Here is a 57671-nt window from a genome sequence, read left to right on the forward strand (position 1 = left end):
AGTGGAGAAATTGTTTCGTGTAAGCTGGCAGCGAAGCTCACGATAGTTTCGCAAACATCTAAAAAGCTTAAAGAAAAAGGAGAAAAAGAAAATGAAAAACAAAAAATGGATGGCGATTCTTGGTCTGTTACTGGTATTTACAATGGGATTGACCGGATGTCAATCCGCTCCCGCAGAACCACAAACCGTTAAAGTTGCAACCCTGGCCGGCCCAACCGGAATGGGTATGGCGGAAATGATTGTCGGCGGCGTGGATCTTGGCAAAAACATTACCACTGAATTCACCGTGGCTGGAGCTCCGGATCAAATCACCGCCGGGGTAATCAGCGGGGAATATCAAATCGCAGCAGTTCCCACCAATTTGGCTGCTGTGCTTTTTAACAAAACCGAAGGCAAAGTTATTTTAGGCGCTGTTAATACTCTGGGTGTTGTGAATATTGTTGCCGATGATGCCGAAGGCATTAAAAGCATCGCCGATTTAAAAGGAAAAACCATGATTGCCAGCGGCCAGGGTTCAACACCGGAATTCGTGCTGAACTATCTGCTGCAAAAAAATGGACTAACACCCGGTGTGGATGTTACCATTAATTATGTGGCGGAACATAGCGAAGCCGCAACCCTATTAGTATCTGGCGGGGCAACCATTGCCATGATTCCGGAACCCTTTGTAACCACCGTTACTTCTAAAAAACCAAACCTTAAGGTCGCTGTTGATTTGACCGCAGCATGGGAAGAAGCAAACAATGGCTCCAAACTCCAGATGGGCTGTTTGGTAATCAACAAAGAATGGGCCGATGCCAACCCAAAATTGGTTGAAAGCTTTATGACCGCCTATGAAAAATCCGTTAAAAATGTGAATGACAATCCTGTGGAAGGTGCTAAAAACATTGTGACTGCCGGGATTATGGCAGATGCGGCACTGGCTGAAAAAGCCATTCCAAATTCCAACATAGTATTTATTCCCGCCCAGGATGCCCAGGCAGACCTGGAAGAATACTATACAATTTTAGCAGGCTTTGAACCAAAAGCCATTGGAGGAAAAGTTCCCGGTGAAGATTTCTACAGCTTTGGAAAATAACCAAAATAAATGGCCTAAAAAAATAATCACAAAAGTAGGGATCACCCTTTTCTGGGTGCTCCTTTGGGCCTTGGCAGCCCGGTGGGTAAACAGCCCACTGGTGCTGCCATCCCCACTTAAAACCCTGGAAGGCGTTTTTACCCTTGCAGGGGATTTTGAGTTTTTTGTGAGTATTGCCGCCACCCTGCTGCGTGTCTTCGGCGGTGTTTTTATTTCTGTTCTGTTAGGACTGGTCCTTGGTTTGGCAGGAGGGCTTAACGAGCTTTTCTACGAGATTATGAACCCCTTTGTGACTACCATTAAGTCACTGCCGGTGGTTTCGGTTATCATTCTTATTAATTTGTGGATTGCCTCGGGATTGGTTCCCCTGGTAGTCACCTTTCTCATTTGTTTTCCGGTGACCTGGACCAATGTGGTTCAGGGAGTACGTTCCACCGACAACAGGCTTTTGGAAATGGCGAAAGTATACAATGTGACAATGACCCAAAAAATCCGTGATATTTATATTCCCTCGGTCAAACCTTTTGCGGTATCAGCTATTATGAACGCCATTGGTCTGGGCTGGAAGGTCACGGTTACCGCTGAAGTTCTAGCCAATGCATTGCCATCCATGGGAATGAATCTGTACTATTCAAAAATTTATCTGGAAACCGATTTGCTTTTTTCATGGACCCTGATCATTGTGGTATGCAGTTTCATCATCGAAAAGGCAACCCTGCATTTTATTAAGCGAACGAAAAGAGGGGGGACCGACCAATGTCAATTACCATAAAAAATCTAAGTAAGTCCTATGGGGACCAGGTGATTTATGAAAATTTCAATCTTGTTCTTGAAAAAAATAAAATTACCGGCATATTAGGCCCCTCCGGTTCGGGAAAATCAACTCTCCTGAACCTGTGCTGCGGCTTGACAAACCCTGATAAAGGAACCATTGAAGGCGTGAACTTTCAATCCATTTCCTATATTTTTCAGGAGCCACGGCTGTTGCCCTGGCGAACGGTACGAGAAAACCTCCGCTTTGTGATGAAACAAAAAGCCATTAAAAAACCGGGACTCGATGAAGACCGCATCAATGGCATGCTGCAGCTGGTGGGCCTGGAAACCGTCGGAGAATTTTACCCCCAGGAGCTTAGCGGCGGCATGCGGCAACGGGTGTCCATTGCCCGGGCCTTCCTGTACCCCTCGGAACTGCTACTGATGGATGAGCCCTTCAGCAGCCTGGATTGCGCCCTGAAAAACAAGCTGATGGATGATTTTTTGGAAATCTGGAAAAACGATCAACGCACCGTGGTGTTTGTGAGCCATAACCGGGATGAAATCGAGCGGCTTTCCCAGGTCATCCTGACCTTTTCCGACAAACCCGTAAAAATCCTCGACCGCGAAGAAAACCTGATTGATCGTCCCAGGATGGTCTGCCCGATCGACCCGGATTAAACGAAAAGCAGCAAGACTCTACGTTTGCGGCTTGGCCTCTGACGACAATCATTTATCATTGTGTGCGCCAAGATCGGACAGGCTGTCGCCTGTTCGCCATGAGGCACACAATTTGATAAACGATTGTCCACAGAGACCAAGCCTACCTTAAGTTAAATCCTGTAAAGGCTTACCTAGTGCAAAAATAATTTTCATGTGTTAAACTGGTACTATAAAGTAAGAACGGAGGAAACATGGAAATTAAATTAATCGCATTGGACATGGATGGCACCACCCTTGGGGCGGACCATAAATCCATCTCCAAAAGAACTGAAAAAGCGTTGAAAGATGCTATCGCCAAAGGAATTCACATCGTTCCCTCAACCGGCAGGATTTTCGCCCAGCTGCCCGAATCCGTGATTGGCATCCCCGGGGTTAACTACGCAGTAACCTCCAACGGAGCAGCCGTCATGAATTTAAAAACAGGGGAAGTCATCAGCAATAATTACATCGGATCCGGGAGCATTAATAAAATTATGCACAAAATCACCCGTCGGCAGATATTTTGTGAGATTTATTATAAAGGTCACTCTTATGCCGAACACCGGTATTTTAAAAGTCTTATCCCAACAAAAACCTTCCCCCAGGGATTAATCGATATGATTAAAAGTGTCTCCATTCCAGTGGATAATATTTTGGAATTCACCCTGGCCCATGCGGCGGAAATTGAAAAAATCAATATTCCCTTATTGAGCGATCAAAACCATCGGAATCTCTGGCAGACCTTTTCCCAGATTAAAGGTGTCACCTTAACCAGTGCCATTGCCAATAACATCGAAGTGAACCACCGCTCCGCCAACAAAGGCGAAGGATTAAAGCAGATTTGCCGAATCCTGAACCTCGAAGCCAAAAACGTCATGGCCATCGGCGACAGCGACAACGATCTGCGAATGCTGCAATTTGCCGGTTTTGGGGTAGCCATGGGCAATGCCTCGGATGATGTCAAAGCAATCACCAACAAAGTCACCCTTTCCTATAAAGAAGACGGCGTGGCCCACGCCATCGAGAAATACGTATTAGCATAAAAACAGTATAAAAGAATAACTCAGCATAAGAGCGAAACGGATAGAACCATTAACCCCACAACGGGTTGGTGGTTCTATTCTCGTTGATAACGGTTGCCTGAATTCCAATGACGATTATTTATCATTGTGTGCGCCAGGATCGGACAGGCGCTGCCTGTTCGCCATGAGGCACACAATTTGATAAAATAATCGTCCTCGGAATTTCACAGATGTATGAATTTTTAATCCCTTGTAAAACAGAATTTCCCATGCTAGTATAAGAATAAGGAATTCCAAACTACAAAAACGACACTGACAGCAAGGACACCAACCCCTGCAATAAATAAAAAAGGAGAAACAAATGAATAAAAAAGCAATTATCTCAGACCGGGCTCCGGCAGCAGTGGGACCCTATTCCCATGCCTATCTGGCCGGTGAAACCCTGTATACTTCCGGACAATTGGGATTGGATCCCGAAACTGGTGAGCTGGCAGCGGGCATTGCGGCGCAGACGAAAAAAGGTCTTGAAAATATGTCCGCAGTGTTAGAAAGTGCCGGCATGACCAGGGCGAACATTGTTAAAACAACCATTTTTTTGGCGGATATAGGTGATTTTGCAATAGTTAACGGGATTTATGCGGATTACTTTAAAGAACTCAGCGAATATCCCGCCCGTTCCTGTGTCCAGGTGGCAGCCCTGCCCAAAGCAGCACTATTTGAAATCGAAGCCATTGCAGTTAAATAATGGGCCGTTTCCGATAAATAGAAATGAGGAAAGCGATGAATAAGAAGTTAGAGGCATACATAACCCTGGTAGACTTTTTAGCCGATTTTATGGGTGAAAATACCGAGGTTGTTCTTCATGATTTGACAGATTGGCATCATTCGGTGATTGCCATCCGTAACGGACACATCAGCGGCCGGAAAGTTGGGGCACCCATCACCGAAGTCTCCTTAAAAATACTTCGCAGTGAGATCCATAAAAAAGCCCCATATATGGAAAACAAAAAGAAAACATCAAAAAAAGGGGTCGCTATGCACTCCGCTACCTGGTTTATCAAAGATGACCATGAATTCCTGCTGGGAATGCTCTGTATCAATTCCGATTGTCACGAACTTATTGTTGCCAGAGATATTTTGAATAAAATGATTAGAATCCCCGAAATTCAGGATCAGAGCAAAGCAGTGCTGCCGGAAACGGTAAATCTGGATGCAAAAGCGCTGGTGGATGATCATGTCAGCCATATTTTAAGCGAATCCGGACAGAATATTTTCAATCTGAATAAGGATGAAAAGGTCGAATTAGTGGGTAAACTCCAAGCTTTAGGCACCTTTTCAGTAAAGGGTACCATTTGGTATCTTGCCGATACCATGGGCGTATCCCTGCCAACCGTGTACCGTTACATTACCCTTGCAAAAAAAGAAAAATAACAGAGGCGTAAAAGAGCAGGCCGATTTTAGAATTACCATTGTAGAAGGATAGCTTGAGCCTAAGACGATTAACGTTACACTTAATAAAATTAAATTAACATATTCGCATTTAATCGTTTACTTTTTGTGAAAATGGTGTTATATTAACATTAACAATTCTCATTTTCACAATAATTTCCAAAAAGACTCCGGGCAATGCCTGGGGTCTTTCCCTTTTTTGGAAAAAAAGAGTCTTAAGTGATGCTTGGGTAACCATTTTGCGGTGTGATGGAATTTACAAATCTGTGAAAATAGCATATAATACATAAAGAATGAAATTTATGGGATCTGTTAAATTTTCAATTGAGAATTATGGACATTATATAGAGAAGATGAGGTACAATATGACCTGCCAGTTATCAAAAGAGAACTTGCCCGAGCATATTGCCATTATTATGGATGGCAATGGGCGTTGGGCAAAAGAAAAAAATCGGCCCAGGTTGTTTGGGCACAACGCCGGAATGAAAACCCTGAGAAAGATTGTAAAAGCGTCTTCGGATGCGGGAATTAAAATACTCACCGTGTATGCTTTTTCCACCGAAAACTGGAAGCGAAGCCAGGAAGAAGTCGATGGGTTGATGAACATTGCCGTGGAATACTTTAAAAAAGAAGTTGGAGAATTGCATAAAAACAATGTTAAAATCCAGGTTATTGGGGATATCGCCGGTTTGTACCCCAAGGTTCAGGATGCGGCCAGAAAAGCCATGGAAACAACCAAAGACAATACCGGCCTGATTTTTAACGTTGCCTTGAACTATGGTGGACGGAATGACATTGTATATGCCGTAAAGGCCTTAATGGAAAAAGGTGTTTTACCCGAGGAAGTTACTGAAGAACGATTAAACGCTGAGCTATATACAAAGGGGTTACCCGATCCGGATTTGCTTATTCGAACGAGCGGAGAAAGTCGGCTGAGCAATTTTATGCTATGGCAAACCGCTTATACCGAATTCTTTGTTATCGATACTTATTGGCCGGATTTTGATCAGGAAGCTTATTACCACCTCATCGAAGCGTATCAGCAAAGGCATCGGCGATTTGGCACAGCTTAAGAAAGGCAAAGGAGAATACCATGAGCAAACGCGTATGGACAGCAATTTTCGGGGTTCCATTGCTTGTTTTTATATTATACCAGGGCGGATTCTTTCTGGTGATCGGAGTGAGTTTTCTGATATTTGGAGGAACAGTTGAATACACCACCGCCATCAACCGATCCCTCAATCCCAAGATAAACCTGCTTTTTATGCTGTTTTTAGCAGCGATCATAACCGTCAGCATAAAACTGGACTATTATTTTCTAATGCCGGTGTTGTTGGTTGTTTTTATTGCAATATTTTGTATTGAAATATTATCCGGAAATGTGGGTATACAAAGAGGGAGTGCCATGCTTTTCGGACTGATCTATGTCCCGGTGATGTTTGGCTATCTCTTTCTTTTTGAGAATCTTCAGAATGGCGTTTATTATCTGTGGATGATTTTTGTAATTGCCTTTTCCACTGATACCGCCGCTTATTATGTGGGGAGATCCATGGGACAAACCCATTTTGCCCCTAAGATCAGCCCTAAAAAAACCATTGCCGGCGCGGTTGGCGGCATCATCGCATCATCCCTGTGCATCATTATTTACGGAGCAATCCTGGGCAGGTTTTTCGGTTTTGTGCTACCCTGGTACATGTATCTGATTTTAGGTATTGTTGCCAGTATCGCCGGTCAATGCGGGGATCTAACTGCATCGATGATCAAAAGACGGGTTAGAATAAAGGATTTTGGACGTGTTTTACCCGGCCACGGAGGGATTCTGGATCGCTTTGACAGCATCCTGTTTATCATCCCTCTCATTTATATCTTTGCCAGCTTTACTGCCGGCATCGCATAGGAGAAGTTTTGAACATATATACAATACTCATTACACTGTTAATTTTAAGCGTTCTGGTTGTGGTTCATGAATGGGGACATTTTATGGCCGCCCGAAAAACCGGCGTCTTTGTGGAAGAATTTGCCATCGGCATGGGCCCGAAGCTTTTTAAACATCAGGGGAAAGAAACCCTTTTTACCATCAGAGCCATTCCCATCGGCGGTTTTTGTAAAATGCGGGGAGAAGAACCCAAGCAGGACGAAGACGGCAACCTGATTCCGTCGGATCCTCTGGCAGTTCCTGAAGAGGGCAGCTTTGAATCCAAAACAAAAGGGCAGAAGCTGCTGATTTTGGTGGCCGGATCGGCTATGAATATTATTTTTGCCTGGGTTTGCCTATTGATTATTTCATTGTCCCTGGGCCAGATGAATTTTTTTGAAGCCATTGGCAATGCCTTTCTGAATACCTGGCGGTTTGCCGGACTGATTTTTCAATCCTTTGTGATGCTGTTTACCGGTCAGATCGGATTTGATAACCTGGCCGGTCCGATTGGGATGGTATCCATGGTCGGCTCCTTTATCAATGAAGGGTTTATCGTGTTATTGGCCTTTACCGCCATGCTCAGCGTCAACCTCGGGATTATTAATATGTTCCCTCTGCCGGCTCTGGATGGCGGACGGGTATTTATCATCCTGATCGAAATCATCACCCGCCGAAAATTCAGTCCTGAAGTGGAAATGAAAATAAACTATTTCGGGTTTATCGCATTAATCGCCCTGGCGCTCATCATTGCCATTAACGATATCATGCGCTTAGCAGCCTAGGAGGTTCTATGTTACCAAAGCGAAAAAATTCAAAGGTTGTTCATATTGGAAATATCGCCATTGGCGGCGATAATCCCATTGCCATACAGTCCATGACCAACACCGATACCAGAGATGTGGCAGCCACTGTGGCCCAGATTAAAGCCCTTGAAAGCGCCGGTTGCGAGATCATTCGGGTGGCGGTGCCCGACGAAACCGCAGCCCAGGCCATTGCCGGGATTAAAAAAAATATCGCCATCCCCTTGGTGGCGGATATTCATTTCGATTACCGGCTGGCCCTCACCGCCATGGAAAATGGGGTCGATAAGCTGCGGATTAATCCCGGCAATATCGGTTCCGCCATCGGCGTCCGGGAAATTGTGGCGATGGCCCGGGAACGGGGTATTCCCATTCGCATTGGCGTTAATGCCGGCTCAATGGAAAAAGAAATATTAGCCCGGGATAACGGCCAGGCCACCCCCCAGGGAATGGTTGACTCCGCTAAAAAACACATCCACCTCTTGGAGGATGCCGGTTTTGACAATATCGTGGTCTCCATGAAGGCCTCGGATGTGCGCCTGACCATTGAATCCTATGAACTGTTTGCCCGGGAATATGATTATCCCCTGCATCTGGGCATCACCGAAGCCGGTATTTTAAGGACCTCAGCGGTGAAATCAGCCATGGGCATCGGTTACCTGTTGCTCAGTGGCTTAGGCGATACCCTCAGGGTGTCGATTACCGGAGATCCGCTGGAAGAAATTGACGTCGCCCTGGATATTCTAAAAACCATCGGCCTGTACCGGGGTAAAAAAAAGATGGTGGAAATCATTTCCTGTCCCACCTGCGGCCGCACCGAAATTGATCTCATCGGTATTGCCGAAGAGATCAACCGAAAGCTGCGCCACGTTGAAAAAAATATTACCGTTGCGGTAATGGGCTGCATTGTCAATGGCCCCGGCGAAGGCAGAGCCGCAGACATTGGCATTGCCGGTGGAAAAAATAAGGCCGTATTATTTAAAAAAGGTGAAATTATCCGCAGTTTGCAAGAGGATGAAATCATTACCGTATTATTGGCAGAAATAGAAAAAATGTGAGGCGAGACTTTTGAGTATTATATCCCGACGTCAAGAGCGTTATCAAAAAATTATCGATGAATATCGTTTAGTAACGGACAGCATAAAAATCAATTCCGCCCAGGGGGAATTGATTTTTAAGTTTTCATGCCCTAAAAAAGAAACCAATGCAGAAATCATAGAAGCCGAACTGGGCCAGATTTTCGACTACATGGAAGCATTGAAAATCGAGGTGGCACCGCAAATTTATGAAAGCGGCGAAGCCCTGCTTGAGGTTGACGGTCCCGGCGTCACCGAGCTTTTAAGTGCCATTAACCCGCGGGTAACCAGCATTCTGCTGATCAACACCCTAATGGCCGAAGGCGATACCTTTTATGTCCGCGGCCGTTCCACCGGAACTCTGGACGGCGAGGCCATTGAGATTTTTAAAAATCGTTTTACCCGGTTGATCTTTGAACACTATGGGTTGAAATCCAATCTGGTGGTTCGTTTTTCCGATGACGAAGCTGTCACTGAAAAAGGCGAACAGGATCTGCAAAAACGGCTGGCCGCCATCAAGCCGGTGGAAGCCAAGAGCGATCCCAAAAAGAGCCTGCCCAAAGCCGAAAAGCCCGGGGATGTGGTGATGGGCAAGAAAATCACCAAACCCCTGATCCCGCTGAGTGAAGTTGATTTCAGCGACAACGGCCAATCCGAAGGCGGCACCTTTGCCTTTAAGGGAACCGCCTTTGGGGTGAACACCCGGGCCCTGAAAAACAATAAAACCCTGCTGACCTTTAATATCACCGACAACAGCGGCAGTATTGCCTGTAAAATATTCACGGACAAAGAAGAAGTGGTAGCCGCCATCAAAGACGGTGGCTGGTACCTTATCGAAGGCAAAATCAACTACGATGAATATTCCCGGGAAATCCAATTAAGCCCCCGAAACATTAACCTGTCACGGGAAACCATCCGCACCGATGACGCCCCGGAAAAACGGGTGGAACTCCATATCCACAGTCAGTTCAGCGCCATGGATGCGGTCAGCAAGGTTGAAAAGATCATGAAACAGGCCTCGGATTTTGGCCACGATACCATCGGCATCACCGACCATGGGGTACTCCAGGCCTATCCGGAAATGATGGAACAGGGAAAACGCCGCAACATTAAAATTCTCTACGGCGTCGAAGGCTACCTGGTCGAAGATCAGCTCAATATGGTGTTCGGAACACAGGATGAAGGCTTTTGCGGGGACTATATCTTTTTCGATTTAGAAACCACCGGCCTGATCCCCGGTAATCACAAGATCATTGAAATTGCCGCGGTTAAAATCAAAAACAAACAGGTCATTGACAGTTTCACCAAACTGGTGAATCCCCATTGCGATATTCCACCCTTTATTACCAATCTTACCGGCATCACCAACCAGATGGTCGAAGAAGGCGTCGAAGAGGCGGATGCTCTGCAGGAATTTCTGGCGTTTGCCGGAGATGCGATTTTAGTGGCCCACAATGCGCCCTTTGATATGAGCTTTCTTAAAAAAGCCCTGGCCGACCATGATATCCAGCAGGATCACACCGCCGTGGATACCCTGGCCATGGCCAGATGTTTACTGACCCAGATCAACAAGCATAATCTGAAAAAACTCTGCAGCTTTTTTAAAATCGACATGGGCAACCACCATCGCGCCCTTGACGATGCCATGGCTTCGGCCAAGGTTTTTGTGAAGCTGCTGGATCTGGCCGAGAAAAAAGGCTGTACTTCGATTCAGACCTTAAACACGCTGTCCACCAGAGAGCGCAGCATCCGCATCAATAACACCAATCACATCATTATCTATGCCAAAAATCAGGCGGGCATCAAAGATCTGTACCGCCTGGTGTCCGAGTCCCATTTAAATTATTTCTATAAAAAACCCCGTATTCCTAAGTCTTTACTGGCCGAAAGCCGCAAAAACCTCCTGATTGGCTCCGCCTGTGAAGCGGGGGAATTGTTCACCGCTATGGTTAACAACAAGTCCCATGCGGAACTGCTGCAGATCGCACGATTCTACGATTATCTGGAAATCCAGCCGCTGGGAAACAACCAATACCTGATTGACAAGAACAGCCTGCCTGACCAGGAGGCTCTCATCGATATCAACAAGCGCATCATTGAACTGGGCAAAAGCCTGAACAAGCTGGTGGTGGCCACCGGGGATGTCCACTTTGTCAATAAAGAGGATGCCCTTTATCGCGAAATTCTATTTTCCGGCCAGGGTTACAAGGATGCGAAAAAGCAGCCCCCGCTGTATTACCGCACCACCCAGGAAATGCTCGATGAATTTTATTATCTGGATGACGCCACCGCCAGGGCAGTGGTGATTGAAAACCCCAGAAAAATTGCCGATATGATGGATCCCGTGCTGCCCATTCCCGACGGCACCTTCCCGCCGATTATTGAAGGCTCCGATGACGAAATCAGGGAAATGGTCCAGGAAAAGGCCAACGAACTGTTTGGTGAAAACCTCCCGGAGATCGTCACTAAACGGATCAAAAAAGAATTGGATTCGATCATCGGCAACGGCTATTCGGTGCTGTACCTGATCGCCCAGAAACTCGTGCACCATTCCATGGAAGACGGCTATCTGGTCGGCTCCCGGGGGTCCGTCGGCTCCTCCTTTGTGGCCACCCTCTGCGGCATCACCGAGGTCAATCCGCTGGCACCCCATTACCGCTGCCCCCAGTGTAAGTACTCGGAATTTTTCGACAGTAACGAAGTCGGGGTCGGGCCGGATTTAAAGGATGCCCTATGCCCCCATTGCGGCACGCCCCTGGCCAAAGACGGTTTTGACATTCCCTTCGAAACCTTTCTGGGCTTTGAAGGCGATAAAGAACCGGATATTGACCTGAACTTTTCCGGCGATAATCAGGCTGAGGCCCATCGCTACACCGAGGTTCTGTTCGGCAAGGGCAAGGTGTTCCGGGCCGGCACCATTTCCACCATCGCCGACAAAACCGCCTACGGTTTTGTCAAGAATTATTACGATGAAAATGATATCAAGGTCCCCAAAGCTGAACTGGACCGGGTCATCAGCTGCTGCACCGGCGTCAAGAAAACCACCGGCCAGCATCCCGGCGGCATCATGGTGGTGCCGACCTATAAGGATATTTATGATTTCTGTCCGGTTCAGCATCCCGCGGATGATACCGAAAGCGACACCATCACCACCCATTTCGCTTACGAATCCATCAGTGGACGAATGCTGAAACTGGATATTCTGGGCCATGATGATCCCACCATGCTCAAGATGCTCAAAGACTTCACCGGTATTGACTCCGTCGGCATCCCCCTGGATGATGAAAAAACGATGAGCCTGTTTACCTCCACTAAGGCCCTGGATCTGCAGTGCAACGATTTTGAATCGCCGCTGGGGGTGTGCGGGATTCCCGAATTCGGCACCAGCTTTGTCCGGGAAATGCTTCTGGATACCAAACCCACCGCCTTTTCCGACCTGATTCGAATTTCTGGTCTGTCCCATGGCACCGATGTGTGGCTCAATAATGCCCAGGATCTGATCCGGGATAAAAAAGCCACCATCAAGGAGGCCATCTGTACCCGTGATGATATTATGCTCTACCTCATTTATGCCGGCCTGGAAGCCAAAACTGCCTTTACCATCATGGAAGCCGTCCGTAAGGGCAAGGGACTTAAGCCCGAATGGGAAGAAGCCATGAAAGCGAACAAGGTCCCGGGCTGGTACATCGATTCCTGTAAAAAAATCAAGTACATGTTCCCCAAGGCCCACGCCGCCGCCTACGTAACGATGGCCTTTCGAATTGCCTGGTATAAGGTTTATTACCCATTGGCCTACTACGCCACCTACTTCACCGTCCGGGCCAGCGAGTTTGACGCCCAGCTGATCAGCCAGGGCAAAGATCACGTCGTGGCGATGATGAACCATATCCGGGACATCGGCAACAATAAAGCCTCCAACAAGGAAAAATCCCTGTTGACCGTGCTCGAGATTGCCCACGAAATGATGTGCCGGGGCTACACCTTCAAAAATGTGGATGTCTATGAATCCCACCACACCAATTTTCGGATTGTCGGGGATTCCCTGCTGCCGCCGATGAACGCCCTCGAAGGCATCGGCGACAAAGCCGCCCAGCGGATTTTCGAAGAAGCCCAGCTGCGCCCCTACATGTCCCGGGAAGATTTGCAGGTCCGCACCAAAATCAGCAAATCCGTCATCGAAACCCTGGAAAAACAAGGCTGCCTCAACCAGCTCCCCGCCTCCAACCAAATCACCTTTTTCTAATTCACCGGAATGGTCGATCGAAAATAGCCTCAATAAAAAACGTTTGAGTGATATGCATAAAGCACATATCACCCAAACGTTTTTTTATCCCGGAGGGGCGGGTATTACCCGCCCGCAATGTCAAGGCAATATCCAGCGCATGTTTCAAACAAATATAAATTAATTTTTAAAATATTTTTTTTAGATTGAGTTAATTTATATGCATAGAGGGGTACAAAATGTAATTATAAGGGGGTGAGCATTAAATGGAAAATAATACGGCACGCAAGCAAGTAACTTTAAAAGAGGATCAGTATACATTAATTGAAAATGACCATAATCTCATGATCGAGGAAAAATACCGATATTTTTTTGAAAATGCGGTTGAAGCAATGACAATTATACAATGCGGACATGTGAGATTATGCAATAAAATGACAGAATACTTGACCGGGTACTCTCAAAAAGAAATCATGGGCGCAGTGTTTACCACATTTGTTCATCCGGAACATAAAGAAATGGTTGTCAGAAACTATATTAAACGGCTCATTGGCGAACCCATAGAATCAACTTACAGCTTCAAGTTATTGAGAAAAGACAACACCGAGCGTTGGGTTGAGATAAAATCAATACGAATTATATGGGAAGGGGAACCCGCAGCCTTTGTTTTCATCAACGATATAACCGAGCAAAAGAAAGCGGCAGAGAAAATTTTATACCTGAGTTACGTTGACGCCCTGACAGGATTGCCAAATCGAAAATATTTTGAAGAGGAATTAAACAGGATCAACGCAACGGGAAATTTACCAATCACCGTTATTATGGCAGATATCAATGGCTTAAAGATGATCAATGACGGGTTTGGTTACAAAATAGGGGATGAGATCCTAATAACAGTTGCTGAAATTATTAAAAACACCGCGCGATCAGGTGATATTGTCGCCCGGATAAGCGGGAACCGATTTACTGTTATAATGAAAAAAACCAATGCCATTGTTGCAGAAGTGCTGGTGAAGCACATGAAGAAAGCCATCAAAGACACTCAAATGAAAGACATTAATTTATCGGTTTCCTTTGGATGGGCTACAAAAAAAAATCCCAATGAAAAACTAAAGACAATCCTTGATTATGCCGATAATATGATCACGGGAAATGAAAACAACAAACATTAAAATAAAACGTTTGAATTATTCGTCGTCAGTGCTAATAGTTCAAACTTTTTTTAAACCCCATTATGAACCGGTACAAGCGTATTGTTTTAAAATAAACATAAGTTTAATTCCGGGGTTGCGGGCGATTGATAATCGCCCGCAACGTTAAGGTTATAAGCCGCATTTTCAAAAATACCAAACAAACCGGAAACCGCAAAGAAAAAAATTTAAGAAAACTGTTTTTAATGACAACACCGTGATATAATCGAAAATAATGATTAATGAGTACGATGATTGCATATATTACTATATTATTTCTTTTAAATAGAATTATTTATCCATGTAAAAAAGCTTAATGCTTAAGGAGGTATAATATGAAAGACGAACCATTACGTCAGAAATCCAAACTCAAAAGAGGCCAGTACACATTAATTGAACAGGAACAAGAAATATTGAATGACGAAAAATATCGGATCCTTTTTGAAAATACCTTCGAAGCTTATATGGTGATTCAAAACCAGGAAATTAAAGTAGCAAACCCAATGGCTCAGGAATTAACCGGTTATAGCGTCAAAGAACTCCTATCGATGTCCATCCCTGATTTGATAAGTCCGGAAGACAACATCAGTATGATCGTCTTTTATAAAAAACGATTAATGGATGAAAAAGAACATGGAAAACAGGAATTTCGAATTGTCAGAAAAGATGGCGTGATGCGATGGGTAGAATTCAATGCCATTAAAATATTATGGAATGACCAGCCAGCGACCTTAAACTATATCATTGACATAACGGATCGGAAAAAAGCCGAGAAAGAATCATTAGTTTTGAGTTATTTGGATGAGCTCACCGGAGTATATAATAAAAATTTCTACGAACAGGAATTAACGCGGTTAAACACAGAAAATAAAATCGCTGTAACGCTGATCCTTGCTCGGGTAAAGGGCCTGAAAGTGACAAATGATACCTTCGGGTACGAAATGGGTGATCAGCTGTTAATAACCACTGCAAAAATCATGAAAAATGAATCCAGAGCAGTAGATAGGGTGGCAAGAATCGGTGCAGATGAATTTGTGCTGTTACTGCAGGAAACAAATTCGGTGGTTGCAGAGTTAGTTGTTAATCGCATGAGAGAAGCCATTGATAAAACTAAACTTGATAGGATAATCTTATCAGTATCATTTGGATGGGCGACAAAAAATCATCCGGATGAGCAGCTGGAAAAATTATTCACGGAAGCGCAAAAGATGCTGTATGCTGGAAATATATAAGATAAAATTTTTATAAAAACAGTTTTATGATAGAATAACACTAGATAAAAAAGAAGTGAGGAATGATTTTTGGCAAACTATAAAACAGGCATTGAGACAAAAGAGAAGATATATAAAACAGCAAAAAAATTATTTTATGAAAATGGTTATGTCAAAACAACCCTTTCAGAAATTGCAAAAGAGTCTGAGACCAATAAGGCCATGGTAGCTTATTATTTTAAAAATAAAAACAACCTGGCGATAGAGGTATATAATGAATATATGGTATTCAATAAAGTAAAATTACAAAATGCCATTAATGAACACTTCCCGGGATGTAATCATGTATTGAAAACGGCGATCGAATATCGGGTTCAAAACCGGAATTTCAGATTGAATCGGCAGTTGAACCGGTTTTACTATGAACTTTGCGAGTCGAATGTTTTTATGAAAACAGAAAGCGCATCCATTGGATTTGTGGAAAATATTAATCGGGCCTATAAGCTGGGCCTTGATCGCATAACCGTAAAAGCGTTAGCTTTAGCCAATCTTGCCACGGTTCATGGACTTCATGTGGCTCGAAGCGAAGGATATCTTGATTGCTCCAGTGAATATTTAGCTGAAATGGAAGTACGCTTGTTGTTTCAGAGTTTGCGTTTTGATAATAATTTTATTGATCAGTGTATCGAGGAATCACGTCACATGATTGAAAAAATAGACCTCCAGGTTGGCAAAGACTTCACTGTGAAATAAAAAAACGGCTCAGTGCTCTGAGCCGTTTTTTTTATGTAATTAGCACATCATCATGAGCATACCGAAGAGCATATCTTCGTACTGCTGCATTTTTGCACCAATAACCCCATCAAGATCCGGTCTTGGTGCAGGGTTTGTTTTTTTGAATTCATCATAGGGAGTATAATATTTGCTTTTGAATTCAGGAATATCCTTAAGCACATGATCAATGGAATTTTCCCTGGGATTCGTCCATACTTTTTCACCGGCATTATCATATTTTCCATTATCGCGAACATATTCAAGAACAGCCAGATAATTATCAGGATTGATGGTATTGAGCGAACAGGGACTTTTATCAAAATTAAACCAATAATTGCCTCCCGGAGCAAGAATATCGATAAGTTCCTTGGCTTTGTCAACGCATTGTTCTTTGGTAGCCGTTTTGAGATAGGAAATAGGATAGAAACCGGAAATAATATGTTTTTTACCCAACTTTTCCTTAACCAGTTTAGGGTCCCCATATTCAAAATAGAAACGGGTGCCCTGGGGTAATTCGTATAAATAATCCAAGTAACGCATCCAATTATCCTCACAGAAAATAAGACAGGTTTGGCCTTTTTCAGCTAAAGCATGTACCAGCTTGTAGAAAGTTGGCCAGTAGTATTTTTCAAAATCCTTGGTTCGTAAGTAGGTTCCCATATGAAGAGCAATAAAGTTTGCCCCTAAAGGCGATGGATTCATAGGCGTTCCTTTTTTTATGGATAATGGTAAAATGGCTTCGCAAGCTGCAATGATTTTTTCAGGACATCGCTTGATGTCCATGGAGATGCCTTTAAATCCCCGGGGAAAATCCGATAAAAAGTCGAACGGTGTGGTTACACCGGTGCTTGAACCTGGTGGCGCCACAAAGAAACCATGTTTGTCAATGAGTTCACGATCCATGGCACCATAGAATTCAACGTAGTCGTAATACGCTTTCATGGCCTTTGCAAGAACCATGGATCGGTGAATAGGGTCCGTATTAAGGGCCGGATACAACCGGGGAAAGATTTTTTCCATTAGACAGTCATAGGGATTTTTAATAAAATCATCGTAATCTTCAGGAAGCATTCCGGAAATCTCGGGATGTTGGATAGTCCCACTCGATCCCATCACGAAAGATTTGGATTCAAGCAAGTGGAAATGGGCCGGATGTCGTGAAAAGCTGGCAGGGTAAGTATCAGAGCAGGTGATCGCAAATGATTTTTCGTAGATTCCTTTCATTCCTTCACGATCCCATTGGGTCTTACCTAAATCTTTTCCTGAGTAGGCAATCATTAACTCAACAGGAAGGGCAGCACTGATGGGAATGCGTTTAGGAATGGTACCGGTATATAAATCAGTAAACAGTTGGGTACGTTCTTCTTTTAGAATTTCAATATTATCTTTCATTATGCTCCTTCATTAAAATCATTTTATGCTAACGTATTAATTTTATTTGAGAATATTAAACACGGTTAATTTATCTTCAGTATAAAACTAAATTAATGAAATGTCAACGTTTATCATAATAAATATTAAAATTTACGAAAAACATAATAATTTTATTTTATAAAGCCTATAAAAAGGCATTTTATAATGACAATAAGATTGACGATTATATATTTTATTGTAAAAATGAAAATAAATAGTGACAGTTCAGCAAATGGGTGTTATGATTGGATAAAGTTAAACGCGGTTATTATTAAACGTGGTTATATTATCAGGAGAAAATTGAGAAGCTTTTCCGGAGAATAACCCAAAAATCATTACTTTAAAGGAGTCAAAGTTATGAGTGAACAAAAGAATGGTAATCTATGGGTTAAAGTAGCATCCTTGTCAGTTGCGCTACTCATGTATACAACCAGTATGACAACCCCGGCATTGGCAGAAATTGCCAAAGCATTTCCAGCAGCGGCACCGGAAACAATTAAACTGTTATCCACCATTCCTTCTTTGATGATGGTATTTTTTTCCTTAATTGCCGGTAAAATGACTCAATATATGAGTATTAAAAAGGTAATTACCATTGCTATGATTCTTATCTTTGTTGGCGGTATTCCATCCGCATTTATTGGCGATTTGAATTTTATGATCTTTACCCGGGTAATTTTTGGCGCCGGTTACGGCATGATCTTTCCGATGGCCTCTGCCATCATTGCAGCTTTATTTACTGGCCCGGAAGGTAATAAAATGATGGGAATTAAAAGTGCCGTTGGCGCTGCCGCGGGAATGGTATTCCAAATGATGGGCGGCTTATTGGCCGGTTATAACTGGAGATTTTCTTTCCTGGGATTTTTACTGGTTATTCCTATTGCTGCTATTATTTGGTTTAAACTTCCAGATGCCGGTGTTGTAAAGCATGAAAAAGTTGAAACTCAAGGAATAAAAGAAAAGAAGTTAACAACACTGACCTTTGTTTTGGCTATTGCCTGTGCCTTGGTCAATATTGTTCAGTTTAGCTTCATGACCAATTTAGCCATGATTATGAATGCCGACAAAATTGGAAACGCAGCCCAATCGGCGACGGTACTCACCGTTTTCACCGCCGGCGCCTTTGCGTTTGGTCTTTTATATGGAAACACCTCAAAGTATCTCAAACAATATAGTGCTTCATTCGGTGCATTATTTGTGGGGCTATCCTTCATTATACTAATAGCTGCAAATAGTATGACAATGCTCATGGTTGGGGCAGCAATTTTTGGTATTGGTTTTGGAACCTTCAATCCTGCCGTTACAATAGCAGTTGCAGGCAGTGCGGTTAAGCCAAAATACGCGGCTCTCGCCATTTCAGTCTATATTGCCGGAACAGGGCTGGGTCAATTCTTTTCACCCTATATTCTGAAATTCCTGCGCGGTGCACTAAACTTAACCTCAACTCGAGCAGATTGGCAAATTGCCGCAGTGGTCCTAATCACTGGGAGTATTATTTCAATGATATTCGTTGCGCTTAACAGCAGAAAGAATGTTTTAGTCAAAGAAATACAATAAATCCTTTTGTAAATAATTTGAGTAAAATAAAAAAAACAGGAGCAACGACAAATTTGTAATTGCTCTTGTTTTTTATGTGTTTATAAATGTAGAGGCGGGTAGTACCCGCCCGCAACGTTATGGAAAAATAAATAGTTTATTAATAAAATAATACAGGTTGACATTATTAAATTAGTTTGAGATAATGAATTTACAATTTAATAGTACAAATGCAACGGAGTATTTGTATAAAAGCAACGGAGCTTCCATGTGATTATCCAGTAAAAAGGGTAATGACATGGAAGTTTTTTGTTTTTTATTGTAAAGGTTACAAAATATGGATTCAAAAGGAGACTGAAATGAGTAGTTTATTGAAAAACAAGGATATAAAAATATCTTTTGATGTACCTGATGGTTATTTTATGGCGATTGATTTCGAACAAGACATTTTTGATTGCGAAAAATGTGATTATAAATATTCCGAAGAAATCTATGAAGAATTAAAAATAGCCTAAATGATCTTGTATTTTCCATAGCAACGCAGCTTCGGTTTTTTATTGAAGTGTTAATAGCACAGGTTAATGTGATGTGGAAAAATAAATATCGTTTATTAATAAAATAATACAGGTTGACATTATTAAACTAATTTGAGATAATGAGCCCACAATTTAATAATACAAATGCAACGGAGTATTTGTATAAAAGCGACGAAGCTTCCATGTGATTATCCAGTAAAAGGGGTAATGACATGGAAGTTTTTTGTTTTTTTATTGTAAAGGGTTGCAAGATAGAGGGCAAATGAAACATAAAACACACGATTAAAAGTTACGATAAGATTTTGAATAAAATACCAGGAATAATTCTTGTGGATAAGGATGGCATTGTAATGAATTGTGTAAAGGTCAAAAAATGTGAAAAATATGGACATTGAAATAATTAAATCGCCCTCTGAAGGGGTTATAAAAATGCTGAAAAGTCGCTTGTTTTCAAAAGATTTCCTGGAGAATGATGAATTTGATACCGTTGGATTGGTACAGGGAAAACTCGTGGAAATGTTTGTGGCAACTGATATTGCTGAAAAAACAGCAGCGGTAGAAGTTTTTGAGGTCAAAGGTATATGTCCTCAGCATTTTACTATGATTGCTGTACTGGGTGATGTTGCATCAGTAAATGAAGCCTTGAATAATATAGTTAAAGAGTTCAAAGAGAGAGTGAGTATTAAATGAAGATTGGACGGGTTGTAGACAGTATCTGGTGCACAAGAAAAGAAGATGCGCTAAGAGGATTAAAATTCCTGAGAGTAAAACTATTGAATCGTGAAAAAGAATCTGAAAATGGTGAGATTGTCGTTGCTACGGATTTAATCGGAGCTGGAATCGGCGAACTGGTATTAATTACGAATGGAAGTGCGGCAAGAAGGTCAGAAGGATTAGAAAAAGCACCGGTTGACTGCATTATCATCGGTATTATCGATGAAAAAAGCGAAAGCGAAGGTGATATGTATGAATAGTGAATATGTTAATCGGATCACGGAAGCAGGTGTAGTCGGCGCCGGAGGTGCGGGTTTTCCAACACATGTGAAACTGGCCGCGAAAGCCGAATATATAATTGTAAATGCAGCAGAGTGCGAACCCTTAATCCGGGTCGACCAGGAATTATTGCTTCACTACAGCAACGATATTTTGGAAGGATTAACCGGCATCATCCAGGAAACCGGGGCTAAAAAGGGTTATATTGCCATTAAAGCGAAACATACAGAAGCAATCGATTGTTTAAAAGAACAATTGAAGCACTATGAGAGTATTGAGCTTTTCCTGCTTGAAGATTTTTATCCGGCCGGTGATGAACAAATAACGGTATATGAGGTTTTGAAAAGAGTGGTACCAAAAGGTGGAATCCCGCTAAATGTTGGCTGCATCGTATGTAATGTGGAAACGGTTTTAAATGTTAATAATGCTGCCAGAGGAAAAATGGTTACAACCACCTATGTAACGATTACTGGGGATGTAAAAACCCCCGCAACATTTTGCCTGCCAATCGGAATGAGTTATAAAGAAGCCCTGGAGTTATGCGGCGTAGAAACGTGGGATGGAAAAGTTGGAATTGACGGCGGTCCGATGATGGGAAAGGTCATTGCAGATTTTGAAATGCCAATTACGAAAACGACCAAGGCAATTATCCTTTTAGATCAGGATTCGGCACTAATTCAAAAGAAAACCAAAGGGATCGAACAGGTATTAAAACAATCAAGAATCGCCTGCATACAATGTCAAAAGTGTACCGATCTATGTCCCCGGGATTTGCTTGGTCATAATGTCAAACCCCATTTAGTTATGCGCATTGCAAACTATGGCTTATCCGATTTTGGGGGCATGAAAACAGCATTGAGTTGTTCCGAGTGTGGAGCCTGTGAATTATATGCCTGTCCAAACGGATTGTCGCCAAGAAAAGTCAATGCCATGATTAAACAGCAGCTTAGCGAGGCAGGGATAAAGATTGATAAAGAAGAGGAACAAAAATCCCCATCGGATATGATAGCTTATCGGAAAATACCGGTTAAACGGCTGATCGAAAGACTGGGGTTAAAAAAATACGATGTGAGTGCACCATTGAAAAGTTTTGAGTGCAATGTGAAAAAAGTCGTGATCCCGCTTAAACAGCATATCGGAGCATTGGCCAGGCCAGTGGTGGAAAAAGGGATGATGGTCAGTGAAGGGACACTCATCGGCGAAATAGCAAATGGGAAACTGGGTGCGTGTATTCATGCCAGTATTTCAGGAATAATTACAGCGGTTGCCAATGAATCCATCACAATTGAAACACGAGAGGATAGGATATGATAAATGCAATTGGTTTTATAGAACTTAACAGTATCGCAAAAGGCATTGAAGTAGCAGATCATATGCTGAAAGTCGCCAATGTACAGCTGATGTTTTCAACAGCAACTTGTCCAGGGAAATATATTACCTTAATATATGGCGACGTCGGCTCTGTGGAAAATTCAATAAAAGCGGCAAAGCTTTTGGGCGGGGAATTCATTATTGATGATTTGATGATTCCAAATGTCGATGAGCAAATTTTTCCGGCTATTACCGGCTCCAGTAATGTGGAGAAAATAGGCGCGATTGGTGTTATCGAAAGTCTGGCCATGGCATCACTGATTGTGGCCGCAGATACCTGTGTGAAAGCATCCGGCGTGCAGCTGGTTGAATTGAGGCTGGGTTCCGGCATCGGCGGTAAATCCTATTTGGTCATGACCGGAGATGTTTCAGAGGTCGATGCATCCATGGAAGCCGGGGTTGCCGTTATCAAAGAAAGTGGGAATATTGTCTATTACACAGTTATTCCATCGCCGCATAAGGACTTTAAAAGTACTTTATTATAAAGCGAATACTAAAAAGAAAGTTAATCTAATATTTTCACAGTAGAAAGGACATAAAAATGAATAATATTGAACAGATAGTGAAGAATCAAGTTTTGGATTTAAATATTTCTGAAGAGCTAATAGCCCAGATTGTAAATGAAGTAATGGCGGCACTGATAACGGATGACAAACAATTAAAAAAAGTCGCTGAGCCTGACCGGATCAGACTCATCCGGGGAAACAGTGTGATTTTTGAGAATTTCGATACAGGAAATCCGGATGATAAGGTTACTTTTAAAGAAATACTTTCCATTGAGGAATGTCCAAATATGGCAACCGGTTTTTTGAAAATTGAAAAGTCCTCATTTGACTGGTATTTAGGTTACGACGAGTTGGATTACATCGTAGACGGAACATTGGAGATAACCTATGACGGGAAAAAATTTACCGGTCATGCCGGCGATGTTATCTTTATTCCAAAGGAAACCGCCGTTACATTCAGTTCACCGAATCACTGTAAATTTTTCTTTGCGGCATATCCGGCCAATTGGCAGGATTTATGCGAAGATAAGAAATCAAATTAAGAGGATTAACAAAGGTTTTTGATGATAATTATTGTAGCTGGTCATGTACATCATGACGAATAGATGCAGCCGGAATACATGTGGTGCATCCGGGAACGATAATTCTCTTTAAAATAAGAGTCAGTCAATACGCTGAAAAAATAAGAAAATATGCAGGAGGAAAAAATGAGTACAACAGACGCATTGGGAATGATTGAAACAAAAGGTTTAGTGGGAGCGATTGAAGCTGCCGACGCGATGGTTAAAGCGGCAAATGTAAGATTAATCGGAAAAGAGCAAATCGGCAGTGGCCTGGTAACAGTGATGGTCAGAGGTGATGTGGGCGCCGTGAAAGCCGCAACGGATGCAGGGGCAGCCGCTGCCTCAAGAGTCGGCATGCTGATATCGGTACATGTTATTGCAAGACCGCATGAAGATGTTGCGATGATGTTACTATCAGAAGCCAACTAAAGAGAAACTAAAAATTAAGAAATGAATAGAAATTACGGTTAAAGTGTTGACAATATAATAATTATTTAATATGATTATTATATTGTCGGCGTTCTAACTAACTTAGGAGAGTTCGAGAATGAATGAAGATGTCCAAAGAGTGATCCAGGAATACGTTCCGGGAAAACAGGTTACGTTAGCGCATATTATTGTAAATCCTGATAATAGCATCTATAAAAAATTAGGATTGGAAGAGAATCGCAATTCGATTGGAATCCTGACAATTACACCCAGTGAAGCAGCCATCATCGCAGCGGATGTTGCGGTAAAATCAGGGGATGTTTCCATCGGCTATGTGGATCGCTTTAACGGTTCCCTTGTGATTGAAGGGGACGTCGGTTCAGTGGAAGCATCCGTAGAAAGCGTTCTGCAGACCTTGTCTCAGTTACAGGGTATGTCAATCCCAAAGGTAACCCGATCTTGAGGTTGACCCAATGAAAAAAGTCATGTTTATCGGGCCATCAGGAAGCGGTAAGACAACCCTATATCAACGCTTGGGGTCTTATGATATCGCTTACGACAAAACCCAGGTTATCGAATTTCATAATAATATCATCGATACACCCGGAGAATATCTGGAAAATCGCGGGTACTATTCAGCGCTGCAGGTGACTTCGGTGGAAGCGGATGTGGTGGCACTGGTAATGGACTGTAAAAGCAGGTCTAATGTGTTTCCCCCGGGTTTTGCAAGAATGTTTATTAAACCAATCATTGGCATCGTCACTAAAATTGATCTAATACTGGATGAAAAGGATTACAGTTATGCAGAAGATTCGTTAAGGTTATCAGGGGTCAATGAAATATTTAAAATTTCATCATTGAAAAATAAAAAGATTGCAGAGTTAAGAAAATTTCTTGAGTGGAGTTGAGGCTAGTTATGAGAATTATCGTTGTAGAAGATGAACCGGTAACCCGTATGGATATCCGGTTTATACTCGAAGATGCCGGATTTGAAGTTCTGGGTGAAGGGAAAGATGGTTTTGATGCCATCAATTTATGCAGAAGCCATCATCCGGATATGGTGCTGATGGATATTAATATGCCTAATTTAGATGGAATCAGTGCTGCCAAAATAATCCGTCGGGACAAACTGTGCAAGTGCGTTGTTTTTCTGACGGCATATTCCGATGACATATTTATTGAGGGGGCTAAAAAAAGCGGCGCATTTGGTTATGTTGTCAAACCAATTGATGAGAAGAATTTGGTGCCGGCATTAAAAATATCCTATGCAAAAGCCCTTGAGGCAGAAAAAACTGAGCAAAAACTTGATGACGTCACCAAAAGATTGGAAGAGCGCAAAATAATTGAGAAGGCAAAAGGATTTTTAATGCAATCCGAGGGTCTTGATGAGGACAGCGCCTATAAAAAAATCAGAACACTGAGTATGGAAAAAGGCTGTTCACTCCGGGTTATCAGCGAAATGATGCTTTTACAGGCACAAAAAGGCGAAAAGAAATGACTTACAAATGCGACCGAGAATTTATAATAAAGCAATGCAAAGAGTTTACGCTACTAAACAACGATGAAATCGAAGCAATAATCGACGTGGCTAAAATTCTGCCGTATTTTAACGAAGGATTTGACCGAGAAACGTTTATTGATATAAAGGTACATGATAAAGATCTGGCAGTGGTAGTTGCAGAATCATATAAAAAAAGGCGATCAATATATGTCGACTCATTTTTAGGCGAAATTATTTACCGTGACAATGAACCCGCCGTATTTCGATCCTTTGATCTGGGTGTAACCACAAAAGACATTATCGGCGTGAGTTTTGACCGAAATAAGAAGAAGATATGGACAAAACAAACGGTTGTACCGATCATGCATAATGACAACGTCGTGGCCACACTAATCCTTGAGCGAATACTGGATTTGAAATTGACCGTGGTACCAAGTGCGCCATTGCAGCAATCCTCCGAAAATGAAAAAATTGACGAGGTGTGGCGTTCGATTTTCAGTACAAGCAATGAAAATGAAGCTTTGCAATTGCGCGAAGGTATTTTAATATTTGACGAAACCGGCCATTTAAAATATTTTAATCAGCGTGCGGTTAAAATATATCAAAAACTAGGCTATAAATCCATTGAAAATCAGCATTTTGATAATCTGAACTACTCAACAAAGAATTTTGACGATATTCTTTTGAATATCCAGGGGACCTTTAGCAATGACGATCATAACCATATCATTATTGAAAAAAGTTATGATGGAAAAGTGGCAATTGGCGATAAATTTTATCGCATTCACATCATTATCCGTAAAAAAAAGACGGTTGATGTGATTGTGTTTATTGATGATATCACAGATTTAAGAAAATACGAAAAAGAGGTGAACAGCTACTTGGTGAGTTCACACGAAATTCATCATCGTATTAAAAACAACCTGCAAACGGTGGCTTCACTGCTGCGGCTTCAAAGTCGGAGTGCTGAGGATCCCGCGGTTAAGACCATCCTAAGTGACAGCATTAACCGGATCATGAGTATTGCGGTGACCCATGAACTATTGGAAAAAAAGTCGAATAATCAGGTTTCGGTACAAGAAGTGCTTGACAAAATAAAACAAAACATGATATCATTCGTCGCAACAGCTAATAAAGAAATTGAAATATCTGTTAAGGGCACTGACTTTTATGTTGACAGCGAAAAATCGACGATTATTGCATTGATTGTCAACGAATTGATTCAAAACTCACTGAAGTATGCATTTCCCAATGGGGATGCCGGTCACATCGAAGTGACAACCGCAAGTGATGGAAAAATCAAGATGATCGAAGTAAAGGACAACGGCGTCGGGTACAAATCCGGAGAGAAAAGAAAAAATGGTCTGGGACTCAACATCGTCAAGGCTTACGTTTATGAAAAACTGTTTGGTAAGTTAATTATTGAAACAGGTGATGAAGGTACCACTACTTCATTTGCATTTAAATTATAAATTATAAATTATAAATTAATATTATAAATTGCGATGATGCAATTTTATTAGGCGACGTAGCTTAAAGTTTAAATATCTAGCATTAGATGTTTAAAGTTTAAGCTATTTTTTTATTAAACTCATTAAAAAAAAAGCAATACAGAAATTTGCACTTAAAAATTTAAACCATTACATTGCAATGAAGCAAGGTAAATAAGCGACGCAGCTTAAAGTATAAACATCGATTAATCGATGGTTATAAGTTAAACTGCGTCGCATTTTTTTTAAGGTAATAGCCTAAGGTGATTTAAAAAATTGTACGGGAACTTAGAGGTGGAAAAATTATGGAAAGTTTTAAAAGACAGGAGATTCTCAGTGTCGGAATCGATATTGGGACATCGACGACGCAGTTGGTATTTACCAAGATACTGCTTGAAAATATGGCGTCAAGTTTTAATATCGCGCGGATTGAAATTATTGGCAAAAGAATCGTCCATCGAAGTGAAATATATTTTACCCCATTAACTTCAGATGATCGTATTGACATGAGTGAAGTCATGAAAATAATTGATGGAGAATTTGCCAATGCAGCGATTGAAAAAAATGATATTGACATCGGCGCCGTTATTATTACCGGAGAAACAGCCAGGCGCGCCAATGCCAGTGAAGTTTTACATAAACTCAGTGGTTATGCCGGGGATTTTGTTGTGGCAACGGCCGGGCCGGTGTTAGAAAGTATCATTTCCGGTAAGGGGGCCGGATCGGACAAGATTTCTAAAGAATGTAATGCGGTTGTAGCAAACATTGATGTCGGAGGAGGAACCTCCAATGTAGTCCTTTTTGATCACGGAGATACAGTTGCCACAGGATGTCTGGATATTGGCGGTCGTTTAGTAAAAATGGATAAACAGGGAAAAATTATCTACATCAATGAAAAAATAAAACAAATTATTAAAGCTGAAACGCTCAATATTGAGCTGGGTCAGATGGCAAATGAAGAAAGTTTATCAAAATTGGCAAAAATAATGGTGCATCAACTCGAAACGGTGGTGGGGATCAAAGCTAAAGATCAATATTACGATATGATGCTTACGATTGAGGATATGCAAATAAAAAAACCGGTCCAGTATCTTACCTTTTCTGGAGGCGTCGCAGATATTGTTTACCATTACGACGAAAAAGAAAATGTTTTCAAATACCAGGATATGGGAATTATTTTAGGCCGTGAAATCCGGCGATCGGAATTGTTCACAAAATTAGAGGTGAAAGATGCTGAAGAAACCATTCGCGCGACAGTCGTTGGTGCCGGTTCACACACCACCGATATTAGCGGCAGTACAGTGACCTACGACAAATCAGCCTTGCCATTAAAAAACATTCCGGTTGCGAAAATAGAATTTACCGATAAAAGCATTATCTCTGAAATCGCAGATGAAGTAGGAAAGCGCATTGACTGGTTTAAGCTGGAAGATGAATTTCAAAAAGTTGCGATTGCCTTTGAAGGCATCGGTTCACCGTCGTTTAAGCAAATAGAAATGTGTGCAGAACAATTGATCAAAGGTCTGGAGGCGCTGATAAAACATAATTATCCCATTATTATTGTTGCGGAAAAGGATATTGCTAAAGTATTGGGACAAACAATTAAGCGACTGTTGAATAATGACCATCCGGTTATCTGTATCGATAGCGTTGTCGTCAGTGATGGCGATTATATCGATATTGGCAATCCGATTGCCGGGGGGATGGTATTGCCGGTTGTTGTAAAAACATTGATTTTTAAATAGTGTACATAGGAATTTTCAAAGACACCAATGTATCATTTACTGATATAAACAACTTGGAGTATGCGAAAAATTCAATGATATAAATTTGTTGTGGATTTTTAGTAAAGGCGGAACTGATCAAAGTATCGGTTATTGGAAGCAGTAACCGGCACTTTGATTAGTTAACTAAAAGCTAAACTAAACAAAGTATTGGTTGTCATTTATATGATAATCTAAAAAATAAGGAGTGAAAGTATGAAACTAAAAACCGTATTGTTTGGAAGAACCTATCAATTTAAAAATGTTAATGAAGTCCAAGCAAAAGCAAGTCAAGAGAAATCCGGTGATCAGCTGGCAGGTTTAGCTGCATCTTCAACTGAAGAAAGAGCGGCTGCAAAAATCGTATTGGCGGATATGTTATTATCAGATATTCGAAACAATCCAGCAGTTCCCTATGAACTTGATGATGTTACTCGAGTCATTCAGGATCAGGTTAATGAAGCCGTTTATCGGGAAATTAAAAACTGGACGGTGGGAGATCTGCGCGACTTTATGATGTTGTATACATCAACAGGTCCGATAATTCAAAGAATCGCGACTGGATTAACAGCAGAAATGATTGCCGCTGTTACAAAAATTATGTCAAATATGGACCTGGTTTATGCCGCTAAAAAAATTGATAATGTTGCCACCTGTGTTACAACCATCGGACAACGTGGTATTGCCGCGAATCGTTTATTACCGAATCATCAAACCGATAATATCGATGGTATTTTTGCAGAACTCTACGAATCCCTTGCTTATGGGGTTGGGGATGCCATGCTTGGTTTGAATCCAGTTCAAGATACGGTGGAATCAACAACGTTCTTACTGCAAAAATTATATGATTTTAGAATGAAATGGGAAATACCAACACAAAGTTGTGTGCTTTCACATATTACGACACAAATGGCGGCGCTTCGTAAAGGTGCACCTTTAGATATGATTTTTCAATCCATTGCCGGTACGCAAAAGGCCAATGAATCATTTGGCGTAACCACAACAATGCTTGATGATGCTTATGATCTGGGAAAACGCGAATGTATTTCCGGCGGGAAAAACATCATGTACTTTGAAACAGGAGAAGGTTCAGAACTTTCCTGTGATGCCCATATGGGAGTTGATATGCTAACCCTGGAGGCCCGTACCTATGGTTATGCCAAACGATATGATCCCTTCTATGTCATGTCTGTAGTTGGATTTATCGGACCGGAATATATTTACGATTCAGTTCAACAATTGCGAGGCGGCCTTGAAGAACACTTCATGGGGACATTATCATTATTCCCAATGGGTGTGGATGTCTGCTATACCAACCATATGCCGGCCAGTCAAAATGATTCTGAAAACCTGGCATTATTACTGGCACTCGCCGGTATGCCTGCCTTTGTAACCGCACCAATGGGTGATGATATTATGCTTAACTATCAATTGCTGGGTAATCATGACTGGCAATCACTTCTGGAACTGTCCGGAATGAAACGAATACCTGAATTTGAAAAATGGTTACAAAAAATGGAGATACTCGACGAATACGGTATGTTTACCGAAAAAGCCGGCGATGCTTCAATATTCTTAAAGTAAAAAGAAGGGGTGATATAAAATGATAAATGAAGCTACTTTAAAAGATACAATTCGTGACATTATTAAAAATGTTATACAAGAAGAATTAACTGAAGCAGGAACGGGTTCTGTGCAGAATCAATCAATTGTGACGGCAACGGCAGATAACAGCGATGATGGCTTTGTAGAAGATGTGACCGCGGAAACGATGCAGGATATATTCTATGTTCCAAATCCATACGATCGCGATGGATACATGAAAATGAAAGAATTTACTTCCGGTCGCTTAGGTATTTGGCGAGCAGGACCAAGACCTTTAACCAAATCATATTTGAGATTTGTAGCAGATCATTCAGCCGCTCAAAATGCGGTATGGTCAGATGTTGATGAAAAACTGATTGATGATCTCGGCTTTATCAAACTTTCCACAATTGCTGTTGATAAAGCAGAATACCTTAAAAATCCCAATACCGGGAAAAAATTGACAGATGACGCAGTAGAAATTGTCAAAAAAAATACGGTTAAGAATCTGAATGTGCAAATTGTATTTGCCGATGGACTAAGCTCGCGCGCCATTGAAAAAAATGCCGCAGATTTCCTTCCCGCTTTCCAGCAGGGGCTGAAATCACTGGGGATCACTTACTCAACACCGTTTTTTGTAGCAAATGGCCGCGTTGCCATCGGTGACGAAATCGGAGAACTTACAGATGCTGACGTTATTGCAGTATTATGCGGCGAAAGACCAGGATTAAACTCCACCGGATCGATGGGAGCATACATTACCTATAAACCAACAATGGGGATGGAAGAAGCCAGACGAACTGTCATTTCAAACATTCATGCAATGGGAACAGCACCGGTTGAAGCAGGTGCCCAAATAGCTGAGCTTTGTCAGACCATGCTTACGCATAAAATGTCTGGCGTAGAATTAAAATTAGTATAAATTGGATAGGAGGATTAACCAGTGTTAGGAGAAATTATACGCGCTAATGTTGTTTGCAAGAATATGATACCAAATGTAAGTGACGATTTAGCCAAGGCGCTTAATCTTAAACCACATCAACGGAGCATCGGTCTTATTACCGGCTCCATTGATGATGTCACATTTATCGCTCTTGATGAGGCAACAAAAGCAGCGGATGTCGAAGTCGTTTACGGAGAATGCCTGTTCTCGGCATTTGTTGGTATTTTTACAAGCTTTGCCGGGGAAGCCCTTGGTATCCTGGCAGGCGAAAACCCTGCTGAAGTACAGAGCGGTCTGGACGCATGCGCCGATTATATTGAAAACGGAGCTTTTTTCGTAAATGCGAATGATAAAGGAGAGTCCATTTATTTGTCCCACTGCATATCAAGTACCGGCAGTTATTTATCAGAAACATGCGAAATACCTGCCGGAATGCCGATAGCCTATTGCATTGCCCCACCAATTGAAGCAATCTATGGTATCGACGCGGCTTTAAAAGCTGCGGATGTGAAAATTTGCAAGACCTTTCTACCACCAACTGCGACATCAAACTTTTCCGGTGCATTGATGACCGGTTCACAATCCGCTTGTAAAGCAGCCTGTGATGCTTTTGCCCAAGCCGTTCAATACATTGCAAATAATCCGATAGTAGGTTAAGAAATGAATTCCGTCGGTATCATCGATACGGTTGGTTTTGTAGGCTCTGTGAACGCACTGGATACTTGTCTTAAAACCGCTGATGTTGAATTTGTGCGGTTTGAAAAAATGTCAGGTGGGATTGTATCGATCGTTATCAAAGGGGATGTTGCCGCTGTATCAGCCAGTATTGCCGCAGGGGTAGAAGCGGCGAAACTGGTAGGAAAATACAAAAGACATACTATTATAGCAAGACTTGACGATCAGACTCAGAAAATGCTCAGCTCAGGCAAGTCGTCCAGATATCAAGAGCTGACCTGTGCTGCACCCGTGAAGATTGCTACAGTGGATATTCAAGAAGAGAAATTTAATGCTGAAGAGATACTTCATGGTGAAGAAGCGATCACCGAAGATTTATCGTCAGCGGCAGTGGCGAACGATAAAGAATATGATTACTCGGAAGAAGCGCTAAATCTTATGACCGTTTCCAGGTTAAGAAAATTAGCCCGGGATATAAACATTAAAGGAATTAGCAGAGAAAAAATCAAAAGATCTCGTAAATTTGATCTTGTAGCAAATATTTTAAATGAATTAAAGAAAGAGGAGGAATAAATTGTGGAGTTAGTAGACAAAGATCTATTATCAATTCAACAAACACGCTTATTGCTGAAAAAGGCAAAAGAAGCACAAATGAAACTTGCACAAATGAATCAATCAGAAATTGATTGTATTTGTGAAGCGATCAAAGACGCTGCAATGCGAAACCTCGAAAAGCTTGCGAAATTAGCATATGAAGAGACTGGATTTGGGAAAACAGAAGATAAAGTAATTAAAAACTATTTTGCCTCAAAGGTTGTGTATGATAGCATAAAAGACTTGAAAACAGTTGGAATAGTCAGTACTGATGAAACAAAAAAAATGTATGAAGTGGCAGTTCCGGTTGGCGTAGTGGCTGCTTTAATTCCATCCACGAACCCAACATCAACAGCTATATATAAGGCGCTGATTTGCATAAAAGCAGGGAATTCAATCGTTTTCTCACCCCATCCAACGGCTAAAAACTGTATCATTGAGACCATAAAAGTGCTCAAAGAGGCGGCCGTAGCAGCAGGAATGCCGGCAGACTGTATGGGTTGTGTAACAGAAATATCGATGGCAGGAACCAACGAGCTATTAAAGAATAAAAACACCAGTTTAATACTGGCAACCGGCGGCGAGGCAATGGTCGCAGCTGCCTATTCATCCGGTAATCCGGCGCTTGGTGTCGGACCGGGGAATGGCCCGGCCTTTATCGAAAAGAGTGCGGATATTCCCCGTGCCATCAAGCTTATCATCGATTCACAAACATTTGATAATGGTGTTATCTGCGCATCAGAGCAGTCGATTATTATTGAAAAAGAATCGGAACAGGAAGTAACAAGAGAACTCGTAAAACAGGGTTGCTATATGCTGACACCAGCGGAAAAAGAACGTCTGGAAAAGATAATGCTGACACCTAAGATGACAATGAATCCTAGAATTGTCGGGAAAACAGCACCATATATTGCTGAAATGGCAGGGATCAAAGTCCCTGAGAATACAAAAATACTCATTGGTCTGGAAAACAGAGTTGGACACAATTTTCCATTTTCACGAGAAAAGCTTTGCCCTGTCTTAGCTTACTTTATTGAAGATAACTGGACAAAAGCCTGTGAAAGATCGATTGAAGTTTTAAATAATGAGGGTGCCGGTCATACGATGATTATTCACTCAAATAATGAAGAAATTATCAGAGAATTTTCGTTAAGGAAGCCAGTCAGTCGATTATTGGTCAATACTTCCGGTTCATTAGGCGGAATTGGCGCAACAACCAATTTATTGCCGGCCCTTACCCTGGGTTGCGGTGCCGTTGGCGGAAGTGCAACATCTGATAATATATCGTCGGTGAACTTACTTAATTTAAGGCGTGTAGCCTACGGTGTCAAAGAGCTGGACGAAATACGAGCTAGCATTGAGTGTGATTGTAAAAACAATCAAGTTAAAAAAACAGTAAGCGACACAGAACTGGATCGAGCCGTTGAGAATAAACTTGACCGCGTTACCGATCTGATTTTCGAAAAATTGATAAATCAATTAAATATATAATTTTACTTGGAGGTAAAAAAAATGGCAAATACAAATGCATTGGGAATGATTGAAACACGTGGTTTAGTAGGAGCAATTGAAGCAGCTGACGCAATGGTAAAAGCAGCAAATGTTACTTTAATCGGAAAAGAACAAATTGGCAGCGGACTGGTAACCGTTATGGTTAGAGGCGATGTTGGCGCAGTAAAAGCAGCAACTGATGCAGGTGCTGCCGCAGCAGAAAGAGTTGGCGAGTTAGTTTCAGTCCATGTTATTCCACGGCCACATGCGGATGTTAATGAAATGTTGCCAAAGGAAAAAGGTTCTGATAACTAGGTCGATTAAACAATTGATTTAAGTGATGTGGGGACACATCACTTTAGTTTAATTAAGGAAGTGAACCAATGAATTTAATAACTGAAGATGGCATAAAAAAAATTATAAAAAGTGGGCAATCGATCATCAATAGCGAATTGAGACTTCCAAAAGATTCGATAGTAACCCCTTCGGCTAAGTCCGTACTGGCAGATCATAAGTTGAAACTGGTATTAACCGACGATGACACCGATCAAAAACCAACGACAAAGGTTATGGAAAATGCTTCTAAAATGGCAGCGAAGAAAATTGGCAGGTTCACATTGGAAAGCGGTGGTTTTTTAGATGATAAACCGGAGCACATGACTCAGGTTTATGGGAATCTACTTGTTAATAAGGATCATAAACGGATTAAACTCAGAGGCGAAATAGATTTGTTAATGGGAGAAATAATGAAGGTTCAGTTACGAGCTAATGAACTTAAATTAAATGATCTTGTTTTGGATTTAGGAGAGATATTTAAATATATCGGTGAATTATCAAGAGCAGAAGTTTTAAACGAAACACTATCGACAAGTAAACTCCTGGGGTTGAGTCACCAGGAAATTCGAGAAATGTCACATAACCCCAAAAAATATTTTGGTCATGAACACTTATTTAATATTACATATGAACTGGGTGAAATTCCGATCCTATTGAATTCACTCCGGGCATTGATCAGAAAAACTGAAGTGGCCTGTTATGAAGCGTTTAAGCTGGCAGATGGAACTGTTGGAAGAAACGACCTGATGCAGGAATATAACCGCTTATCATCGATTATGTATATTATTATCTTTAAGTATTTAGATCATTAATACTGAAAGGCGAGAGATGAGCGATCAAATAGAAAAAATCGTCGAGATTATTTTCGATAAAATTTACACAAGATTCAAAAAATCGGGCTATGTTGAGATTGAAGCCTCAGGCCGCCATGTGCATTTGTCACGGGAGGTCATCGACAAACTATTCGGAAAAGATTATCAGCTGACAAACATCAAAGCGTTATCTCAACCCGGACAATTCGTTGCCAAAGAACGGGTAACGCTTATCGGCCCAAAAGGGCAGCTCCAAAATGTTGTGATTTTAGGCCCGGAAAGAAAAAAATCACAGATTGAAGTTTCAAAAACCGATGCCAAAATATTAGGTGTCAAGGCACCGGTTCAGGAAAGCGGAAAATTTCTGGGAACAGCGCCCATCGAAATCAGTGCAAACGGAAAAACATTATATCTTAACGAAGGCGTGTTGGTGGCGGAAAGACATATTCACATGTCACGGGAAGACGCTCAAAATTTATCATTAAAAGATGGTGATCGTCTGGACATTGAAGTGAAAACCGATCGACCGATGATTTTCAAGAATGTTAACCTCAGGGTTTCCGATAAATTTGATACTTATATGCATATCGATTATGATGAGGCAAATGCTTGTAACCTTGCAGGAAGAACATTAGGATTGATTGTGAAAAAGTAGAAAATTCACCTTTGGTTTTCGAAGAATGAGACAGTCAATCGCAAATGTATAAAAATAAACCCGACAGAATTGTTGTCGTTTCATAAAAACAATTGTTTATATAAACAGACAGCATATATTTCGCAATTATCTTAGAATAGGAGTGAGTAAATGGACCTGGAACTGGTAACCAACGAAGTGTTCAAACGCTTAATTGAAAAAATTAATCAGTATCAAACAGAAGTCGAAGCGATTTCAGGTAAAAAGTTTCTTCAATGCGATGGCACTGCTGTAACGATCCCAGGATATGAGGCGGTGTTTTTAGAGGCGATCAAAGATAATAATGATTTTCTGGGATATGAATTTCTGGTGATTAGCAAGCTTTCAATCGATGAAATGGCCGCTTCGGTCAATGGCGTTGCCATTAATGGTAAAACCCGGGCATTACGTCAATTTTTACTGACCGGAAAAAATGTTTATGTGATCGAAGAAGGTCTTGAATATCGGATGTACAAAGCAATTGCAAATCCGGTGTTCTACAATGTTTTCAGAGATCATGAAAAGCAATTGGAATTGTGCGGCGTTCGTATTATGAGCATTGTGGCCCTGGAAAGCAGCCTCATTTCTGAGGGAAAAGCGGCATTGCCGGAAGTTGCCAAAAAAGAGATCCGGGAAGAATCGACTGCAACCGTTATAAAACCTGTTGCCAAGTGCAGTACGGTGAAAAAACTAATCAACTTTGAACTGGCAAAACAGCTTGCGGTGGAACCAAACATTGTTTTAAAAACCGGGACATTGGTGACTCCCTATGCAAACGATGTGTTTAGAGAAAGCAACACAACCATTACCTATATTTGATCAGATAAAAAACCTTTAAACGATAGCTGAAAAAGATTATAATTATGATTATAAAAAAAGAAACAGGAGAATTTTAATGAATGAAAGCGTAAAAGCCCGACTGGACAAAAAAAATCTTAAGTATGTTAAATATGGTATCGCATGGGCAGTAACGGCAGGATTAACCTACGGTGTCGGACCCACATTTCAAACATTTGCAATGGGGGAGCAACCATTTGCTTCTTTAGCATTGATGAGTTTGATGTTAATACCAATGATTATGGCTGCCATGCAAGATGGTATAGCAGCAATTCTTGTTTTCCTAAAAAATGCACAGGCAGGAAAACATCGAGAGTATCTTAGAATTGCCAAAACAAAGCCAGGACGATTTATTATGCTGGCAGCATTCTTTGGTGGACCATTGGCACTTGGCAGCTATATGGCAGCTGTTACCTTGTGTGGACCGGTGTATTCCCTTATTTTCACGGCGATGTTACCCGCATTTGGGGCACTGGCGTCACGATTGTTTTTAAAAGAACACATAAACGGACGTGCCTGGATTGGAATTGGTTTAGCTGTTGCAGGAGCAATTACAGTAGGCTGGATTCCACCATCAGGAGAAGCTTATCCGCACTTTTATTTAGGGGTGTTATTTGCATTAGTATGTGCAATTGGTTGGGCCTTAGAAATGGTTGTTGCAACGGCAGGAATGGATTTTGTTGATCCGGAAATTGCGATTGGGTTCCGTTTTGTTATTTCAGGATTACTTTCATTTTTAGCTATTCCAATTGTTTCAGGGTTAGGACTTGTTTCCTGGGGATACTTCTTTGAGTCAATATCATCATTATCGGCGGTATGGATGATTGGTGCTGCTCTATTTGCTGGAGGAAGTTACTATTTTTACTATCGGGCCGGAAATGCCGCCGGGGCAGCCCGTTCGATGGCTATTAATCCAATAATGACAATTAGTGCCACAGTTTTAGGTGTTATTATTTTTGGTGCGACATTAAAGATTAACTTCTTTATTGGTTTAGTTGTTTTATTGATCGGTTGTGTGCTTGTGGTTGGAAAGCCTTCAGAGTTAATTTCGTTAAGGGATATTGAGGGGAAACCATCAGAGTTAATTCCGATAAAAGATGCTGAGTAGATAGAAAAATTCTGGAACTAGGCTACGATTATATAAAAAAAAATAGAAAGCAGGAATTAAATTATGAAAGCGCCAGTAAGATTCTATATGATCAATCTATTGATTAAGAATAAAGGGGGATTGACACCCCATCAATTTCATACGCAATTGAAACCTATATATGGAAATGAAAAACAATGCAACGAGACTGCCATTGACGACCATTTGATGTCGATGAAAGGCGTTGGTTTGGTGGAAGTTAAAAATGTAAAGGAAGACAAGGATAATAACCTGGTTGTAACTTATGCTATCACCGAATACGGCGCAACCCGGGCAAAAAAATACATACCTGAATTTTTATTTTAAACACACGATCATAAAAGTATAAACAACATAATTATAGCAAAATGCTGATAAAAAATTGTCCCGCTTTGTGGTGGCGATAATTTTCTGATTAGTGTTTTGCTAAATTTTTAATCATTTTTCTGATCGATATTTATAGATGTGTAGTTTATAGCTTTATAATCGAAAAAATATCAGTAAAGAATAATGCAGAAAGGTAAAAAATGAAATCAAATAAAATTAGTTGGAAGCAAGGACTGGTTATCGCGTTAGGCGTACCAATGCTGATTCTTCCGAATATCGGGTATTTTGCAGGTTACGTCGGCGTATTTTCAATCATTGTCTGGATGCTTTCAATCTCCCAGGGTTTTCTTCAAAACATCGCCTATGGAGACTTTGCGCTGATGTACCCCGAGGCCCGGGGCTTGCCGGGTTATGTTCAGGCAATTTTCAAAGGCAAAAGTCCCGAAGATTATGACATAAACAAATTTATTGGCGGCTTTAGCGCCTGGGGTTATTGGATGGCCTGGAATCCGGTATTGGCAATCTTTTCACTTCTGATCGGAACATATTTACATGGAATGATACCTGCCCTGGGCAGTTTTTCCGAAAAGTCGATTTCACTGGTGGCCGGAGCAGTTATATTTACAGTCCTAATCATTATTAACCGAAAAGGTTTATCCGGCGGGGCCATGATTGGAAATATTCTGGCGGTGGTTGCATTGATCCCACTCGTCGTTCTGTCGATCGTGCCCATTGTAACGGGACAGTTCCAGTTAAGTAATATTACAGCAGTGAGTTTATTTCCAGAAACCTGGAGCTGGGATGTTACCCACATCCTGATATTGCTGGGAATAATGGCAATGGCTCAATGGAGTGCCTGCGCCTGGGAAACCGCCGCAGTTTATGCCCCGGATTATGAAAAGCCCAAGAAAGATTTACCGAAAGCATTATTCTTCTGTGGACTGATTTGTCTGGTAACCTTTGTGCTGGTCCAAACTGCATGTGTCGGGACACTGGGAATCCAGGGAATTCTCGAAGAACCATATTCACCAATGCTTTTAATGGCGAAGATGTCATTTGGTAACGCAGGCGCATTTGTAACAGTCATTATGCTCATGGCATCGATGATTTTAATCATTCAGACAGCCTTGCTTGGTTCATCGCAGGCGATGCAGTCAATGGCGGTGGAAGGAAATCTGCCGAAAGTATTAGCCGAAACAAATAAATACGGGGTACCGGTCAAGGCCATGATTTCAATTGCTATTTTGAATTTTGTTTTGATTTTCATTGGAACCCCATCTGCCATTGTCGCCGGCTCGGCCATGGGCTATGTTATCGCCAATGGCATCACCCTTTTTGCTTATTTTAAAGCCAAGGGAGACCAAAAAATACTTGCACCAAAATGGTGGAAATATGTCGGACTTGGTTTTTGTATGTTGAATATTCCCTTATATCTAGCAGGGATTTTCTACATCAATAAATTAGACTACGGCATGGCCCCGGCGTTGATTGGGGTTCTCGTCCTTTTCCTTTTTGTTCCTTTCTGGCTCTATGCAAGAAAAGAAAATACCGGCAAAAAAAAGATGCTAAAAGCGGGAGTGAAAACCAGTTAATGATAGCATCTTGGTTTTATGAAAACGTCAGTTCAATCCCAAGGGGCGGGTATTACCCGCCCGCAACGTAAATAGCCACACCAACGCCCGCACTACAAACAAACGTCAAATTCACAACAATAATTTATAGACGGAGATTGAAATGAATAAGTTTAACAGAAAGTCAATTGGAAATAAAGTAACATCATTAGTATTAGCATTTGTTGCAATGGCATTACTATTAATCGGAATAACGGTTATTACTCTCAGCATTTATACTGAGAATAAACAAATAGAAGAACGCATGAACCTGCAACTCGACAGTACAATTAACCGAGTTGAACAAACCCTGGGTAACCACAGCGATGTTGTCAGCAGTTTAGGAAAGACCATTGGTGTAACCGGAAATCAAATGACAACCCAGGCGTATAGTGATCTTATCACCCAATACATTGGCCTCAACGATGACACATATGGTGCTGGTGTCTGGTATGAATACAACGGCTATCGGCCCGAGCAAAAATATTTCGGTCCGTATGCCTATCGTGAGGGTTCAAATATCATCTTTTCTGAAACGGAATTCAGTACAGACGAATATGACTATCCCAACCAGGAGTGGTATGTAGTTGGAAAAAATGCAAACGATGAAATTGCCTGGTCACCACCATATAAAGACGACATTCTGGGAATTTCTGTGGTAACTGCTACTCAAGCCTTTTACGACAGCGGTAAAAATTTCCGGGGTGTGGTCACTGGCGACATCGACTTGAGCAGTATCCAGAAAATGGTCACTGAAATTAAGGTTGGCGAAACTGGACGGGCTTTTCTTGTGGATCAAACGGGCCTCTATATCGCAGACCTGGATGTATCCAAGGCGATGAGTGTCAATCTGTTGGAAGATTCGAATAAGAGTCTGTCAAAACTTGGGGTGAATATTATCAGCGGTGAAACCGGAACTGGCGTTTTTACGGATAGTGCTGGAAAAAACAATATATACTATGCACCCATTTCCGAAACCGGGTGGACACTGGCCATTATGGAACCCCAAAGCGAACTGAATAAACCCATAATGATGCTGATTTACCAGCTTATTGGTTTGTTTTTATTAACCCTGCTTATTTTAAGCATTATCCTTATGAACTTGATTAAAGGTGTGGTCAACCCCATCGTTTTAATTACCGAGCTCTTTCATAAAGCTGAAATAGGAGATTTTGAAAATAAAATTCCCAATGAAATTATCAATCGTCAGGATGAGCTGGGAATGCTTGGTTTATCCTTCAAAAAATTATCGGAAAACATTCAGGAAAATATTATGACACTAGAACAGATCTCGCTGGGAAATCTCAATATTCAGGTGGACGTGAAATCAGATAAGGATGTTCAATCCAAGAGTTTAATTAAAGTTGTAGAAAATCTGAAGAATCTCGAAACTGAGGTAGAAATGCTTACTCAATCGGCCACCGATGGCCATTTATCGATCCGCGGCGATGCCGGCAAATTCCAGGGCAAGTACCGGGATATAGTGGTTGGCGTCAATAATATGTTAAATGCCGTGGTCGAGCCCCTCAATATGTCGGCAGACTATGTTAATAAAATCAGCCGCGGGGATATACCCGAAAAAATCATCGCCGCCTATCATGGCGACTTTAATACCATTAAAGAAAATCTGAATTCCTGTATTGACAATATCAATGCCATGGTGTCCGATGCCGAAATGCTGGCCCGGGCAGCCACCGACGGTCACTTGGAAATAAAGGCGGACGCCACTCGCCACAGCGGCGATTTCCGTAAAATCATCAAGGGCTTTAATAATACTCTAAGCGCCCTGTTGGCACCCATCAATGAGGGCCGCCAGGTGATGAATAAAATGGCCGTCAATGATTACACTATTTCCATGAAAGGCGCCTATAAAGGCAATATGGCAGAGTTTGCCGAGGAAATCAACCGGGTTCATGCCGGTCTGCTCACGGTTCAGGATGCCTTTGTCGATATTTCCCAGGGCAATACCAGTCGGCTTAACGACTTTGTTGCCATTGGCAAGCGCTCCGATAACGATAAGCTGATCCCATCGATCATTGCCACCCTGGCCACCATTGACAATCTGATTACAGAATCCCGAAATCTGGCCCAGGCCGGGATTAACGGTAACCTGGAAGTCCGCAGCGATGCGACAAAATTTGCCGGCGGCTATCGGGATATCGTCGAGGGCTTCAACCAGACTCTGGATTCCATCGAAGAGCCCATCAACGAGGCGGCCAATATGCTTGAACAGATGGCCGCCGGTAATCTGACCCAACTCATGGAGGGGGATTATCGGGGCAGTTATGCGATTATCAAAAACTCCCTGAATGATACCATGCGGTCATTTAATGCGATTCTCGGCAGTATCAACCATTCCGCTGATGAGGTTGCCTCCGGATCCAAACAGGTATCCTTTGGTAGTCAGGCCCTGGCCCAGGGCGCTACCGAGCAGGCCAGCTCCATGGAAGAACTCAATGCCTCCATTACTGAGGTGGCAGTTCAAACCAGAGAAAACGCCTTAAATGCCAACCAGGCCAATCAGCTGACCCGCATTGCCCAGAAAAATGCCGAAGACGGCAACACCCAGATGCAGCAGATGCTTAGCTCCATGGAAGAAATCAATGCCGCCTCGGCTAAGATTTCGAACATCATCAAGGTTATTGATGATATCGCCTTCCAGACCAATATTTTGGCCCTGAATGCGGCGGTGGAAGCCGCCCGGGCTGGACAGCAGGGCAAGGGCTTTGCGGTGGTGGCTGAAGAGGTCCGTACTCTGGCTGGACGCAGTGCCGAAGCTGCCAAAGAAACCGCCGAACTGATTGAAGGTTCCATTTCCAAGGTTTCAGAAGGGACTGTCATTGCCAACAACACCGCTGAGTCGCTCACAGAAATTGTGGACAGGGTTGCCAAAGTTGCCGCCCTGGTCAGTAAAATTGACACCGCTTCCAACGAGCAAACCGTTTCCATCAACCAGATCAACACCGGCATCGAGCAGGTATCCCAGGTTGTTCAGACCAACTCGGCTACCGCCGAAGAAAGCGCCGCCGCCAGTGAAGAACTCTACAGTCAGGCGGAAATGCTCAAAAACATGGTCAGCAAATTCGAATTAACCAAGACAAAATAAGACGGATGACTATTGGTGTTAAAATCGTCCTGGGGACAATGGTAAATCGTTGTCGGCTGCAAGATCGTACAGGCTGTCGCCTGTTCGCCTTGATGCCGACAACTGATGTTACGATTGTCCCCAGGACTTACTTTTTGATTTTATCGACAAGTCAGAGGCAATGAATTTTCATTGTCTTTTTTTACGTTAAAATTATTTGATGCCCATGGCAATCTGCCGGGCCCAGGCATCCGCATCCAATACCTCATCAAGGGTTGGGTTGGCAATCACCGAATGCTTTTCCATGACCATATTATTAATTCGGGGAATATCCACAAAATGAATTTCTTCATTTAAAAACCGGGCCACCGATACCTCGTTGGCGGCATTGAGCACACAGGTCATCGACCCGCCGACTTCCAGGGCATCGTAGGCCAGCTGCAGACAGGAGAAGGTTTTCAGATCGGGTTCCTCAAAGGTCAGCTGACGAACCTGGTGAAAATCCAGGGACTGGCGCTGATTGGAAATGCGATGGGGATGGAAAAATGCGATTTGAATGGGCAGGGCCATATCCGGCATGCCCAGCTGGGCCATGGTTGAATGATCCACAAATTCTACCATCGAGTGGATAATGCTCTGGGGATGAACTACCACATCAATCTGTTCATTGCGTAAATCAAAAAGCCATTTGGCCTCAATCACCTCGAGCCCCTTATTCATTAAGGTGGCGGAATCGATGGTGATTTTTTTACCCATGGACCAGTTTGGATGTTTAAGGGCCTGGTCAAGGGTTACCGATTGGAGCTGCTTCCAGGTTTTGCCCCGAAACGGTCCCCCGGAAGCGGTGATGATAATCCGGTCAATTTCATCGTGCCGATTGCCCATCAGACATTGGAAGATGGCTGAATGTTCGCTGTCCACCGGCAGCATCGCCACACCTTTTTTCGCAGCGGCTTCCATTACAATTTTTCCGGCTGCCACCAGGGTTTCCTTGTTGGCCAAGGCAATATCGATACCCTGGTCAATGGCCGCCAGGGTTGGCCGCAAACCAATCATTCCGGAAACCGCCGTCAGGAGCATGTCAATGCCGGAAAAGGTGGCGACCTCAATGAGCCCCTCAATACCGGTGACTACCACAACCTTGTTTCCCTTGGATTTTAAACGTTTCTCAAGAATCAGCGCACAATCCTTGTTCATCACACAGACCATCGTTGGTTCGTATTTTTCAATTTGCTTTTCTAATAAACCAATGCTGGTATTGGTAGATAAACCGACGATATTTAATGTTTCACTGTTTTCAGAAACTACTTCCAGCGCCTGGGTGCCAATGGAACCCGTGGAACCGATAATACTAATATTCTTCATTGATCACTACCCCGTTCTTTTTCTTCTTATTATATCATAATTGTTTGTCAAAAGATTATCATTTTTCACACTCTACGTCGGACAGTTCAGAAACACTAAGTACGCTTGAACGACAATTGTTACATCAAGTTGTGTGCATCATGGCGAACACCGAAGGTGTCCGATCTTGAAGCACACAACGATTAACAATTGGTCGTTCAAGTGAAACCGAAAGTGGATACTGTCCGTAAAGGTTGGCCACAGGTAAAAAACCGGGATGAAATAATAATTTGCTTCAATAATGTATCTCAAAGAAGTAAAATATTCCATTTCTTACCGCATTGCTTTGGAATATAATCATGTAAACGAATAAAATTTGGAGGTGCTGTTATGGCAAAAACCTATTATTTTCCACCAATCGTGATTATGGGACCGGGGGCAGTTGAATTGATTGTTCCTGAAATTCAGAGAATGAATGTAAAAAAAGCCCTTGTTGTCACCGATCAGGTATTAATTGATGCCGGCGTGGCAAAAATTGTCTTTGATGTTTTAGATGCTGCAAAAATTGACTACACCATATTTTCAGATGTTAAACCCAACCCAACCGTTACAAATGTAAACGCAGGTTATCAAAAACTTCTTGATGACGAATGCGATTTTGTTATAAGCATCGGCGGCGGCTCACCCCAGGATACCGGCAAGGGGATTGCCATTCTAGCCACAAACCCCGGAGATCTACGGGACTACGAAGGCGTTGGTAAAACCGCCAACAAATCGCTTCCCATTGTAGGCATTAACACCACCGCCGGAACAGCCAGTGAAGCAACCATCAATTACGTTATTACCGACGAAGATCGTAAATTAAAAATGGTTATCGTCGATCCCAATTGTCTGACAACCGTAGCGGTAAATGATCCAATATTAATGATCAAGATGCCAAAATCCTTAACGGCGGCAACCGGGATGGATGCACTTACCCATGCGGTTGAAGGCTATACCACCGCCGGCGCAACCCCATTCACCGATCTTTTCAATCTGGAAGCCATTAAAGTTATTTCCAAAAGCCTGAGAAAAGCCGTCGCTGATGGCGAAGATTTAGACGCCCGTGACGCCATGGCCTATGGTCAGTTTGTCACCGGGATGGGATTCTCCAACGGCGGCCTGGGAATTGTTCATTCCATGGCGCATCAGTTGGGCGGTTTCTACGATCTTCCCCATGGCGTTTGCAATGCCATTCTGCTGCCATATGTTGTGCACTTTAACGCGGATGCCGTCGGCGATCGTTTAAAAGATATTGCCGTGGCAATGGGTGTTGATGTGAGTCGGCGGGAACCAAAAGAAATCAATATCATGGCCATTGATGCCATTAAGAAACTGTCTAAAGACGTTGGCATTCCCACCGGCCTCAAAGAAATCGGCGTACAGGAAAAAGATTTCGGCGAACTGGCAGATTTGGCACTGGCCGATATCTGCACCGGCGGAAATCCTAAATGCCCGACCAAAGAAGAAGTGATGGCCATCTATAAAGCCGCTTTTTAAACCGGCATAAATCGTCCCGGGGACAATGGCAAATCGTTGTCGGCGGCATGATCGGACAGGCGAGCCTGTTTGCCATGATGCCGACAACTGATGTTACGATTGTCCCCGGGACTTACGTTGCAGTATTATAATAGTAATGTGACAAAACACAGAGCTCTCTGAAATTCAGAGAGCTTTTTTATTTGTAAAAAATTAAGTCATTCAGCAAAAAATATGCAATTTTACTGTATCCTTCCTAAAAAAATGATATAATAAAGCATTCAATAGAATATTGAAAACCATAAAATTTAGAAAAACATTGGAAACGCACAAATAAAAGACCATTTAATACCTGCGTTTGGTTTATTAAATAATTACTGTCATTGGACAGTACACAAAACATAAAGCAGCTCCAACGACCAATTGTTACATCAAGCTGTGACCATGGGGTCAGACCCTGTGCATCAAGGCGAACACCGTAGGTGTACGATCTTGCAGCACACAGCGATTAACAATTGATCGTTGGAGCAACACCTAAAGTAAATAACTGTCCGCCAGGGACATTGTGTTTATTAACCAGCAGGAATACCAGTTTCGCAATTATCTAAAAATTTAATATAGAGGAGGGAAAGAGGATGCTGACAACTTTTATTCATACCGGTGATTTTCACCTAGGTCGCCCCTTTACCTTTAAGCAGCAAGGCAATTATTACGGAAAAAATAGACGCAAAGAATTGTGGACAGCCTTTGAATTCACCATTGAATTTGCAAATGCGAAGAGAATCCCCCTGATATTAATCGCCGGCGATCTTTTCGATTCAGCTAACGTCCTAACCATGGATGTGAAACGGGTAGCAGAGGCCTTTGGTTCTCTTAAACAAACCCAGGTGGTGATCATCACCGGAAATCACGATTATCACGGTGACAATTCACCCTATGAAAAAGCTATCTGGCCCAAAAATGTTTATATTTTTAAAGAAGATGTTTTCCGGTCAGTTTATATTGAATCACTGAATACCGAAATATTTGGCATGTCCTGGGTAAAAAACCAGTACCGGGAATTTCCCGAACGATCCTTTAATGCCCTGAAACTCGAAGATACCCGTTACAACATCCTTCTGGCCCACGGCGAAGTCGGTGGTCAGGGCACCTATCTGCCACTCGATCTGCGACTCCTGGAAAGCAAAGGTTTTGACACCATTGCCCTGGGACATATTCATAAACCGGGAATATCCCCGGGAAAAGCCGCCTACTGCGGGTCACCGGTGCCCCTTAACTTTGGCGAAACCGGAGAGCATGGATTTTTGGTTTCCCGGATTAAAGTCGACACCGAAAATCAACAATTTATAACAACCAGTGGCATCAATCCGATTCCGTCACGGAGCTATCAAACCAGGGAAATCGTGGTTGGACCCGAGCAGTCATACAATGAAATTATCGACATGGTGGTAAACTGCGACAGCTATGAAAAAAGACAACAGGATTTTTATCGCATCCAGTTTACCGGATTTATCGACCCGGAAATACAGCTTGACTGGATCGATGAAGACCTGGAAGAGGCCTTTTATTATGTGGAAACAGACACATCAAGGCTGGAACCGGACATTGATATCGAACAATTGCTGGAAGAAAACAAAGACAACCCAGTGGGACAATTTTTAGAAGCCCTAAAAAACATCCAGGATCCGGAAGTCAGAAAAAAAGCCATGATCTACAGCATTGAAGCCATGGTGGGAGAGGGTCTATTAAGATGAAAATAAAAAAAATAACAATGAACGCCTTTGGCAAGTTCCAAAATAAAACCATCAACCTGGAACCCGGGTTAAACCTCATTCAGGGAAACAACGAAGCTGGAAAAACAACCACCCAGGCCTTTATTCAGGGCATGTATTTTGGCTTTTACAAACCCTACCGAAAAAAGAAAACCTATGGCATGGAGTATGAAAAATACATGCCCTGGGAACAATTGGATTACAGCGGGTCCTTGATTTATGAGGTGGATGGCCGGGAAATTCGCCTGGAACGTAATTTTCTCAGAGGCAAAGACAGCCTGATGATTTACGATAATACCACCGGAGAAGACATTACCCAGGAATTTAAATACGATGGGGTCATCCGTCAACACCTGCCCCTGGGGGACCTGGGAATCACCCAGGGCATTTATAACAATACCGTAAACATTCGCCAGCTACCCTTTGAACTCGAATCCGGTTCCCAGGAAGAAATTCGCCAATGCTATCTGGAGCGAAAAAATGCCGACGGCAACGATATGAATTTCAACGGGATTATCAGAAGGCTGGAAGAAAAAAAGAAAACCATTGGCCGATCCGGTCAAAGCAAGTCCAAGGTCGGGGCGGCGGTGCGAAAACGGGATGAGCTGCTTGTCGCTCTCAGAGACGGGGAAGAAGCCTATGCAAAGGTGGCCAGAAACCAGAAAACCATTGCTGCCTATCAAAAGAGAATGAAACAGATCGAATCCGAAAACGAATTTCTGGTCAAAGAATCCGTGGTAAATCGGAAACGTGAACTCCTCCAGACCTATGAGAAAATTACCCAGCTTGAAAAAGAAAACAACCAGATTAAAGAAGCAGTCAAGGATTGGGACGACTATAGCCGCTTTAATTTTAAGACCCTGGAAGGTCTTAAAGCTATTGAAAATCAAATTGACCGTCTTAGCGACCAAATGAACTATATCGAAAAAGAAATGGATGATCTGGTCCATCAAATTAAAAACATCCGCAGAAAAGAAGAATCCAAACGCGGCTGCTTTAATGGCAATACCTGGGAAACCATCGCTAAGGATTATGAAAACTTTCTTGAGTTCAAGCGGGTGCCAGAGGCCATGAAAGAAAAATCGAGCTTCGGCATCAGTATTGTGCTCATCAGCCTAATCATTTTCGGGATTGGTCTGGCTGGCACCATGATGAATGGTACCTTGCCACTGGATGAAACCGTGGAAAGTATCTTATTAACCCTTGGAATCGCCATGACCCTTGTCGGAGTGGTCAGTGCCATTTATGTGCCGGCGACCAACAACAAGAAGCGCCGCAGCCAGGAGCTTGAGACCATCAATGACGAACAGCATTCGATTTTTGTGAAATACGGTGTGGCAACAGCAGAGGAATATGAAACCTATTATAAAAAAGCCTTTAGAATCCAGAAAGAACTGGAACAGATGAAAAACGAAGGTGAACTATTATTGATTCAGCAATCCCGGCATCAGGCTGGATTTGAAGTTCTGTTTGAGCAACATCGGGGTATCACCCGGGAATTTGCCAATCGCCTGGCTGAATACAAGGTCAAATCCATAGAAGTCTATGTTGAAGGCTGCAAAAAAGGTCAGCAGTTTGATGAACTGATGGTTCGCTTGAATACCAACCAGCGCTTGCTGGAAGGTCTTTATGAAACCGTCAACGCCGGAAAAATCGTGGGGGGTAATACCCTTTGGGAACAGGCCACACCAAAAGCCGAGGAAATCCTCAATCTGGGCAAAGAAATTGCCCGTCTGGAAGGGGAGAACAGTACCCTGATGGAAGGGGTCAGTTTGCCCATCGAAACCAGTGAGGCGCTAAAAACATTAACGGCTCAAATTGACACCTGTAACCTGGAAATAAAAGGCTGTGATGCGGCCCTTGAAATTCTTGAACGCACCCAGAAAGAATCCCATCATGAATCGGCACCCGAGCTTAATCTAAAAATTGGCGCCATTCTGGGGGAGGTAACCCATCATTACCAGGGGGTTAAAATCGATGATCGCATGAAGGTGAAAGTTGTCGATCCCGATGGCGGCAACTTCAGAGAAGCGGAACAGTTAAGCGCCGGCACCATGGATCAGGTACATTTCGCCTTTCGCTACGGCATCTCTGATGCTTTAGATCGAGACATTCCTTTTATCCTGGATGAACCCTTTGCCCGATACGACGCCGAGCGAAAAACTCAGGCCCTTAAATTGCTGGCCGAGCTGAGCCGGCGTAGGCAGGTTATTCTCTTTACCTGTGGAATGGACGAAGAAAAAACCCTGAAATCACTGGGTCAGGACTTTCATACCATCGAATTATAAAAAAATTGAGTTTTGCATAAAAATTTACCCTAAATTTCTGCCCCTAAGTAATGGAAATCCTTTACAATGAATATATGAAACAAATGACAAATAAAGGAGAGTGAATCTGTGAAATTAAGTCTGATTAGAGATATCCTTAACGCCGAAGTTTTATCAGGAGAAAGCCACCTCGAAGATGAGGTATATTCAGGTTTTGGCTGCGATCTTATGAGCGATGTATTATGTTATGCAAGAGAAGATGCCGTCTTACTCACAGGTCTAGTGAATAAACAGGTCCTTAACACAGCGGATATGGCAAATATGAATAGTATTATTTTTGTAAGAAGCAAGGTTCCCAGCGAGGAAGTCATCCAAATGGCTAAAGAAATGAATATTCTTGTGATGACCACAAAATACATTCTCTTTGAATCCTGCGGTCTGTTATATCAGAATGGACTGATAGGAGCCCATATTCGATGAGTTATGAAATCGTCTTTGATGTGAAACGCGGCGACTTTGACAAAGCCGGAGAAGCATCAAGAAAAATCAAACATACCCTTCAGCAGCTTGGTGTGACCAATAAAATCGTTCGAAAAATAGCCATTGCCGGCTACGAAGGTGAAATGAACCTTGCCATCCACTCTCTGGGCGGAAAAATCCTACTGGAGGTCGGGGAAAGTAAATTGACGCTGACCATTGAAGATGTGGGTCCGGGAATACCCGACATCGATCTGGCCATGACCCAGGGATGGTCCACCGCCGGCGACGAAGTCCGTCAAATGGGTTTCGGCGCCGGCATGGGACTCCCCAACATGGTCAGAAACGCCGACGAATTCGACATCACCTCCCAAGTTGACGTCGGCACAAAAATCGTCATGAGCTTCCTGCTTTAACTGAAAGTAAAACCTAGATACCTTGGTGTCTCCTTATATAAACAATTTTGTAACGTTGAGGCGGACATCTCGTAGAGTGTCCGATGAAGAGTGTAAAAATTGTTTTATATAAGGAAGACACCAAGGAAGCATACAGTTTGCTTAACGAATAACGATCAGAAAGGACCGTGACCGATTATGGAAAAATTACTTCATTCCGTCTATTTGGATGAGGAAAAGTGTCTGGGCTGCACCACCTGTGTTAGAAATTGCCCGACTGGAGCCATTCGTGTTCGTGGTGGTAAGGCGACCATCATTGAGTCTAAATGCATTGACTGCGGGGAATGCATTCGGATTTGCCCGCACCACGCCAAACTGGCAAAAACTGATCCCCTGTCCAGCATTCGTAATTATAAATATAAAGTCGCGATTCCGGCCCCGGCTATTATTGGACAATTTAAAACCAAATACTCCATCGACCGGATTTTATCAGGGATAAAGTCCCTGGGCTTTGATGAAGTCGTCGAGGTTGCCTATGGAGCCGAAGTTGTGGGGAGAGCACTGAAGTATGAATATCATGCTAAACGTTATCCCAAACCACTCATATCATCGGCCTGTCCCGCGGTGGTGAAGTTGATTCAGGTCCGTTTTCCAGAGCTTACAGATAATATCTGCCGCCTGAAATCCCCAATGGCCGTCACCGCCAGATTGGTAAGAAAACGATTAAAAGAACAGCATCAGATTAAGAACAGCGATGTCGGTATTTTTTTCATTACCCCGTGTGCGGCAAAAGCAACTATGGTCAACAACCCGCTTTGCTGCGAGGATGATCTTTATGCCAATATTGATGGTGCCATCGCCATCAAAGATATTTACAGTGATGTTTTAACCTATTTAAATGAAGTCAATCCAGGAGAAGTGCTGCAGAATTCAACGCCGGAAGCCTTTGGTTGGGCACTGTCAGGCGGCGAAAGTAACTATCTGAAAAATAAGAATGTTCTCAATGTGGACGGCATTCAAAATGTCATCAGCGTCCTTGAAGAAATCGAATGTGGAAAATTGGATACCATCGAGTTTTTCGAAGGTCTGGCCTGTATCGGCGGCTGCGTCGGCGGCTGCTTGACGGTGGAAAATAATTACGTCGCCAAAATGTATATTGAGGAACGAGCCAAAAAGGCCAAACAAACTTCAATTACGCACATGCCCGAAGAATATGTGAAAGAAATTTATAATTCCGGGATGATGCACATTAAAGAACGTATTTCCCCCCGAAGTCCCGAACCCCTGGACACCGACATCAACAAAGCCATTGAGAAAATGCATGAAATTGAAGTCCTTGAAAGCAAGCTTCCCGGCTTGGACTGTGGATCCTGTGGCGCCCCGGGATGCCGGGCCCTGGCCGAAGATATCGTCACCGGCAAAGCCCGGGAAATCGACTGCGTCTTTATCCTCAAAGACCGGATCATGGAGCTCTCCCAGGTAACCAACGAGTTACTTCAAATGGGTCTCCCCACCGGTAAAAGCAACGAATAAAACCCCAGATATGCAAAAGTTTTGATTAAAGCAGAAAGAGGAGTAGTTATGAAGGTAAGTGAATTATTGTTAAACAGTGAATTTGTGTGTGCCAACCCCGAGGCTGGGGTTGAAGGCGAGATCATCAGCGGGTATGTGGGGGATTTATTGAGCTGGGTCATGGCCAATGCCGAAAACAGCTGTGCCTGGATTACCATTCAAACCCATGTCAACGTCATCGCTGTGGCCAGCCTGCTGGAAATGGCCTGTGTGATTATTCCGGAAGGTGCAGAACTCGAAGACGGTACCCTGGAGCGGGCCACCACCGAAAACATTCCGATCATTACGACCAATCTCAATGCCTATGAGGTGTGCAAAGTTCTCGGAAACGCCGGCATATAAAAATGGAACGGGTAGCCATCGATCTGCATATCCATTCGGCACTGTCGCCCTGCGCAGAAGACGAAATGACACCCAACAACATTGTGGGTATGGCACTCATCAAAGAGCTTGATTTTATCAGCGTCACCGATCACAATTCAAGTAAAAATTTACCGGCCGTTATGAAAGTGGCCCGGGAAATAGGCGAAGGAATCTGCGTTCTGCCCGGCATCGAGGTCACCACCAAAGAAGAGGCTCACGTGCTGGCATACTTTCCAACTCTCGAAGGGGCCATGGAGCTGGACGAAATACTGTATGCTCATCTCCCGGAGATCATGAACAGGAAAGACCATTTTGGAAATCAATACATCATGGATGAAAACGATGCAATAATCGGAGAAGTGGATAAACTGCTTATTTCTGCCACAGATATTGGCATCGACACGCTTTGGGAAACCGTCACCGCCATCGGTGGAATCATCGTTCCGGCTCACATCGATCGGAAATCCTACAGTATCATTGCATCCCTGGGCTTTATCCCTCCGGACCTGAGGATAAAAACATGCGAGGTATCAAAGGTGGAACCCATTGAAGGGATCACCAGAAAATTTATGTTTTTTAAAGACTATCAGTTTATTCACGGTTCGGATGCCCATCAACTGGAAGATATTGCCGAAAGGGAGTATTTTTTAGAGCTTGAGGATATGCGGCGGGCAACGCTATTAAAATACCTTGGTTAGCAATAAAAAAGCAAAAAAAACAGGAATCTTTTCGATTCCTGTTTTTTTGCAGTAAAATTCTACTCGTTTTTTGTTAAAATTCCAAATGGGTAGAATTTCTACTACTTTTTAGAGCTCATTTAAAGGTTTTCATAAATATTTCGAATGAAAAGGGTAAAAAATTTATCTGTTATAAATATAACGAAATATAATGTTATGTGTTATAATTACCTCGTTAGAAACTATGCTGTCAAAAGCGTAAAGGTTTGCACTATTTATTTAGGAGGTTTTGAAAATTGGCTGAATTAATACCAGTTGAAAATTTGGACGTAGTAAAGGCGATTGTAGCTGAGCACAGAAATGTACCCGGTTGTTTGATGCAGATTCTGCAGGAAACACAACACAAATATGGCTATTTACCACTTGAACTACAACGTACCATTGCAGATGACTTAGGGATTCCCCTGACAGAAGTTTATGGTGTTGCAACATTTTACTCACAGTTTACACTTACACCAAAAGGTAAGTACCAGATCGGGATTTGCCTGGGAACTGCTTGTTATGTTAGAGGCTCTCAGGATATTATCGACAAGGTTAACAGTATTCTTGGTACCGTTATCGGCGAAACAACAGCAGATGGAAAATACTCAGTTGATGCAACACGTTGTGTCGGCGCATGTGGTTTAGCACCTGTTATGATGATTAACGAAGAAGTTTTTGGTCGACTTACGGTTAAAGATATCCCTGATATTTTAGCGAAATACTAGTTAAAACATGAAAGAGTTATCCCTTCACATTCTTGATATCACCCAGAATTCAATCCGAGCGGAAGCAAGTCTCGTAGCCCTGATGATTAGCGAATCGATAGCGGACAATAACCTGACGATTATCATTGAAGATAATGGCAACGGTATTCCCGCCGATAAGCTTGCAACGATTTCCGATCCCTTTGTCACATCCAGAACCACCCGAAAAGTCGGGTTGGGATTATCTCTTTTTAAAGCAGCAGCGGAAGCATGTGATGGCTTTTTCGAGATTACCTCAGAGTTCGGGGTTGGGACAAAGGTTATTGGATCATTCAGAAGGGATCATATCGATCGTGTTCCCCTAGGGAACATGGCAGATACGATTGTTACCATGGTGATGTCCTTTGGAGCGGCTGACCTCATTTATGAACATAACTATAATCATCGATTATTTAGTTTTGATACACGAGAAATAAAAGAGACTCTGGAAGTTACTACCCTTAACGAAGTTGATATCCTTAATTGGATACGTGAATTCGTCAAAGAGGGTCTCGAAGAAATAAAGGAGGAAGAATAATATGGCAAAGTCCCTAGCTGAATTAAAAGCGATTCGAGATAAAAAAGTTAATGAAATAAATTTACGACACGGGAAAAATGGTTACCGTGTTGTCGTAGGAATGGCAACTTGTGGAATCGCCGCCGGCGCACGTCCTGTCATGGTAAAACTCATGGAAGAGGTTGCTGCTAATGGTTTAAATGATGTCACTGTAGCTCAAACCGGTTGTATTGGTTCTTGTCGTCTTGAACCCATTGTTGAAGTATACGATGGCGAAGGCAATAAAGTTACCTACGTTCATATGACCCCGGAAAAAGTTACTAAAGTCGTTGAACAACACTTAACATCAGGAAAAGTTGTTGATGAATATACCATGACAATTGTCGATGGTAAAATTATCAGTCCTGAAGTTAAGGCTTAATTGAGGAGGAGAAGAACAGATGGCATATAAACGGTCGCAGATACTAATTTGTGGTGGCACAGGATGTACTTCCTCTGGTTCCATGTTATTAGCGAAAGAAGTAAAAAAAGAATTAATTAAACACGATATTCTCGATGAAATCGAAGTTGTTGTAACCGGTTGTTTTGGTTTATGTGAACTGGGTCCAGTCGTTATTGTCTACCCAGAAGGAACTTTCTACAGCCGCGTTGAATCCAGCGATATTAAAGAATTGGTTGAAGAACATCTTGTTAAAGGTCGTCCTCTGGATCGACTGATTTACACTGAAAAAGGCGATGGTCATCATCCATTATCAATCAATGAACTTGGATTCTTTAAAAAACAAAAACGTATTGTTCTTGCTAACTGTGGTGTTATTGACCCAGAAAACATTGACGAATACATTGGATTCAACGGTTACACAGCAATAGAAAAAGTGCTTTTGACCATGACACCACAGGAAGTAATCGACGTTATCAAAGCGTCTGGTCTTCGTGGACGTGGGGGCGGAGGCTTTCCAACCGGCCTCAAATGGCAATTTACTCATGATGCAGTTTCACCTGACGGCGTAAAATATGTTGCATGTAACGCTGATGAAGGAGATCCTGGCGCATTCATGGATCGTTCCGTATTAGAAGGCGATCCCCATTCACTGATCGAAGCAATGTCCATTGCGGCTTATGCCATTGGTTCATCCAAGGGTTACGTTTATGTACGTGCTGAGTATCCAATCGCTGTAAAACGTCTTCAGATTGCAATCGATCAAGCCAAAGAATACGGCTTATTGGGAGAAAATATCTTTGATACCGATTTCTCCTTCGATTTAGAAATTCGTTTAGGCGCCGGCGCATTTGTATGCGGCGAAGAAACTGCCCTGATGAACTCTATTGAAGGTAAACGTGGCGAACCTCGTCCTCGTCCTCCATTCCCAGCTAACAAAGGTCTTTTCGGAAAACCAACCGTACTTAACAACGTTGAAACTTACGGAAACATTACTGCCATTATTCTTAATGGTGCAGAATGGTTTGCCTCTGTAGGAACCGAACGATCCAAGGGAACCAAAGTATTTGCATTGGGCGGAAAAATCAACAACACCGGATTATTAGAAATTCCAATGGGCACAACCCTGAGAGAAATTGTCTATGAAATCGGCGGCGGTATTCCCAACGGTAAAGCCTTTAAAGCTGCTCAAACCGGCGGTCCTTCCGGCGGCTGTATCCCAACATCAATGCTTGATACTCCAATCGATTACGATAACCTCATCGCCATTGGCTCAATGATGGGTTCCGGTGGTCTCATCGTTATGGATGAAGACAACTGTATGGTTGATGTTGCTCGTTTCTTCCTTGACTTTACTCAGGACGAGTCCTGTGGTAAATGTCCACCTTGCCGTATTGGTACCAAAAGAATGCTTGAAATTCTTGAACGTATCTGTGACGGAAAAGGGGTTGAAGGCGATATCGAACGACTTCAGGATTTAGCCGAAGGCATTAAAGCTTCAGCTCTTTGTGGTCTTGGACAAACAGCACCAAACCCTGTCCTGTCTACCATTCATTATTTCAGAGATGAATATGAAGCCCATATCAATGATAAAAAATGTCCAGCAGGCGTTTGTAAACATCTGTTAAACTACACAATCAACGAAGATACATGTAAGGGCTGTGGTATTTGTGCTAAAAAATGTCCAGCAGAAGCGATTTCCGGAGAAAAGAAAAAACCATTTACCATTGATACAGCAAAATGTATTAAATGTGGTGCCTGTATTGAAGCCTGTCCATTCGGCTCAATTTCAAGGGCTTAGGATAGGGGAGTGACAGAGAGATGAAAGAGATTACTTTTAAAATTAATGGCCAGGATATGACTGTTCCAGAAGGTACAACCATCCTAGAAGCGGCAAAATTAAATAATATCGATATACCTACACTATGTTATTTAAAGGGAATCAATGAAATTGGTGCCTGCCGTATGTGTTTGGTTGAAATTAAAGGAGCAAGAGCATTACAGGCAGCATGTGTATACCCAGTTGCCAATGGTATCGAAGTTCTAACCAATTCACCTAAAGTACGTAAAGCAAGAAAAGTCAATTTAGAATTGATTCTTTCGAACCATAATCGCGAATGTACTATTTGTGTCCGCAGTGAAAACTGTGAACTTCAGGCTTTAGCAAAAGAAATTGGTGTATCTGATATTCCTTTCGAAGGCGAAAAATCAGGAACATTAATTGATAATAAATCAACATCCATCGTTAGAGACGAAACCAAATGTATTCTTTGCAAGCGTTGTGTGGCCGTTTGTGCAAATGTACAAAATGTTGCCGTACTTGGAAGCGTTGGACGTGGATTTACTTCTCAGGTTCAGCCAGTATTCGGCAAATCTTTGGCCGATGTTGGATGTATCAACTGTGGACAATGTATCATTAACTGTCCAGTCGGCGCATTAACAGAAAAATCTGATGTACAGCGTGTTTGGGATGCAATCGAAGATCCTACCAAAACTGTTATCGTTCAGACTGCACCAGCAGTACGATCAGCTTTAGGAGAAGAATTCGGATATCCAATCGGAACTCGTGCTACCGGACAAATGGCAGCAGCGCTGCGACGTCTTGGTTTTGATAAAGTATTTGATACCGATTTCGCAGCCGATGTTACCATCATGGAAGAAGGAACAGAACTTCTGGGCCGTCTCAACAATGGTGGCGTTCTACCAATGATCACATCCTGTTCACCAGGTTGGATCAAATACATTGAAACTTATTACCCAGAAGCACTTCCTCATCTTTCAAGCTGTAAATCACCACAGAACATGGCTGGCGCATTATTAAAAAGCCACTATGCAGAAACCAATAACATCGACCCTAAAGATATGGTTGTTGTATCGGTAATGCCTTGTACTGCTAAAAAATATGAAATTCAGCGACCAGAATTAAACGTTGACGGCAACCAGGATGTTGATATCTCTATCACAACCCGTGAGCTAGCGCGAATGATCAAAGAAGCTAGAATTATGTATACACAGCTTCCAGATGAAGATTTTGATGCTTACTATGGCGAATCCACAGGCGCAGCTGTTATTTTCGGCGCAACCGGTGGTGTTATGGAAGCAGCAGTCAGAACACTGGCAGACATTCTTAACAACAAAGACATTCAAGAAATCGAC

56 protein-coding genes (1 of these 56 running past the window's edge) are annotated in these 57671 nt (G+C 42.5%); 54 read left to right on the top strand and 2 right to left on the bottom strand.

Annotation, left to right across the window (positions count from 1 at the left end; genetic code table 11):
• The 15 genes from AKG39_RS20450 to AKG39_RS05985 all read left to right on the top strand — a co-directional run.
• Window positions 1-192, top strand: a 192-nt coding sequence (locus tag AKG39_RS20450; RefSeq protein ID WP_242852562.1) for a hypothetical protein, incomplete at its 5' end; no start/stop codon positions are given.
• Window positions 143-1078 carry an ABC transporter substrate-binding protein gene (locus AKG39_RS05920; protein WP_242852565.1) on the top strand — a complete coding sequence of 312 codons (936 nt, stop codon included), beginning with the start codon at window positions 143-145 and terminating at the stop codon, window positions 1076-1078. The genes AKG39_RS20450 and AKG39_RS05920, both read left to right, overlap by 50 nt.
• A complete protein-coding gene (locus AKG39_RS05925) occupies window positions 1050-1850 on the top strand; it encodes an ABC transporter permease (protein ID WP_050739457.1) in 801 nt (266 codons plus the stop codon). The genes AKG39_RS05920 and AKG39_RS05925 overlap by 29 nt, the downstream gene beginning before the upstream one ends.
• Window positions 1835-2512 carry an ABC transporter ATP-binding protein gene (locus AKG39_RS05930; protein ID WP_050739458.1) on the top strand — a complete coding sequence of 226 codons (678 nt, stop codon included), beginning with the start codon at window positions 1835-1837 and terminating at the stop codon, window positions 2510-2512. The genes AKG39_RS05925 and AKG39_RS05930 overlap by 16 nt, the downstream gene beginning before the upstream one ends.
• Before the next feature lie 233 nt (window positions 2513-2745).
• A complete protein-coding gene (locus AKG39_RS05935) occupies window positions 2746-3576 on the top strand; it encodes a Cof-type HAD-IIB family hydrolase (RefSeq protein ID WP_050739459.1) in 831 nt (276 codons plus the stop codon).
• 340 nt (window positions 3577-3916) lie between these two features.
• Window positions 3917-4300, top strand: coding sequence for a RidA family protein (locus AKG39_RS05940; RefSeq protein ID WP_050739460.1), 384 nt, complete (start codon window positions 3917-3919; stop codon window positions 4298-4300).
• Between the two features lie 35 nt (window positions 4301-4335).
• The gene (locus tag AKG39_RS05945; RefSeq protein ID WP_050739461.1) at window positions 4336-4986 is read left to right on the top strand and encodes a helix-turn-helix transcriptional regulator; all 651 of its coding nucleotides are present in this window, start codon (window positions 4336-4338) and stop codon (window positions 4984-4986) included.
• 383 nt (window positions 4987-5369) lie between these two features.
• Window positions 5370-6077, top strand: coding sequence for an isoprenyl transferase (locus AKG39_RS05950; protein WP_083439444.1), 708 nt, complete (start codon window positions 5370-5372; stop codon window positions 6075-6077).
• A 20-nt stretch (window positions 6078-6097) separates the two neighbouring features.
• The gene (locus AKG39_RS05955) at window positions 6098-6901 is read left to right on the top strand and encodes a phosphatidate cytidylyltransferase (RefSeq protein WP_083439445.1); all 804 of its coding nucleotides are present in this window, start codon (window positions 6098-6100) and stop codon (window positions 6899-6901) included.
• Between the two features lie 8 nt (window positions 6902-6909).
• Entirely contained in the window at window positions 6910-7704 is a 795-nt protein-coding gene (locus AKG39_RS05960; protein WP_050739463.1) for a M50 family metallopeptidase, read from the top strand.
• A gap of 8 nt (window positions 7705-7712) precedes the next feature.
• Window positions 7713-8780 (top strand): flavodoxin-dependent (E)-4-hydroxy-3-methylbut-2-enyl-diphosphate synthase, encoded by a 1068-nt coding sequence (gene ispG / locus AKG39_RS05965; RefSeq protein WP_050739464.1) that lies wholly within the window; start codon window positions 7713-7715, stop codon window positions 8778-8780.
• Between the two features lie 10 nt (window positions 8781-8790).
• The gene (locus tag AKG39_RS05970; protein ID WP_050739465.1) at window positions 8791-13041 is read left to right on the top strand and encodes a PolC-type DNA polymerase III; all 4251 of its coding nucleotides are present in this window, start codon (window positions 8791-8793) and stop codon (window positions 13039-13041) included.
• A gap of 245 nt (window positions 13042-13286) precedes the next feature.
• A complete protein-coding gene (locus tag AKG39_RS05975; RefSeq protein ID WP_050739466.1) occupies window positions 13287-14192 on the top strand; it encodes a sensor domain-containing diguanylate cyclase in 906 nt (301 codons plus the stop codon).
• A 353-nt stretch (window positions 14193-14545) separates the two neighbouring features.
• On the top strand, window positions 14546-15442 hold the full coding sequence (locus tag AKG39_RS05980; protein WP_050739467.1) for a sensor domain-containing diguanylate cyclase: 897 nt from the start codon (window positions 14546-14548) through the stop codon (window positions 15440-15442).
• 69 nt (window positions 15443-15511) lie between these two features.
• Window positions 15512-16174 (top strand): TetR/AcrR family transcriptional regulator, encoded by a 663-nt coding sequence (locus tag AKG39_RS05985; RefSeq protein ID WP_050739468.1) that lies wholly within the window; start codon window positions 15512-15514, stop codon window positions 16172-16174.
• Between the two features lie 39 nt (window positions 16175-16213).
• On the opposite strand, the gene AKG39_RS05990 is transcribed toward AKG39_RS05985, so the two are convergent.
• Window positions 16214-17587, bottom strand: coding sequence for a uroporphyrinogen decarboxylase/cobalamine-independent methonine synthase family protein (locus AKG39_RS05990; RefSeq protein ID WP_050739469.1), 1374 nt, complete (start codon window positions 17585-17587; stop codon window positions 16214-16216).
• A gap of 378 nt (window positions 17588-17965) precedes the next feature.
• On the opposite strand from AKG39_RS05990, the gene AKG39_RS05995 reads away from it, so the two are divergent.
• The 26 genes from AKG39_RS05995 (at window position 17966) to AKG39_RS06115 (ending at window position 42410) form a co-directional block, all read left to right on the top strand.
• Window positions 17966-19165, top strand: a complete 1200-nt coding sequence (locus AKG39_RS05995) for an MFS transporter (protein ID WP_050739470.1) — start codon at window positions 17966-17968, stop codon at window positions 19163-19165.
• 338 nt (window positions 19166-19503) lie between these two features.
• Window positions 19504-19659: a hypothetical protein gene (locus AKG39_RS19990; protein ID WP_160316154.1), complete on the top strand. Its 156-nt coding sequence runs from the start codon at window positions 19504-19506 to the stop codon at window positions 19657-19659.
• A 405-nt stretch (window positions 19660-20064) separates the two neighbouring features.
• Window positions 20065-20370: a BMC domain-containing protein gene (locus AKG39_RS06000; protein ID WP_050739542.1), complete on the top strand. Its 306-nt coding sequence runs from the start codon at window positions 20065-20067 to the stop codon at window positions 20368-20370.
• Window positions 20367-20654, top strand: coding sequence for a EutN/CcmL family microcompartment protein (locus tag AKG39_RS06005; protein WP_050739471.1), 288 nt, complete (start codon window positions 20367-20369; stop codon window positions 20652-20654). Before AKG39_RS06000 ends, AKG39_RS06005 begins: the two co-directional genes overlap by 4 nt.
• Entirely contained in the window at window positions 20647-21984 is a 1338-nt protein-coding gene (locus AKG39_RS06010) for a 4Fe-4S dicluster domain-containing protein (RefSeq protein ID WP_050739472.1), read from the top strand. Before AKG39_RS06005 ends, AKG39_RS06010 begins: the two co-directional genes overlap by 8 nt.
• On the top strand, window positions 21981-22529 hold the full coding sequence (locus AKG39_RS06015; protein WP_050739473.1) for a BMC domain-containing protein: 549 nt from the start codon (window positions 21981-21983) through the stop codon (window positions 22527-22529). Before AKG39_RS06010 ends, AKG39_RS06015 begins: the two co-directional genes overlap by 4 nt.
• Before the next feature lie 56 nt (window positions 22530-22585).
• Window positions 22586-23092, top strand: a complete 507-nt coding sequence (locus AKG39_RS06020; RefSeq protein ID WP_050739474.1) for a cupin domain-containing protein — start codon at window positions 22586-22588, stop codon at window positions 23090-23092.
• A 165-nt stretch (window positions 23093-23257) separates the two neighbouring features.
• Complete coding sequence (locus tag AKG39_RS06025; protein ID WP_050739475.1) at window positions 23258-23542, top strand: BMC domain-containing protein; 285 nt, start codon at window positions 23258-23260, stop codon at window positions 23540-23542.
• A gap of 118 nt (window positions 23543-23660) precedes the next feature.
• Window positions 23661-24005, top strand: a complete 345-nt coding sequence (locus AKG39_RS06030; protein WP_050739476.1) for a BMC domain-containing protein — start codon at window positions 23661-23663, stop codon at window positions 24003-24005.
• 10 nt (window positions 24006-24015) lie between these two features.
• Entirely contained in the window at window positions 24016-24450 is a 435-nt protein-coding gene (locus AKG39_RS06035; protein ID WP_050739477.1) for a EutP/PduV family microcompartment system protein, read from the top strand.
• An 8-nt stretch (window positions 24451-24458) separates the two neighbouring features.
• Window positions 24459-25040, top strand: a complete 582-nt coding sequence (locus AKG39_RS06040) for an ANTAR domain-containing response regulator (protein WP_050739478.1) — start codon at window positions 24459-24461, stop codon at window positions 25038-25040.
• Entirely contained in the window at window positions 25037-26515 is a 1479-nt protein-coding gene (locus tag AKG39_RS06045) for a histidine kinase N-terminal domain-containing protein (RefSeq protein WP_050739479.1), read from the top strand. Before AKG39_RS06040 ends, AKG39_RS06045 begins: the two co-directional genes overlap by 4 nt.
• Window positions 26516-26838: 323 nt before the next feature.
• On the top strand, window positions 26839-28278 hold the full coding sequence (gene eutA, locus AKG39_RS06050; protein ID WP_050739480.1) for an ethanolamine ammonia-lyase reactivating factor EutA: 1440 nt from the start codon (window positions 26839-26841) through the stop codon (window positions 28276-28278).
• A 234-nt stretch (window positions 28279-28512) separates the two neighbouring features.
• Entirely contained in the window at window positions 28513-29880 is a 1368-nt protein-coding gene (gene eutB / locus AKG39_RS06055) for an ethanolamine ammonia-lyase subunit EutB (RefSeq protein ID WP_050739481.1), read from the top strand.
• 19 nt (window positions 29881-29899) lie between these two features.
• Complete coding sequence (gene eutC, locus AKG39_RS06060; protein WP_050739482.1) at window positions 29900-30802, top strand: ethanolamine ammonia-lyase subunit EutC; 903 nt, start codon at window positions 29900-29902, stop codon at window positions 30800-30802.
• 21 nt (window positions 30803-30823) lie between these two features.
• Entirely contained in the window at window positions 30824-31480 is a 657-nt protein-coding gene (gene eutL, locus AKG39_RS06065; RefSeq protein WP_050739483.1) for an ethanolamine utilization microcompartment protein EutL, read from the top strand.
• A 3-nt stretch (window positions 31481-31483) separates the two neighbouring features.
• On the top strand, window positions 31484-32071 hold the full coding sequence (locus tag AKG39_RS06070) for a BMC domain-containing protein (protein ID WP_050739484.1): 588 nt from the start codon (window positions 31484-31486) through the stop codon (window positions 32069-32071).
• 3 nt (window positions 32072-32074) lie between these two features.
• The gene (locus AKG39_RS06075) at window positions 32075-33583 is read left to right on the top strand and encodes an acetaldehyde dehydrogenase (acetylating) (RefSeq protein WP_050739485.1); all 1509 of its coding nucleotides are present in this window, start codon (window positions 32075-32077) and stop codon (window positions 33581-33583) included.
• A 21-nt stretch (window positions 33584-33604) separates the two neighbouring features.
• Entirely contained in the window at window positions 33605-33898 is a 294-nt protein-coding gene (gene eutM / locus AKG39_RS06080) for an ethanolamine utilization microcompartment protein EutM (protein WP_050739486.1), read from the top strand.
• Window positions 33899-33966: 68 nt separating this feature from the next.
• The gene (locus AKG39_RS06085) at window positions 33967-34731 is read left to right on the top strand and encodes a hypothetical protein (RefSeq protein WP_050739487.1); all 765 of its coding nucleotides are present in this window, start codon (window positions 33967-33969) and stop codon (window positions 34729-34731) included.
• 16 nt (window positions 34732-34747) lie between these two features.
• Window positions 34748-35386, top strand: a complete 639-nt coding sequence (gene pduL / locus AKG39_RS06090; protein WP_050739488.1) for a phosphate propanoyltransferase — start codon at window positions 34748-34750, stop codon at window positions 35384-35386.
• A gap of 150 nt (window positions 35387-35536) precedes the next feature.
• Window positions 35537-36223: a hypothetical protein gene (locus AKG39_RS06095; RefSeq protein ID WP_050739489.1), complete on the top strand. Its 687-nt coding sequence runs from the start codon at window positions 35537-35539 to the stop codon at window positions 36221-36223.
• 76 nt (window positions 36224-36299) lie between these two features.
• On the top strand, window positions 36300-37349 hold the full coding sequence (locus AKG39_RS06100) for a DMT family transporter (RefSeq protein WP_050739490.1): 1050 nt from the start codon (window positions 36300-36302) through the stop codon (window positions 37347-37349).
• 63 nt (window positions 37350-37412) lie between these two features.
• Window positions 37413-37694 (top strand): hypothetical protein, encoded by a 282-nt coding sequence (locus AKG39_RS06105; protein ID WP_050739491.1) that lies wholly within the window; start codon window positions 37413-37415, stop codon window positions 37692-37694.
• A 200-nt stretch (window positions 37695-37894) separates the two neighbouring features.
• The gene (locus AKG39_RS06110; protein WP_050739492.1) at window positions 37895-39286 is read left to right on the top strand and encodes an APC family permease; all 1392 of its coding nucleotides are present in this window, start codon (window positions 37895-37897) and stop codon (window positions 39284-39286) included.
• 142 nt (window positions 39287-39428) lie between these two features.
• Complete coding sequence (locus AKG39_RS06115; RefSeq protein WP_050739493.1) at window positions 39429-42410, top strand: methyl-accepting chemotaxis protein; 2982 nt, start codon at window positions 39429-39431, stop codon at window positions 42408-42410.
• 192 nt (window positions 42411-42602) lie between these two features.
• On the opposite strand, the gene AKG39_RS06120 is transcribed toward AKG39_RS06115, so the two are convergent.
• Window positions 42603-43754 carry a 1-deoxy-D-xylulose-5-phosphate reductoisomerase gene (locus AKG39_RS06120; RefSeq protein ID WP_050739494.1) on the bottom strand — a complete coding sequence of 384 codons (1152 nt, stop codon included), beginning with the start codon at window positions 43752-43754 and terminating at the stop codon, window positions 42603-42605.
• Between the two features lie 369 nt (window positions 43755-44123).
• Here AKG39_RS06120 and AKG39_RS06125 point away from each other — a divergent pair, with 369 nt between their 5' ends.
• The 13 genes from AKG39_RS06125 to AKG39_RS06185 form a co-directional block, all read left to right on the top strand.
• A complete protein-coding gene (locus tag AKG39_RS06125) occupies window positions 44124-45272 on the top strand; it encodes an iron-containing alcohol dehydrogenase (protein ID WP_050739495.1) in 1149 nt (382 codons plus the stop codon).
• Window positions 45273-45886: 614 nt separating this feature from the next.
• Complete coding sequence (locus tag AKG39_RS06130) at window positions 45887-47005, top strand: metallophosphoesterase family protein (protein WP_050739496.1); 1119 nt, start codon at window positions 45887-45889, stop codon at window positions 47003-47005.
• Entirely contained in the window at window positions 47002-49311 is a 2310-nt protein-coding gene (locus tag AKG39_RS06135; RefSeq protein WP_050739497.1) for an ATP-binding protein, read from the top strand. The genes AKG39_RS06130 and AKG39_RS06135 overlap by 4 nt, the downstream gene beginning before the upstream one ends.
• 108 nt (window positions 49312-49419) lie before the next feature.
• Window positions 49420-49770, top strand: coding sequence for a DRTGG domain-containing protein (locus AKG39_RS06140; RefSeq protein ID WP_050739498.1), 351 nt, complete (start codon window positions 49420-49422; stop codon window positions 49768-49770).
• Entirely contained in the window at window positions 49767-50183 is a 417-nt protein-coding gene (locus AKG39_RS06145) for an ATP-binding protein (protein WP_050739499.1), read from the top strand. The genes AKG39_RS06140 and AKG39_RS06145 overlap by 4 nt, the downstream gene beginning before the upstream one ends.
• Window positions 50184-50360: 177 nt before the next feature.
• The gene (locus AKG39_RS06150; protein ID WP_050739500.1) at window positions 50361-51695 is read left to right on the top strand and encodes a [Fe-Fe] hydrogenase large subunit C-terminal domain-containing protein; all 1335 of its coding nucleotides are present in this window, start codon (window positions 50361-50363) and stop codon (window positions 51693-51695) included.
• A 48-nt stretch (window positions 51696-51743) separates the two neighbouring features.
• Window positions 51744-52076 carry an AraC family transcriptional regulator gene (locus AKG39_RS06155; RefSeq protein ID WP_050739501.1) on the top strand — a complete coding sequence of 111 codons (333 nt, stop codon included), beginning with the start codon at window positions 51744-51746 and terminating at the stop codon, window positions 52074-52076.
• Between the two features lie 2 nt (window positions 52077-52078).
• Window positions 52079-52795, top strand: a complete 717-nt coding sequence (locus AKG39_RS06160; RefSeq protein ID WP_050739502.1) for a PHP domain-containing protein — start codon at window positions 52079-52081, stop codon at window positions 52793-52795.
• Between the two features lie 275 nt (window positions 52796-53070).
• Complete coding sequence (locus AKG39_RS06165) at window positions 53071-53541, top strand: NADH-quinone oxidoreductase subunit NuoE family protein (protein WP_050739503.1); 471 nt, start codon at window positions 53071-53073, stop codon at window positions 53539-53541.
• A 7-nt stretch (window positions 53542-53548) separates the two neighbouring features.
• Window positions 53549-54097 (top strand): ATP-binding protein, encoded by a 549-nt coding sequence (locus AKG39_RS06170; RefSeq protein WP_050739504.1) that lies wholly within the window; start codon window positions 53549-53551, stop codon window positions 54095-54097.
• Window position 54098: 1 nt separating this feature from the next.
• Window positions 54099-54497, top strand: coding sequence for a (2Fe-2S) ferredoxin domain-containing protein (locus tag AKG39_RS06175; RefSeq protein WP_050739505.1), 399 nt, complete (start codon window positions 54099-54101; stop codon window positions 54495-54497).
• A gap of 19 nt (window positions 54498-54516) precedes the next feature.
• Window positions 54517-56316 (top strand): NADH-quinone oxidoreductase subunit NuoF, encoded by a 1800-nt coding sequence (locus AKG39_RS06180; RefSeq protein WP_050739506.1) that lies wholly within the window; start codon window positions 54517-54519, stop codon window positions 56314-56316.
• Window positions 56317-56336: 20 nt separating this feature from the next.
• Window positions 56337-57671: the 5' portion of an NADH-dependent [FeFe] hydrogenase, group A6 gene (locus tag AKG39_RS06185; protein ID WP_050739507.1), read on the top strand. 417 nt of this gene lie beyond the right edge of the window; the window shows 1335 of its 1752 coding nt (coding positions 1-1335); it begins with the start codon at window positions 56337-56339; the stop codon falls past the right edge of the window.

Origin of the sequence: Acetobacterium bakii (assembly GCF_001263355.1) — a bacterium.
GTDB classification, from domain to species: Bacteria; Bacillota; Clostridia; order Eubacteriales; family Eubacteriaceae; genus Acetobacterium; species Acetobacterium bakii.

Excerpts from the sequence above, each read along its gene's own strand:
- AKG39_RS05920 (WP_242852565.1), top strand. The coding sequence starts at position 143 with ATGGGATTGACCGGATGTCAATCCGCTCCCGCAGAACCACAAACCGTT.
- AKG39_RS05930 (WP_050739458.1), top strand. The coding sequence starts at position 1,835 with ATGTCAATTACCATAAAAAATCTAAGTAAGTCCTATGGGGACCAGGTG.
- AKG39_RS05935 (WP_050739459.1), top strand. The coding sequence starts at position 2,746 with ATGGAAATTAAATTAATCGCATTGGACATGGATGGCACCACCCTTGGG.
- AKG39_RS05940 (WP_050739460.1), top strand. The coding sequence starts at position 3,917 with ATGAATAAAAAAGCAATTATCTCAGACCGGGCTCCGGCAGCAGTGGGA.
- AKG39_RS05945 (WP_050739461.1), top strand. The coding sequence starts at position 4,336 with ATGAATAAGAAGTTAGAGGCATACATAACCCTGGTAGACTTTTTAGCC.
- AKG39_RS05950 (WP_083439444.1), top strand. The coding sequence starts at position 5,370 with ATGACCTGCCAGTTATCAAAAGAGAACTTGCCCGAGCATATTGCCATT.
- AKG39_RS05955 (WP_083439445.1), top strand. The coding sequence starts at position 6,098 with ATGAGCAAACGCGTATGGACAGCAATTTTCGGGGTTCCATTGCTTGTT.
- ispG (WP_050739464.1), top strand. The coding sequence starts at position 7,713 with ATGTTACCAAAGCGAAAAAATTCAAAGGTTGTTCATATTGGAAATATC.
- AKG39_RS05975 (WP_050739466.1), top strand. The coding sequence starts at position 13,287 with ATGGAAAATAATACGGCACGCAAGCAAGTAACTTTAAAAGAGGATCAG.
- AKG39_RS05980 (WP_050739467.1), top strand. The coding sequence starts at position 14,546 with ATGAAAGACGAACCATTACGTCAGAAATCCAAACTCAAAAGAGGCCAG.
- AKG39_RS05990 (WP_050739469.1), bottom strand. The coding sequence starts at position 17,587 with ATGAAAGATAATATTGAAATTCTAAAAGAAGAACGTACCCAACTGTTT.
- AKG39_RS05995 (WP_050739470.1), top strand. The coding sequence starts at position 17,966 with ATGAGTGAACAAAAGAATGGTAATCTATGGGTTAAAGTAGCATCCTTG.
- AKG39_RS19990 (WP_160316154.1), top strand. The coding sequence starts at position 19,504 with ATGAGTAGTTTATTGAAAAACAAGGATATAAAAATATCTTTTGATGTA.
- AKG39_RS06000 (WP_050739542.1), top strand. The coding sequence starts at position 20,065 with ATGGACATTGAAATAATTAAATCGCCCTCTGAAGGGGTTATAAAAATG.
- AKG39_RS06005 (WP_050739471.1), top strand. The coding sequence starts at position 20,367 with ATGAAGATTGGACGGGTTGTAGACAGTATCTGGTGCACAAGAAAAGAA.
- AKG39_RS06010 (WP_050739472.1), top strand. The coding sequence starts at position 20,647 with ATGAATAGTGAATATGTTAATCGGATCACGGAAGCAGGTGTAGTCGGC.
- AKG39_RS06015 (WP_050739473.1), top strand. The coding sequence starts at position 21,981 with ATGATAAATGCAATTGGTTTTATAGAACTTAACAGTATCGCAAAAGGC.
- AKG39_RS06020 (WP_050739474.1), top strand. The coding sequence starts at position 22,586 with ATGAATAATATTGAACAGATAGTGAAGAATCAAGTTTTGGATTTAAAT.
- AKG39_RS06025 (WP_050739475.1), top strand. The coding sequence starts at position 23,258 with ATGAGTACAACAGACGCATTGGGAATGATTGAAACAAAAGGTTTAGTG.
- AKG39_RS06030 (WP_050739476.1), top strand. The coding sequence starts at position 23,661 with ATGAATGAAGATGTCCAAAGAGTGATCCAGGAATACGTTCCGGGAAAA.
- AKG39_RS06035 (WP_050739477.1), top strand. The coding sequence starts at position 24,016 with ATGAAAAAAGTCATGTTTATCGGGCCATCAGGAAGCGGTAAGACAACC.
- AKG39_RS06040 (WP_050739478.1), top strand. The coding sequence starts at position 24,459 with ATGAGAATTATCGTTGTAGAAGATGAACCGGTAACCCGTATGGATATC.
- AKG39_RS06045 (WP_050739479.1), top strand. The coding sequence starts at position 25,037 with ATGACTTACAAATGCGACCGAGAATTTATAATAAAGCAATGCAAAGAG.
- eutA (WP_050739480.1), top strand. The coding sequence starts at position 26,839 with ATGGAAAGTTTTAAAAGACAGGAGATTCTCAGTGTCGGAATCGATATT.
- eutB (WP_050739481.1), top strand. The coding sequence starts at position 28,513 with ATGAAACTAAAAACCGTATTGTTTGGAAGAACCTATCAATTTAAAAAT.
- eutC (WP_050739482.1), top strand. The coding sequence starts at position 29,900 with ATGATAAATGAAGCTACTTTAAAAGATACAATTCGTGACATTATTAAA.
- AKG39_RS06070 (WP_050739484.1), top strand. The coding sequence starts at position 31,484 with ATGAATTCCGTCGGTATCATCGATACGGTTGGTTTTGTAGGCTCTGTG.
- eutM (WP_050739486.1), top strand. The coding sequence starts at position 33,605 with ATGGCAAATACAAATGCATTGGGAATGATTGAAACACGTGGTTTAGTA.
- AKG39_RS06085 (WP_050739487.1), top strand. The coding sequence starts at position 33,967 with ATGAATTTAATAACTGAAGATGGCATAAAAAAAATTATAAAAAGTGGG.
- pduL (WP_050739488.1), top strand. The coding sequence starts at position 34,748 with ATGAGCGATCAAATAGAAAAAATCGTCGAGATTATTTTCGATAAAATT.
- AKG39_RS06095 (WP_050739489.1), top strand. The coding sequence starts at position 35,537 with ATGGACCTGGAACTGGTAACCAACGAAGTGTTCAAACGCTTAATTGAA.
- AKG39_RS06100 (WP_050739490.1), top strand. The coding sequence starts at position 36,300 with ATGAATGAAAGCGTAAAAGCCCGACTGGACAAAAAAAATCTTAAGTAT.
- AKG39_RS06105 (WP_050739491.1), top strand. The coding sequence starts at position 37,413 with ATGAAAGCGCCAGTAAGATTCTATATGATCAATCTATTGATTAAGAAT.
- AKG39_RS06110 (WP_050739492.1), top strand. The coding sequence starts at position 37,895 with ATGAAATCAAATAAAATTAGTTGGAAGCAAGGACTGGTTATCGCGTTA.
- AKG39_RS06115 (WP_050739493.1), top strand. The coding sequence starts at position 39,429 with ATGAATAAGTTTAACAGAAAGTCAATTGGAAATAAAGTAACATCATTA.
- AKG39_RS06120 (WP_050739494.1), bottom strand. The coding sequence starts at position 43,754 with ATGAAGAATATTAGTATTATCGGTTCCACGGGTTCCATTGGCACCCAG.
- AKG39_RS06125 (WP_050739495.1), top strand. The coding sequence starts at position 44,124 with ATGGCAAAAACCTATTATTTTCCACCAATCGTGATTATGGGACCGGGG.
- AKG39_RS06130 (WP_050739496.1), top strand. The coding sequence starts at position 45,887 with ATGCTGACAACTTTTATTCATACCGGTGATTTTCACCTAGGTCGCCCC.
- AKG39_RS06135 (WP_050739497.1), top strand. The coding sequence starts at position 47,002 with ATGAAAATAAAAAAAATAACAATGAACGCCTTTGGCAAGTTCCAAAAT.
- AKG39_RS06145 (WP_050739499.1), top strand. The coding sequence starts at position 49,767 with ATGAGTTATGAAATCGTCTTTGATGTGAAACGCGGCGACTTTGACAAA.
- AKG39_RS06150 (WP_050739500.1), top strand. The coding sequence starts at position 50,361 with ATGGAAAAATTACTTCATTCCGTCTATTTGGATGAGGAAAAGTGTCTG.
- AKG39_RS06155 (WP_050739501.1), top strand. The coding sequence starts at position 51,744 with ATGAAGGTAAGTGAATTATTGTTAAACAGTGAATTTGTGTGTGCCAAC.
- AKG39_RS06160 (WP_050739502.1), top strand. The coding sequence starts at position 52,079 with ATGGAACGGGTAGCCATCGATCTGCATATCCATTCGGCACTGTCGCCC.
- AKG39_RS06170 (WP_050739504.1), top strand. The coding sequence starts at position 53,549 with ATGAAAGAGTTATCCCTTCACATTCTTGATATCACCCAGAATTCAATC.
- AKG39_RS06175 (WP_050739505.1), top strand. The coding sequence starts at position 54,099 with ATGGCAAAGTCCCTAGCTGAATTAAAAGCGATTCGAGATAAAAAAGTT.
- AKG39_RS06180 (WP_050739506.1), top strand. The coding sequence starts at position 54,517 with ATGGCATATAAACGGTCGCAGATACTAATTTGTGGTGGCACAGGATGT.